This is a genomic window from Micromonospora avicenniae, from assembly GCF_900156065.1.
In the GTDB taxonomy this organism is placed as follows: Bacteria; Actinomycetota; Actinomycetes; order Mycobacteriales; family Micromonosporaceae; genus Micromonospora; species Micromonospora avicenniae.
Window position 1 is genome coordinate 1 of sequence record NZ_FTNF01000029.1, and the last position, 56695, is coordinate 56695.

Annotated in this window: 48 protein-coding genes and 1 pseudogene; 23 read left to right on the forward strand and 26 right to left on the reverse strand. The window is 70.7% G+C overall.

The genetic code is table 11. The features are described 5' to 3' along the window. The first annotated feature begins 170 nt into the window (after positions 1-170). The 3 genes from BXA10_RS31090 to BXA10_RS27365 are packed head-to-tail and all read left to right on the forward strand — an operon-like array spanning position 171 to position 2173. Positions 171-284 carry an NAD(P)H-dependent oxidoreductase gene (locus tag BXA10_RS31090; RefSeq protein WP_245828565.1) on the forward strand — a complete coding sequence of 38 codons (114 nt, stop codon included), beginning with the start codon at positions 171-173 and terminating at the stop codon, positions 282-284. 24 nt (positions 285-308) lie between these two features. Then, entirely contained in the window at positions 309-1322 is a 1014-nt protein-coding gene (locus tag BXA10_RS27360; protein ID WP_076473783.1) for an ATP-binding cassette domain-containing protein, read from the forward strand. Then, positions 1319-2173 carry an ABC transporter permease gene (locus BXA10_RS27365; RefSeq protein WP_076473734.1) on the forward strand — a complete coding sequence of 285 codons (855 nt, stop codon included), beginning with the start codon at positions 1319-1321 and terminating at the stop codon, positions 2171-2173. The genes BXA10_RS27360 and BXA10_RS27365 overlap by 4 nt, the downstream gene beginning before the upstream one ends. 7 nt (positions 2174-2180) lie before the next feature. Here BXA10_RS27365 and BXA10_RS27370 read toward each other — a convergent pair whose 3' ends face one another. Next, a complete protein-coding gene (locus tag BXA10_RS27370) occupies positions 2181-2900 on the reverse strand; it encodes a TioE family transcriptional regulator (protein WP_076473784.1) in 720 nt (239 codons plus the stop codon). A gap of 65 nt (positions 2901-2965) precedes the next feature. Between BXA10_RS27370 and BXA10_RS27375 the strand changes: the two genes are divergently transcribed. Both BXA10_RS27375 and BXA10_RS27380 read left to right on the forward strand, forming a co-directional pair. Further along, positions 2966-3481 carry a DUF6194 family protein gene (locus BXA10_RS27375; protein ID WP_076473735.1) on the forward strand — a complete coding sequence of 172 codons (516 nt, stop codon included), beginning with the start codon at positions 2966-2968 and terminating at the stop codon, positions 3479-3481. 178 nt (positions 3482-3659) lie between these two features. After that, a complete protein-coding gene (locus BXA10_RS27380; protein ID WP_076473736.1) occupies positions 3660-4919 on the forward strand; it encodes a phosphodiester glycosidase family protein in 1260 nt (419 codons plus the stop codon). A gap of 31 nt (positions 4920-4950) precedes the next feature. On the opposite strand, the gene BXA10_RS27385 is transcribed toward BXA10_RS27380, so the two are convergent. Continuing rightward, positions 4951-6285 carry an AAA domain-containing protein gene (locus BXA10_RS27385; protein ID WP_175649328.1) on the reverse strand — a complete coding sequence of 445 codons (1335 nt, stop codon included), beginning with the start codon at positions 6283-6285 and terminating at the stop codon, positions 4951-4953. 152 nt (positions 6286-6437) lie between these two features. On the opposite strand from BXA10_RS27385, the gene BXA10_RS31095 reads away from it, so the two are divergent. Together BXA10_RS31095 and BXA10_RS27390 are read left to right on the forward strand one after the other, a co-directional pair. Beyond that, on the forward strand, positions 6438-6656 hold the full coding sequence (locus tag BXA10_RS31095; protein WP_139338178.1) for a hypothetical protein: 219 nt from the start codon (positions 6438-6440) through the stop codon (positions 6654-6656). 77 nt (positions 6657-6733) lie between these two features. Beyond that, entirely contained in the window at positions 6734-7054 is a 321-nt protein-coding gene (locus tag BXA10_RS27390) for a GYD domain-containing protein (protein ID WP_076473737.1), read from the forward strand. A gap of 464 nt (positions 7055-7518) precedes the next feature. Here BXA10_RS27390 and BXA10_RS27395 read toward each other — a convergent pair whose 3' ends face one another. Further along, the gene (locus BXA10_RS27395) at positions 7519-8766 is read right to left on the reverse strand and encodes a phosphodiester glycosidase family protein (RefSeq protein WP_076473786.1); all 1248 of its coding nucleotides are present in this window, start codon (positions 8764-8766) and stop codon (positions 7519-7521) included. Positions 8767-8975: 209 nt separating this feature from the next. Between BXA10_RS27395 and BXA10_RS27400 the strand changes: the two genes are divergently transcribed. The 4 genes from BXA10_RS27400 (at position 8976) to BXA10_RS27415 (ending at position 14105) form a co-directional block, all read left to right on the forward strand. Further along, positions 8976-9515, forward strand: a complete 540-nt coding sequence (locus BXA10_RS27400; RefSeq protein ID WP_076473738.1) for a SigE family RNA polymerase sigma factor — start codon at positions 8976-8978, stop codon at positions 9513-9515. After that, positions 9502-10677, forward strand: a complete 1176-nt coding sequence (locus BXA10_RS27405) for a hypothetical protein (RefSeq protein WP_076473739.1) — start codon at positions 9502-9504, stop codon at positions 10675-10677. Before BXA10_RS27400 ends, BXA10_RS27405 begins: the two co-directional genes overlap by 14 nt. Positions 10678-10892: 215 nt before the next feature. Next, positions 10893-13112 carry a choice-of-anchor J domain-containing protein gene (locus BXA10_RS27410; RefSeq protein ID WP_076473740.1) on the forward strand — a complete coding sequence of 740 codons (2220 nt, stop codon included), beginning with the start codon at positions 10893-10895 and terminating at the stop codon, positions 13110-13112. A 162-nt stretch (positions 13113-13274) separates the two neighbouring features. Then, positions 13275-14105, forward strand: a complete 831-nt coding sequence (locus BXA10_RS27415) for an SDR family NAD(P)-dependent oxidoreductase (protein WP_076473741.1) — start codon at positions 13275-13277, stop codon at positions 14103-14105. Between the two features lie 129 nt (positions 14106-14234). On the opposite strand, the gene BXA10_RS27420 is transcribed toward BXA10_RS27415, so the two are convergent. Then, the gene (locus tag BXA10_RS27420; protein WP_076473742.1) at positions 14235-14630 is read right to left on the reverse strand and encodes a GIY-YIG nuclease family protein; all 396 of its coding nucleotides are present in this window, start codon (positions 14628-14630) and stop codon (positions 14235-14237) included. 186 nt (positions 14631-14816) lie between these two features. Between BXA10_RS27420 and BXA10_RS27425 the strand changes: the two genes are divergently transcribed. Then, the gene (locus BXA10_RS27425) at positions 14817-16820 is read left to right on the forward strand and encodes an FG-GAP-like repeat-containing protein (protein ID WP_076473743.1); all 2004 of its coding nucleotides are present in this window, start codon (positions 14817-14819) and stop codon (positions 16818-16820) included. A 9-nt stretch (positions 16821-16829) separates the two neighbouring features. On the opposite strand, the gene BXA10_RS27430 is transcribed toward BXA10_RS27425, so the two are convergent. Next, a complete protein-coding gene (locus tag BXA10_RS27430) occupies positions 16830-17135 on the reverse strand; it encodes a hypothetical protein (RefSeq protein WP_139338180.1) in 306 nt (101 codons plus the stop codon). A gap of 460 nt (positions 17136-17595) precedes the next feature. Here BXA10_RS27430 and BXA10_RS27435 point away from each other — a divergent pair, with 460 nt between their 5' ends. Next, positions 17596-17841: a GntR family transcriptional regulator gene (locus tag BXA10_RS27435; protein WP_076473744.1), complete on the forward strand. Its 246-nt coding sequence runs from the start codon at positions 17596-17598 to the stop codon at positions 17839-17841. A gap of 90 nt (positions 17842-17931) precedes the next feature. Here the strand turns inward: BXA10_RS27435 and BXA10_RS31100 are convergent, their stop codons facing one another. Then, complete coding sequence (locus BXA10_RS31100; protein ID WP_139338181.1) at positions 17932-20721, reverse strand: NB-ARC domain-containing protein; 2790 nt, start codon at positions 20719-20721, stop codon at positions 17932-17934. A 338-nt stretch (positions 20722-21059) separates the two neighbouring features. Between BXA10_RS31100 and BXA10_RS27445 the strand changes: the two genes are divergently transcribed. Further along, positions 21060-24134, forward strand: a complete 3075-nt coding sequence (locus tag BXA10_RS27445; RefSeq protein WP_076473746.1) for a DEAD/DEAH box helicase — start codon at positions 21060-21062, stop codon at positions 24132-24134. 1416 nt (positions 24135-25550) lie between these two features. On the opposite strand, the gene BXA10_RS27450 is transcribed toward BXA10_RS27445, so the two are convergent. Beyond that, positions 25551-26360, reverse strand: a complete 810-nt coding sequence (locus BXA10_RS27450) for an SAM-dependent methyltransferase (RefSeq protein WP_076473747.1) — start codon at positions 26358-26360, stop codon at positions 25551-25553. Positions 26361-26549: 189 nt separating this feature from the next. Between BXA10_RS27450 and BXA10_RS27455 the strand changes: the two genes are divergently transcribed. Beyond that, entirely contained in the window at positions 26550-26885 is a 336-nt protein-coding gene (locus BXA10_RS27455) for a macro domain-containing protein (RefSeq protein WP_076473748.1), read from the forward strand. 1 nt (position 26886) lies between these two features. On the opposite strand, the gene BXA10_RS27460 is transcribed toward BXA10_RS27455, so the two are convergent. From BXA10_RS27460 to BXA10_RS27480, 5 genes are all read right to left on the reverse strand, one after another. Continuing rightward, positions 26887-29139, reverse strand: coding sequence for an FtsX-like permease family protein (locus BXA10_RS27460; protein WP_076473749.1), 2253 nt, complete (start codon positions 29137-29139; stop codon positions 26887-26889). Next, positions 29136-29807 carry an ABC transporter ATP-binding protein gene (locus tag BXA10_RS27465; protein WP_076473750.1) on the reverse strand — a complete coding sequence of 224 codons (672 nt, stop codon included), beginning with the start codon at positions 29805-29807 and terminating at the stop codon, positions 29136-29138. The genes BXA10_RS27460 and BXA10_RS27465 overlap by 4 nt, the downstream gene beginning before the upstream one ends. Beyond that, the gene (locus tag BXA10_RS27470; RefSeq protein ID WP_076473787.1) at positions 29804-30328 is read right to left on the reverse strand and encodes a PadR family transcriptional regulator; all 525 of its coding nucleotides are present in this window, start codon (positions 30326-30328) and stop codon (positions 29804-29806) included. Before BXA10_RS27470 ends, BXA10_RS27465 begins: the two co-directional genes overlap by 4 nt. Positions 30329-30442: 114 nt before the next feature. After that, positions 30443-30811: a YciI family protein gene (locus BXA10_RS27475; protein ID WP_076473751.1), complete on the reverse strand. Its 369-nt coding sequence runs from the start codon at positions 30809-30811 to the stop codon at positions 30443-30445. 106 nt (positions 30812-30917) lie between these two features. Then, a complete protein-coding gene (locus tag BXA10_RS27480) occupies positions 30918-32150 on the reverse strand; it encodes an RNA polymerase sigma factor (RefSeq protein ID WP_076473788.1) in 1233 nt (410 codons plus the stop codon). A gap of 212 nt (positions 32151-32362) precedes the next feature. Here BXA10_RS27480 and BXA10_RS27485 point away from each other — a divergent pair. Both BXA10_RS27485 and BXA10_RS27490 read left to right on the forward strand, forming a co-directional pair. Continuing rightward, a pseudogene (locus BXA10_RS27485) lies at positions 32363-32473 on the forward strand (VOC family protein); the annotation flags it as partial. A gap of 2 nt (positions 32474-32475) precedes the next feature. After that, positions 32476-32913, forward strand: coding sequence for a VOC family protein (locus BXA10_RS27490; protein ID WP_076473752.1), 438 nt, complete (start codon positions 32476-32478; stop codon positions 32911-32913). Positions 32914-32993: 80 nt separating this feature from the next. On the opposite strand, the gene BXA10_RS27495 is transcribed toward BXA10_RS27490, so the two are convergent. After that, positions 32994-34274, reverse strand: a complete 1281-nt coding sequence (locus tag BXA10_RS27495; protein ID WP_076473753.1) for a hypothetical protein — start codon at positions 34272-34274, stop codon at positions 32994-32996. A gap of 99 nt (positions 34275-34373) precedes the next feature. Then, positions 34374-34859, reverse strand: a complete 486-nt coding sequence (locus BXA10_RS27500) for a WapI family immunity protein (protein WP_076473754.1) — start codon at positions 34857-34859, stop codon at positions 34374-34376. A 48-nt stretch (positions 34860-34907) separates the two neighbouring features. On the opposite strand from BXA10_RS27500, the gene BXA10_RS27505 reads away from it, so the two are divergent. Further along, positions 34908-35180 carry a hypothetical protein gene (locus tag BXA10_RS27505; RefSeq protein WP_076473755.1) on the forward strand — a complete coding sequence of 91 codons (273 nt, stop codon included), beginning with the start codon at positions 34908-34910 and terminating at the stop codon, positions 35178-35180. Positions 35181-35306: 126 nt separating this feature from the next. On the opposite strand, the gene BXA10_RS27510 is transcribed toward BXA10_RS27505, so the two are convergent. Both BXA10_RS27510 and BXA10_RS27515 read right to left on the reverse strand, forming a co-directional pair. Continuing rightward, positions 35307-36470, reverse strand: a complete 1164-nt coding sequence (locus BXA10_RS27510; RefSeq protein ID WP_076473756.1) for a hypothetical protein — start codon at positions 36468-36470, stop codon at positions 35307-35309. Between the two features lie 234 nt (positions 36471-36704). Further along, on the reverse strand, positions 36705-39080 hold the full coding sequence (locus BXA10_RS27515) for an acylase (RefSeq protein WP_076473757.1): 2376 nt from the start codon (positions 39078-39080) through the stop codon (positions 36705-36707). A 221-nt stretch (positions 39081-39301) separates the two neighbouring features. On the opposite strand from BXA10_RS27515, the gene BXA10_RS27520 reads away from it, so the two are divergent. Both BXA10_RS27520 and BXA10_RS27525 read left to right on the forward strand, forming a co-directional pair. After that, positions 39302-40855, forward strand: coding sequence for a gluconokinase (locus BXA10_RS27520; RefSeq protein ID WP_076473758.1), 1554 nt, complete (start codon positions 39302-39304; stop codon positions 40853-40855). 97 nt (positions 40856-40952) lie between these two features. Next, entirely contained in the window at positions 40953-42245 is a 1293-nt protein-coding gene (locus BXA10_RS27525; RefSeq protein WP_076473759.1) for a serine hydrolase, read from the forward strand. A 63-nt stretch (positions 42246-42308) separates the two neighbouring features. Here the strand turns inward: BXA10_RS27525 and BXA10_RS27530 are convergent, their stop codons facing one another. The 4 genes from BXA10_RS27530 to BXA10_RS27545 form a co-directional block, all read right to left on the reverse strand. Beyond that, entirely contained in the window at positions 42309-43067 is a 759-nt protein-coding gene (locus BXA10_RS27530; RefSeq protein WP_076473760.1) for a MerR family transcriptional regulator, read from the reverse strand. 38 nt (positions 43068-43105) lie between these two features. Beyond that, positions 43106-45466: a putative bifunctional diguanylate cyclase/phosphodiesterase gene (locus tag BXA10_RS27535; protein WP_245828573.1), complete on the reverse strand. Its 2361-nt coding sequence runs from the start codon at positions 45464-45466 to the stop codon at positions 43106-43108. A gap of 360 nt (positions 45467-45826) precedes the next feature. Then, positions 45827-47386 carry a hypothetical protein gene (locus BXA10_RS27540; protein ID WP_076473761.1) on the reverse strand — a complete coding sequence of 520 codons (1560 nt, stop codon included), beginning with the start codon at positions 47384-47386 and terminating at the stop codon, positions 45827-45829. Beyond that, positions 47383-48483, reverse strand: a complete 1101-nt coding sequence (locus BXA10_RS27545; RefSeq protein WP_076473762.1) for a hypothetical protein — start codon at positions 48481-48483, stop codon at positions 47383-47385. Before BXA10_RS27545 ends, BXA10_RS27540 begins: the two co-directional genes overlap by 4 nt. A 202-nt stretch (positions 48484-48685) precedes the next feature. Between BXA10_RS27545 and BXA10_RS27550 the strand changes: the two genes are divergently transcribed. Next, a complete protein-coding gene (locus BXA10_RS27550) occupies positions 48686-49747 on the forward strand; it encodes an MBL fold metallo-hydrolase (protein ID WP_076473763.1) in 1062 nt (353 codons plus the stop codon). A 68-nt stretch (positions 49748-49815) separates the two neighbouring features. Here the strand turns inward: BXA10_RS27550 and BXA10_RS27555 are convergent, their stop codons facing one another. The 6 genes from BXA10_RS27555 to BXA10_RS27580 all read right to left on the reverse strand — a co-directional run bounded on the left by BXA10_RS27555 (position 49816) and on the right by BXA10_RS27580 (position 55675). Then, positions 49816-50685, reverse strand: a complete 870-nt coding sequence (locus BXA10_RS27555; RefSeq protein ID WP_076473764.1) for an SRPBCC family protein — start codon at positions 50683-50685, stop codon at positions 49816-49818. Next, positions 50678-51235: a winged helix-turn-helix domain-containing protein gene (locus BXA10_RS27560; protein ID WP_076473765.1), complete on the reverse strand. Its 558-nt coding sequence runs from the start codon at positions 51233-51235 to the stop codon at positions 50678-50680. Before BXA10_RS27560 ends, BXA10_RS27555 begins: the two co-directional genes overlap by 8 nt. A gap of 90 nt (positions 51236-51325) precedes the next feature. Next, positions 51326-52276: a hypothetical protein gene (locus BXA10_RS27565; RefSeq protein WP_076473766.1), complete on the reverse strand. Its 951-nt coding sequence runs from the start codon at positions 52274-52276 to the stop codon at positions 51326-51328. An 8-nt stretch (positions 52277-52284) separates the two neighbouring features. After that, complete coding sequence (locus tag BXA10_RS27570; protein ID WP_245828576.1) at positions 52285-52797, reverse strand: SigE family RNA polymerase sigma factor; 513 nt, start codon at positions 52795-52797, stop codon at positions 52285-52287. A 137-nt stretch (positions 52798-52934) separates the two neighbouring features. Beyond that, on the reverse strand, positions 52935-54278 hold the full coding sequence (locus BXA10_RS27575) for a class I SAM-dependent methyltransferase (RefSeq protein ID WP_076473767.1): 1344 nt from the start codon (positions 54276-54278) through the stop codon (positions 52935-52937). Further along, the gene (locus tag BXA10_RS27580) at positions 54275-55675 is read right to left on the reverse strand and encodes an FAD-binding oxidoreductase (RefSeq protein ID WP_076473768.1); all 1401 of its coding nucleotides are present in this window, start codon (positions 55673-55675) and stop codon (positions 54275-54277) included. The genes BXA10_RS27575 and BXA10_RS27580 overlap by 4 nt, the downstream gene beginning before the upstream one ends. Positions 55676-55771: 96 nt before the next feature. On the opposite strand from BXA10_RS27580, the gene BXA10_RS27585 reads away from it, so the two are divergent. Both BXA10_RS27585 and BXA10_RS27590 read left to right on the forward strand, forming a co-directional pair. After that, positions 55772-56242 carry an aminoacyl-tRNA deacylase gene (locus tag BXA10_RS27585; protein WP_076473769.1) on the forward strand — a complete coding sequence of 157 codons (471 nt, stop codon included), beginning with the start codon at positions 55772-55774 and terminating at the stop codon, positions 56240-56242. A gap of 90 nt (positions 56243-56332) precedes the next feature. After that, complete coding sequence (locus BXA10_RS27590) at positions 56333-56617, forward strand: DUF427 domain-containing protein (RefSeq protein WP_076473770.1); 285 nt, start codon at positions 56333-56335, stop codon at positions 56615-56617. Positions 56618-56695 lie beyond the last annotated feature (78 nt).

Below are 56695 nucleotides of genomic sequence, written 5' to 3' on the forward strand. Positions count from 1 at the left end.
CACCCGCTACGCCAAACGCGCATCCCTCTACCGGGCCAGCCTCGTCCTCATCGCCGCAATCATCTGGCTTCCATGATCGACAGGACACGCCCTAGAACGATCTGGCGGCCGTCCCCAGCCACCAAAGTGGAGCACGACGGGGCCGACTGCCGGGACGAGCGCGTCCCGGGGTGGTACCGCCCGAGTACAACCACAGCTTTGCGGCCTCGTTGAAACAGGCGATCGACTTCGCGTACGACGATTGGCAGGCCAAGCCGGTTGCGGCGCGCCCCTGTGTCTCGTGAACGCAACCAAGGAAGGTTCGGATGATGAGTGAGCGCACGACCGGCCTGGCCATCGAGGCCGAGGGGCTGACCCGCTCGTTCGGGGAGACCCGGGCGTTGGCCGGGATGGATCTCCAGGTGCCGGCCGGCACCGTCTACGGCCTGCTCGGCCCGAACGGGGCCGGCAAGACCACGGCGGTGCGGGTGCTGGCGACGTTGCTGCGGCCGGACGGTGGCCGGGCGCGGGTCTTCGGGCACGACGTGGTCACCCAGGCCGACAGGGTTCGCGCCCGGGTCAGCCTGACCGGCCAGTACGCCTCAGTCGACGAGGACCTGACCGGCGTCGAGAATCTGGTGCTGCTCGGCCGGCTGCTCGGGCTGCGCAAACCCGCTGCCCGGGAGCGGGCGGACCAGTTGCTGGCCGCGTTCGGGCTGACCGACGCGGGTGCCCGGCAGGTGAAGAAGTACTCCGGCGGCATGCGGCGGCGCATCGACATCGCGGCGAGCATCCTGAACACCCCGGACCTGCTCTTCCTGGACGAGCCGACGACCGGCCTGGACCCGCGCAGCCGCAACCAGGTGTGGGAGATCGTCCGGGCGGTGGTGGCGCACGGCACGACCGTGCTGCTGACCACGCAGTACCTGGACGAGGCCGACCAACTGGCCGGGCGGATCGCGGTGGTGGACCACGGCCGGGTGATCGCGGAGGGCACGCCGGGCGAGCTGAAGTCGTCGATCGGTGCCGGGACCGTCCACCTGCGACTGCGGGACGCGGCGCAGCGACCCGAGGCCGAGAAGGTGCTGCAGGCGGCGCTCGGCGTACCGGTGCAGCTCGAAGCCGACTCGCTCGCGCTCACCGCCCGGGTGGGCAGCGAGGGCAACGACCTGGCCGCCGGTGAGCAGGCGGCCCGCGCGCTGGCGGACCTGGCCCGCGCCGGCATCGTCGTCGACGACTTCTCCCTCGGTCAGCCCAGCCTGGACGAGGTCTTCCTGGCCCTGACCGACCACCCCGCCGTCCCGGACGACGAGCGGGACGAGCAGCTGGAGGCAGCACGATGAGCAACGCCGCGACGACGTCCGGCCGCGCGCCGTCCGTCTACGTACCGTCCGCCGAGGCGCTGGCGACGGTCCTCGCACCGGGAGAGCGGCCGGCGAGACCGAGCGCGCTGGCCGCGTCGCTGACCTTCGGCTGGCGTGCGCTGCTGAAGATCAAGCACGTGCCGGAGCAGCTCTTCGACGTGACGGCCTTCCCGATCATCATGGTGCTGATGTTCACGTACCTGTTCGGCGGGGCGCTCGCCGACAGCCCGCGTGACTACCTGCAGTTCTTCCTGCCCGGCATCATGGTGACCAGCGTCGTCATGATCACCATGTACACCGGGGTCGGACTCAACACCGACATCGAGAAGGGCATCTTCGACCGCTTCCGTACGCTGCCGGTCTGGCGGCCGGCCGCACTGGTCGGCATGATCTTCGGCGACGTGCTCCGGTACGTCCTGGCGGCCGTGGTGATCCTCAGCGTCGGGCTGGTGCTCGGCTTCCGCCCCGATGGCGGCGTGCTGGGCGTGGCCGCCGGGATCGGCCTGCTGGTGGTCTTCTCGTTCGCGTTCTCCTGGGTCTGGACCTTCTTCGGCCTGGTCCTGCGCAGCGAGAAGTCGGTGATGGGGGTGAGCATGATGGTGCTCTTCCCGCTGACCTTCCTCAGCAACGTCTTCGTCGAGCCGAGCACCATGCCGGGCTGGCTCCAGGCGTTCGTGAAGGCCAACCCGATCACCCACCTGGTGGCCGCGGTACGCGCCGCGATGGCCGGTCAGTCGGATCCGACGAACACGATGTGGCTGCTGCTGTGGAGCGCCGGTTTCGTGGTGGTCTTCGGCACGCTCACCATGTACCGCTACAACCGCCGCTGACGCCCGATCAGTGGCCGGTGGCCGTCAGGTAGTCGGATAGGCGGGCGGCGGCGACCAGCATGGCTCGGCCCCGAGCGGTGAGTCGCTGCCGCCACCCGTTCAGGGACGCGGCCAGCGGTTCGGGGCCGTCGGCCGCGCGTACCTGCCGCATGACGGTCGCGATGTGTTCGAGCAGGTAGCCGCCCCGCCGCAGCAGGTGGGCCAGTTCTGCGTCGCGTACGTCGTCGGGGCTGTAGTGGCGTTGCCGGGAGACGCGGTCCCGGGCCGGGGTGAGGATGCCCGCCCGTTCCCACTTGCGCAGCGTCGCCGGGGTCACGCCGAGCCGGTGGGCGAGAGCGCCGACGGGCAGCGGCCGCTCCGGCCGGTCACCGGTCGGCGCGGCGGTGAGCACGCCCACGGTCACCTCGACGGCGTCGAGGGTCTCCCGGTCCCGGAGCAGCTGGGCGTGACCGAGGTCCACGGCACGCAGCGCGGCGTCGACGTCGCCACGGTTCGCCGCGCGCATGATCTCGGCGCCGACCGCGTGGCCGTACGCCGGGATGAGCGCCAGGTAGGCGCGGAGCGCGGCGGCGTGCAGCTCGGTGTACGCGCGGTAGCCGCTCGGGCTGCGCCGGGCGGCGGGGATGACCCCATCGCGTTCGTAGTTGCGTACGGCCTGCGTGGAGATGCCGTGCTCCCGGGCCAGGTCCACCGGCCGGTAGGAGTGTCCTGCGGTTTGAGGGTTCAACACGCTGCTCCTGACCGTTCATCGTGAGAAGTTTCAAAAGCTGGTTCAACGATACGGTTGAGGTCATGACTGCTGAAGCACCCGGAGTCGGGTCCAGGCCCACCGCCGACGAGATCACCGAGCGGATCCTCGCCCTGCCGGGTGTCGAACTGCTCGTGGCCACCGAGGAGTCGGGTGCCCCCGAGGTGGCGTGGGGCTGGCGGTTCTTCTACGTGGGCCCGGATCGCCGCTCGCCGTTCGCCACGCTGGGCGGGCGCGACATGGCGGGCTTCGACGAGGCCTCCCGCCTCGACCGGCCCGGCGTCTTCCGGCTCAACCTCGACCTGGGGCGGCACGAGTTCGAGCGCGTCTTCGGCTACCCGCCGGCGCAGGCCACCGAGCACCGGAGCGAAGTCGACTTCGCGGCGCTCGACGAGGTGCTGCCGCGCCCCGCCTACGGCACCGCCGCGTGGGCCTGCGTGCTGAACCCCGGCGCGCGCAGTCTCGCCGAGGTCGAACGGCTGATCCGGCACGCGCACGGCAGGGCGGTGGAGCGCCATCGCCGCGCGCTGGTCCGCGAGCGACGAGGGAGCCGACCGTAAGGGGATGCCCGTGCGCAGGGCAGATGCCCGAACGGGCACTTACGGTTCAGGTCGCCCACCTCAACCGTTCACCCTCGCATGATCGACTTCTCGGGACGTTTCCGCTGGTCCGGCACCTCCGTCGGGCTGGCCCGAGCCGCCGGGTAGCGGCTCGGTTCCCGAGAAGAAAGGAGCGGCGATGAGGGCATCGCAGCTCGTACGCCCGGGTCTGGCGGTGCTGCTCGCCGCGGGGCTGAGCACGTTCGCACCGGCCGGCGCCGCCCAGGCGGAGACCCTTCCGACCGCTGGGTCCACCGCGGACTCCCCGATCACCTTCACCTCGACCGAGCGGCTCGCCCCGGGCGTGACCTACGGTTCCTTCCAGGTGGACACGCCGCGCGGCGTCACCGTCGGCTACCTGCTCACCGCCGACCTGCGCAAGAACGAGGTCTCCCTGGACCTGCTGCACCCCGACGCCGTCGCGCAGCGCCAGGTCGTCTCGGCGATGACCAACGATCAGGGTGCCGTCGCCGGTGTGAACGGCGACTTCTTCAACATCAGCGAGACCCACACCAGTGTCGCGCCGACCGGTTCGGCGTCCGGCCCGGAGATCGCCGACGGCGAGGACCTGAAGTTCGCCGTACCGAACGCGCAGCGCTTCGGCCCGGGGCTCGCCCCCGGCACCTCGACCCGCGACGTGTTCGGGGTGGGCGTGAACGGCAAGGCTCGCGTCGACACCCTCAGCCTCGCCGGTGAGGTGCGCAGCGAGAAGGGCACGATCACGCTCGACGGCCTCAACCAGTACGCGCTGCCGGTCGGCGGCGTCGGCGTGTTCAACTCCGACTGGGGCACCGCCAACCGGGTCCGGTCGACCTGCGGCAGCGACACCAGCCGCCTCGACCCGTGCAGCAGCCACACCTACGAGGTGACCGTGCGCGACGGCGTGGTGACCTCGGTGAGCAGCACACCCGGCACGGGCGCGATCCCCAGCGACACCCAGGTGCTGGTCGGCCGCGAAGCCGGCGCGGACGCGCTCGACGACCTGGTCGTCGGCGACCGGGTGCAGGTGGACGAGAAGCTTGTCTCCGCCGGCAAGCCGAAGCTGACGTTCGCGGTCGGCGGCGCCCCGATCCTGCGTGCCGGGCAGCCCCTCGCCGGCCTGGACACCAAGACCGCCGCCGTGCGCAGCTCGGCCGGCGTCAGCGCCGACGGCCGGACCGTCTACCTGGTCGCGCTGGCCGGCCGCGCGCCGGCCAGCGCCGGCTTCACGATCGCCGAGCTGGCCGACCTGATGCGTACCCTCGGCGCGGACGCCGCCGTGAACCTCGACGGCGGCGGCTCCACCACCGTCGCCGTTAAGGAGCCGGGTCAGACGGCCGCCACGGCCCGCAACAACCCCTCCGACGGTACGGAGCGCGCGGTCGCCAACGGCATCGGCATCTTCATCGGCCGCCACTGACCTGACGATCAGGGGAAGCGCGGTCTGCGGCTCAGCTCCGGAGGCCGCGCTCCTTCAGGTAATTGATCATCGAATGGTTCGCCTCCCAGCCGTCCGGAAACTTGACCGGCACGTCGAGGTGCATGGGCTCGGTCGACGGGTGGGCGTCGAGCAGGTCGGCGATGCCGTCGCGGGCCACCACGATGCAGGCGTGCCGATGCCGGGACGCCAGCACGCAGAGCCGCCCCGACTCCAGGTGGAACGCGGTGGCGTCGCGACGGCCGGAGAGCGGATGCAGCACGATCGTCACGTCGTACTCCCGGCCCTGCAGCCGGTTGGCGGTGTCGACGGTGATGCCCTCGCCGGCCGCGCCGAGCTGCGCCCGGATGGCCGCCGCCTGGTCGCGGTGCGCCGCCCCGACGGCGATCCGGTCGGCGGTCACCGGCGCGCCCGCCGGGCGGTGCTCGGAGACGGCGACCGCGCCACGTTCCAGCAGCCGCACCGCGAGCGCCGCACAAGCCGCGGCGGCCTCCACGTCGGTACGCAGGGTCTGCCGCTCGGGCAGCTCGTACAGCCCCCAGCCGGACGCGGCGGCCACCTCGATCGTGCTGTCGACCGCGTCCCCCGGCCCGGCCTTCGTCAGCGACAGCGCCCGATCGTCGGGACCGGTGCCGGCGCGGAATCCGGTGAACGGGTAGAACGCCCGGGCGACCACCGGCGCGGCCGACGACGGCAGCCGCCACGAGACCGGCAGCCGGTGCACGGGAAGCTCGGGGTTGTGTCGCAGCAGCACGGCCACCGCGGACTGCATCGGATCCCAGCTCAGGCCGGTCCAGCGCGTGGTATCCACTGTGGAGAACGGGTCGAGCTGCCCGGGGTCGCCCACGAACAGGGCCCGTTCGAACCGGCCGGCCACGCGCAGCAGGGCGTCCGAACGCATTTGGTACGCCTCGTCCACGATCGCCCATGGCCAGCAGCCCTCGCTGACCGTGGCCCATTTGGCGGCCGTACCAATGATGACGGCCGGGCCACCCAGGTCCGCGACCTTCGCTGCCACCCGCACCGTCGCGTGCCCCCGCACCCGTTCCGAGGGCTGGTAGTCAGCGGCGGAGAGGCGGCCGATCCGCAGCTCGGGGGCCTTGCGGGCGAGACGGTCGATGAGATCGTCGACCTGCTCGTTGGTCTGCGCCACGATGATCAGGGTTTCGCCGGCCGCGGCCAGCTCGACCGCGGCCCGGACGACCAGCGTCGACTTCCCGGCGCCGGGCGGCGAGTCCACGACCACACCGCGGTGCTCGCCGGAGCGCAGATCGGCCAGGACCGCCCTGATGACCCATTCCGCCTCCACCGCGGGCGGCAGCTCCAGCCCAGCCAGCACGTGCTCCACCCCCACTCACCGCTGCCCGCACCCTACCGGCAGCCTCTGGTGCGGGCCGGTCGAGCCACGGCGTCGGCACCGGTGCCAACGCGTCGCGGCGCGGCAGCCCTACCGGGCGGAACGGATGGACTAGCCGCCGACGGACCGGGTACGCGCCGGCCATGGGTAGCCAGAAGCCGAACAAGCATGATCCTGGCGGCGAGTCGGCGCGCGGCCGGCGTCATCCGGGCAGCGGAGCTCGGGGCAGGCAGGGCTCGGAGGTGGAGCGCTCGCCCGAGCGCCGGCACCTGCGGGCCGCCACCGGCACCTCCGGCTCGGAACGGGACCACGGGCGGGCCAAGGTCGAGGGCAGCGGACGGGTGCAGCGCCAGGGCGGCTGACCGCAGCCGTGGTACGCCGCAAGGGCAGTCCGGGCGCGCCCGTGTGGCGCACCGACGTATGGAGAGGTGACGTCGAGATGGCTAAGTTCCTGCTCAAGTCGACCTACACCGTTGACGGGATCAAGGGCCTGCTCATGGACGGCGGCAGCAAACGGGCCGAGGCCGCCACGAAGGCGATCGAAGGGCTCGGCGGGCGAGTCGAGTCACTCTGCTTCGGTCTCGGAGCGCATGACACGTACGTGGTGTGCGAGCTGCCCGATCACAAGACGGCAGCCGCGCTGGCCATCGCCATCCGGGCAGCCGGGGGTGTCGACACCCGTGTCACTCCCGTGTTGACGCCGGAAGAGGTGGACGAGGCCACCCGAAAGCAGCTCAAGTACCAGCCGCCGGGCGCGTGAGCAGCCGACCGCCCGCTGGCCGCTCGGGTCACCGCAGCCCCGACCACGGTCGGGGCGCGGCTGGCACCACCACGCCGGTGGGCCTGAACAGGCCGACGGGCTAGGGATCCCTGGTCGCCACGCCGGCCAGCACCCAGGGGCTCGACCCGCCACGGCCCGGTCGAGGACCGGCGGGAGAACGGTGGTAGTCCCCGGCCGGTCGCGACGGGGACGTCCACCTCGTGCCCTACCGAGCTGATGTCGCCAACGCATCAGGGTCTTGTGCACCAGCCAGCCCCGACACCTGATGTCGCAAACGATTCAGCTCTGAAGCATCCGAGGTGCTAACCCTTACCTCGATCCAGCTCCACCGATTCCTAGGCGGGTCCAGCCGGCAGTTCACGCCTCGACCACCTCGACGCGGGACGGCGTGCGGGTGCCGCCGGCGCGATGGCCGGCACCACCCGCACGCTGCCGCTGAGGTGTCAGTGCCCGTTGTGGTACGGGCCGTCCACGTAGACGAGCGCGTCGCCGACAGCCCGCTCGGCGCCGCCCGGGTGGTTGACCAGGACCCCGTCGACGGCCATCGCGGTGGAGCCGCCGCCGTCGAGGTTGATCGCGTCGGTCAGGCCGAGCGCCTGGGCGACGGCGGCCGTCTCGTCCATCGTGGTGCCGACACTGGTGGTCTGCCGGCCGTCGATGGTGGCGAGCACGATCTTCCCGTCGCGCATCGTGCCGGCGATCGTACGGGGATTGCGGCCGAAGAAGCTGTCACCGGGAGCCCCGGCGGGCACGACGATCTGGCCGTTCCTCGTCAGCTGGTACCGCCCGGTCACCCCGAACAGCCCGGGCCGCAGCGGGAGCTGCTCGCCGTTCTGGTCGGTCAGGGTCGACTTCTGCTCGACGCATCCGGCGCCGGCCACGTCGAGCAGGGCGACGGTGTCCTGGCCGGTCGCCTGCAGCGAGGTCTGACCGGTGGCGAGCGCGGTGCCGCGGGTGGTGGCGGTACGGACCACGCAGCCGCGCCGGTCGAGCACGACCTCAACACCCGCGCCGGACGGGGTGGCGGCGGCGAACTCGGGGGTGATCTGGACGACGTCACCGGGCAGGGTGCACTGCGTCTGGTCGGCGAGAGCGGCGCAGCCGGCGGGAACCACCGGCGGGTGGTTGACGAACTCCAGCGGCAGGACGGCCCCGGTCTCCCGGCTCCGCACGCTGCCCGACCAGCTCAGCTTGCCGGTGACGGCCCGGTTGCTGTTCGCGTCGACGACGAAGTTGGCCTCGGCCGGGTCGGTGACCGGCTCGCTGAGCAGCTTCCCGCCGAACAGCCCCAGCCCCACCGGGTCACCCGGGTAGAGCTGGCTGGCGGTGAAGGTGAAGAAGGAGGCGTTGACGCCGGCCAGCGCGCCCGAGCTGCGTACCAAATCGGTGGTCTTCTCGACCTTGGCGAGGTCCGGGCCGTAGGTGGCCTTCAGGTGGCCGCGCGCGGTGTGCGGGTCGATGGTGAGGACGTTGACCACCCACGGACCCCGCGTGGTGGTGTTGATCTGGTCGGCCGGCGCCGGCTCGGTGCCCCGCACGATGCGGGTCAGGGTGACGCCCTCGGCCAGGGTGCTGCTGGTGGTGACCTCGGTCAGGTCCGCGTCGCCGAGCGGGAGCGTGCCGGTGGCGGCCTCGGCGGGAGCGCCCGGGGCGACACCGAGACTGATCGCGGCCAGGGCCGCGGCGGCGATCGCGCCGGCCCGGCGCAGGCCGGACAGGCCAGGAGTGGAAAGAGTCATGCCTCGACCCTTCCGACGACACGGAACGATCTACCCGACACCACCTGACACTTCGGCAAATTGTGAGTAAGGAGGGGGATCCGGGTAGGCCCCACAAAAGACGGAGAAGAAATCTCCTCACACGCGGCAACATCCGGCTGTGCCCGCGCCGTTCTAACCGCGTGAGAGCCGAGGACGAGGAACGCTTCCGGGAGTTCGTCGCCGCCCAACTGCCCGTGCTGCGGAAACTCGCGTACGTCACCTGCGGTGACTGGCACACGGCGGAGGACGCGGTGGCGACGGCGCTGGCCAAGCTGTACCCGCGCTGGCTGCGGCTGGAGCGACCCGACCTGTACGTGCGGACGATGGTGGTACGTGCCGCCATCGACGAGAAGCGCCGCCCGTGGCGACGGGAACGTGCGGCGGGCGACGCCCTTCCCGACCTGGCGCGACGCGACGAACTGACGCTGGTCGACGACCGGCTGCGGATCCGGGCCGCCCTACAGGCCATCTCGCCCGGGCAGCGTGCCGCCGTGCTCTGCCGGCACTACCTCGGCATGAGCTTGGAGGAGACGGCCGACGCACTCGGCTGCCATGTCGGCACCGCCAAGAGCCAGACCTCACGCGGCCTCGCCCGCCTCCGTCAGGTGCTGGGCGCCGACCGGATCGACCTGGACGAAACCATGCGACCAGAACGGGAGAAGACCAGTGCACGTGCATGAGCTGGTGGAGACGGCGGCGTCGGACGCGCCGCCGCCCCGGTACACCGTCGACGACATCGTGACCGCCGGCCGGACGGTGCAGAGGCGCCGTCGCGCCGGGTGGACCGTGGCCTCCGCCGCGCTCGCCGTCACCGGCGTGGTCGTGGCGAGCAGCATCGGCCTACCCGGCACCGCGGTGCGCCCGCCCGCCGGGCAACTGCCCGCTGCGGCCACGTCCCTGGCGGCGACCGCCTCGCCGCTCACCCCGGCTCCCACTTGGGAGTTCCCGGACGACCCGTTCACCTACGTCTTCCAGCGGTTCGACGCGGGCAAGCTCCACGTGCAGAACCCGGCCGTCGCGTCGAGGGCGTACCAGATCGCCGCGCTGCACATCGACGGCCTGGTCACCCACGACCGCGCCGTCGATTCCGCAACGGCCCCACAGCCGTCCGAGGGCGAGAGCAGCCTCTACGCGTACCTGACCGTGTACCGCCCGGGCGCCTTCGACCCGCGGAAGTTCGGCGGGAGCCGGGTCACCGTCGAGGGGCACCAGGCAATCGAGCGGGACGGGCCGTCCTACGGCCAGAACCTGCGCCGGGCGCTCGCCTGGGAGTACACCGACGATGCCTGGGCGGTCGCGGAGACCCTCGCGAAACCGTCGGACGTCGGCTTCGCCGACCTGCGTGGCCTGGTGGGCGGGCTACGGCCCGGCGCGCCGACCCCGGCCCGGGTGCCGTTCAACGTCGAGTACGTACCCGCCGGCTACCGCGCCGCCGAGATCGGGCAGCACGCCTTCGCCGGCCTCAACGGCATCGCCGGCGCCGGTGACGGCAACTACGGCGGCGCCATCTTCGCCGCCCCGGCCCTGCCCACGAGCGGGCTGACCGAGCCGTACGGCGGTCCGGAGGGTGAGGACCCGCCCGGCAGCTTCCAGATCCTCGTCCTGCCGAACGCCAAGTCCAACCAAGCGCTGAAGGACGGTGAGCAGCCGCCGGCCGAGCCGAAGTGCGGTAACGGCTTCTGCACCGCGTGGACCGCTGACGGTAGGACCACCATCCAGGTGGACAGCGACGGCCGGCTCCCCGACGCGGAGATGATCAAAATCCTGAAGGGGATCGAGCTGGCCGACGTCACCGACGACCGCACCTGGCCGCTGGCGAGCACCGCGCTGCGGGCCGGCTGATCGGCTAACGGCGCAGGTCACTGACCCACCGGCCGTACGTCGGGCCGGGCCCGGCGCTCCAGCCGGGCCCGGCCCGGCTCTGTGGACGGTGCTGTGGATCATGCCCGCCGATCATTGCCAAAGGCAACGATCTGGCGGTACGAACAGGAGCGATACCCCGGTGGCCTGCAACGGAGCGTCGGCCACCGAAACTCAGCCAACCCAAAGGGGGGCTAATGGCACGCAGCCGGATAGCCGGTGCCGCAGCCATCGCAATCGTCGTACCGCTCCTGGGTGTCCTTCCCGCGTCCGGCGCGGCGGCCGCTCCCGCCCAGCCGGCGACGAAGAACGACCGGCCCAGCGACGACACCCGCGAACTCGCCCGCAAGACGTTCAAGGTCGACGGCCACGAGGTCGCGACGCCGACCCGCTACCAGCCGCGCGCCCAGGCGCGCTCGGGGGCGAAGGCCGCGGCGCAGACGCCGGCAATCGGCACGGTCCGCCAGTGGCTCGGGCTCGACGACATCGACGGCACCTACTACCGCAAGGACTACACGCTGCGGGGTGTCGGCGAGAACATCGAGGTGTGGGTCGCCAACGACGTCTCGTTCCCGGCGAACGACTGCCGCAACCAGGTGGCCTCGACGACGCAGATCACCGACGAGCAGGTGCAGAGCTTCGTCCACGAGTTCGACACCAACATGTACCCGAAGGAGACGGCGGCGTTCAGCCGGCCGCCGGACCGGGACGGCACCAACGCCCAGGTCGGGCCGGACGCCGACGGCAACGGTGGTGACTACACCGGGGCCGGCAACAAGACGGTCACGCTGGTCGACAACGTCCGGGACGACAACTACTACGACTTCCCGGCCGCGCCGACCTACGTCGCCGGCTTCTTCTCGGCGCAGCTCAACGAGCTGTTCGACCGCAACGTGATGACCATCGACGCGTTCGACTGGCTGCACCGCACCGGGGCGAACCCGCCGAACGAGCCGACCGACGACCTGTGCACCAGCCGCCCGGCCCGCCCGTTCAGCTACGAGGGCACCTTCGCGCACGAGTGGCAGCACCTGGCGCAGTACTACACCGACCCGTTCGAGGGCGTCTGGCTCAACGAGGGCCTGTCCGACTTCGCCCAGACGATCACCGGGTACGTCAACACCAAGGCGACCGTGTTCGACCCGGGCGCCGACGGTCACCTCTTCTGCTACCAGGGCTTCGGCACCGTGCAGACGCCGTACAACGCCAACCCGCGTGACTGCGGCGGCCCGGAGAACTCGCTGAACCTGTGGGACGAGAGCCCCAACGCGAACGCGGTGCTGGCCGACTACGGCAACGCCTACGCGTTCATCCAGTTCCTCTACGACCGGTACGGCAACGACATCGTCCACCGGCTGCACAACGACGGTGACCGGCAGGGTCTGGCGAGCCTGGAGGAGGCGCTGAAGGCCGAGGGCGCCAAGGACATGTACCAGGTCATCCACGACTACCAGACGATGACGCTGGTCGACAAGATCGTCGGGGACTCCAGCCGCGGGACCATGCTCGGCGTGCCGAAGAGCCGGGTGACCACCGAGAGCCTGCGCTCCACGGTCAACCTGGACAACCCGGCCGCGTACGCGACCCCGGGCGCGGCCCCGAACGGCGCCGACTACGTGCCGCTGCAGAAGGCCGACGGCAAGCTGCTGCGCGGTAGCGACCTGAAGTCGCTGTCGTTCCAGGGCGCCAAGACCCTGCCGGCGCAGCCGCTGGCCTGGACCGTGGTCGACAACGACCCCGACCGCGCGGGCAACCCCGTGCTGTTCTCCGGCAACGGCAACAACACCGACGCGGCCGCCGTCACCCAGGTCACCGTGCCGACGGCCGACCCGACGCTGCGCTTCGTCGCCAAGTACGGCGCGGAGTTCGGCTTCGACTACGGCTACGTCACCGTCTCCACCGACGGCGGTGCCACCTACACCGCCATCGCGGGCGACAAGACGGTCGACGGGCCGCTCGGCCCGGGCGTCAACGGCACCACCAACGGGTTCGAGGCCCACACGTACGACCTGTCCGCGTACGCCGGCAAGTCCGTCCTGCTCGGCTTCCGCTACCTCAGCGACGGCGGCGTCAACGAGGGCGGCTGGCTGATCGACGACATCACCGTCGGCGGCACCACGGTCAGCGACGGTAGCAGCCTCGCCCCGTTCGACTCGCCCACCGAGATCAAGCCGGTCGCCGTCGACAACTGGAACCTGCGCCTCATCGGCATCGACGAGAAGCACTCGCGCGCCTCGCAGTTCGAGTTCGACGGCAAGTCCGACCTCACCCTCAACCGGGCGCAGCTGGCGAAGCTGAGCCAGTTCCCGAAGGTCGTCGCCGTGGTCGCCTACGACGAGCCGACCGAGCAGGTCACCCAGTACGCGCCGTACACCCTGAAGGTCAACAACGTCGTCCAGCCGGGCGGCACCAACTGACCTGAGCCGTTCCGAGGGCGCCTGTCACCGATCCGGTGGCAGGCGCCCTGTTCGATCGTTGCAACCTCGGTGCCTGTCACTTCGGTAGCAGGTGCCCCGGTTGATCTCCTACGATGAGCCGTCGTCTCATTGGTGAGGATGGATTCCGTGAACGATCGGCCCATGGCAGGTAGGACCGTCGTGATCACCGGGGCCAGCGCGGGCCTCGGCGCCGAGGCGGCCCGCCGCCTGGCCCGGCTGGGCGCGACCGTGGCGGTGGTCGGCCGGTCACCGGAGAAGACCGCCGCCGTCGCCCGCGAGATCGGCGGCGAGCCCCTGGTCACCGACTTCGCCCGGCTGACCGACGTACGCAAGCTCGCCGACACCCTCCTGGAGCGTTACCCCCGCATCGACGTCCTCGCCAACAACGCCGGCGTCGTGCTGGCCAGGCGCAGCCGCACCGAGGACGGCCACGACACCATGTTCCAGGTCAACTACCTGGCCCCGTTCCTGCTCACCAACCTGCTGCTGGACCGGCTCACCACCCCCGGACCGGCGCGGGTCATCGCCACCTCCAGCAAGGCCAACCGGTCCACCGGCATCGACCTCGACGACCTGGAAGGCGCACGCCAGCGATCCGAGATGCTCCGGTACGGGATCACGAAGCTGCAGAACATCCTGTTCACCCGCGAGCTGGCCCGCCGTACGCAGGGCACCGGGCTGACCGCGACGGCGTTCCACCCGGGCGTGGTGCCCGGCACCGCGATCAACCGGAGCACCCCGCTGATCGCCGCGCTGTCCCGGTACCGCCTGCTGGGCCGGGTAGCCACTCTCGAGGAGGGTGCCGCGCCGCTGGTCCACCTGGCCACGATGCCGGACCCGGAGACGGCCAACGGCAGCTACTACCACTGCCTCAAGCCCAACGGGCCGGTGCACCCACACGCCAACGACGACCAGCTGGCGGCCCGCCTGTGGGACCGCACGGCAGAACTGCTCGGCCTCCGGGTGGCGTGACGAGGTCGGACCGGCGGCGCGCCGGGGCGGCTGCCGCGTCCCGGCGGGCCGGCTGCGTATGACGGTCCCGGCTGCCGCTTCCCGGTGGGCCGGTTTAGGTGCGGCCCCATTCGACGGCCGCTCGACCCGTCAGGTGGTCCGGCGAGGCTTGGGCACCTGCCGGTTGAAGACCGGCATGAGGGCCAGGACCAGCGCGTCCTTCGTACCCTCCGGGTTCTCGGTCTCCTGCCAGCGGACCTCACGCCGGCCCAGCCAGCCGGCGATGTCCTCGGCGGTCGCCGCCCGGGTCGGGGTGTCGAGGAGCTGGCCGACCTGCTCGTGCAGCACCGACGAGTCCCGGCTGCCGGTCAGGTGCTGCCGCAGACGCCGACGCAGGTTGCCGGTCCAGCCGACGTAGACGACTGTGCCCCCGTCGAGGACCACGTGCACGCCCCGCGCCGCCGGGGCACTGGCGGCGGTGTCTGCGTTGTACGGCTGCGCGGGCGTGAAACCGGCCAGCAAGTCATCGATCAGGGCGACGGGCATTCCCGGAGGCTACTACTCCGCACCCCTGCACGGGCCATCGTGCTGGTCGCGCCGCCGGCAGCGTCCGGCACCGCCTCGCCTGGCGTCACATCGGAAGCTTGATCGCGCGGCAGATCAATGTGACGCGGTACGACGGCGAAGCGCCGTACTCACGGAATGATCAACACGGGGACCGGAGGACGCCCGATGGCGCACACACCCACCCGCTTACGACGGTTCGGCATCGCCCTGGTGGCGGCGCTCGCCGCCGTGACCCTACTGACCGCGACGCCCGCCCAGGCCGGGCCGGCGATCAACCCGCCGCCGGCGACCAGCGCGACGGCTGTCTCGTCCACCCAGATCCGGGTGAACTGGCAGGCGGCGCCGCAGGCATCGTCGTACCGGGTTTCCCGCTCGACCGGGTCGAGTGGCCCCTACACCCAGGTCGGCAGCAGCACCAGCCTGGAATTCCTCGACTCCGGGCTCGCCCCGGCCACCACCTACTACTACGTAGTGCAGGCCGAGTACCGGAACAAGCTCTCCGGCCAGTCGCCCCAGGCGAGCGCCACCACCCTGCCGGTGCTCTCCGCGCCGAGCGGCCTGCGGCTCACCGGCACCCCGTCGGTGATGGAGCTGACCTGGGTGGCGGTGCCCGGCGCGGCCCGCTACGAGGTGTACCGGCATCACCCGATCGACGGGGACAGCCTGATCACCACGACCACCGAGCCGTCGTTCCGCGAGACCGGACGCTCGGACGGCTACTACTACCAATACAAGGTGCGCGCCCTGGCCGCGAACGGCGCGGCCGGCCCGTTCGCGTCCGGTGCCGCGTACACCGGCCTGGCGACCACCACCACGATCGCCGTCGACCCGACCCGCTCCGAGCAGGGCCAGTCGGTGGCGCTGTCCGCGCGGGTCCGCACCGCCGACGGGTCCGAGCCGTGGGGCAAGGTGGTCTTCATGGCCGGCAGCGAGGTCGTCGGCCAGGCCACCCTCTGGCACGGGTACGCCGCCATGGTGACCACCCCGAAGGCCAGCTCGGTGAGCTACTACGCCCAATTCGAGGGCTACGGCACCAACCCGAACAACGGTGGCAGCTCCTCGGCGGACCTGCCGTTGCAGATCGACCCGGCGTACGGCGAGGTGTCCTTCGGCCCGTCCGAGGCGGCCCGGGTCGGCTCGACCGAGACGGCCATCGCCGCCGGCGACCTCACCGGCGACGGGCTCACCGACGTGGTGCTCACCACCGGCATCGAGGCCGACGCCGGGGACCTCAACCACTCGGCGTACCTCTACGTCCAGCTGCCGGAGCACCGGCTCGCCGCGCCCGTCCGCTACGCCACGTCGGCGCCGACCGGCGGCAGCATGGTCCCGGTCATCGCCGACATCGACAGCGACGGCCGCAACGAACTGCTGGTCGCCTCCGGCGAAGGGCTGGACCTGTACCGCCAGTCCACCGGCGGGCTCGCCGCACCGGTGGCGCTGCCGTTCGGCGCGGCCCTCGGCGACGTACACGTCATCGACCTCGACCAGGACGGCAAGCTGGACCTGGTGGCCACCACCAACGAGTCGGTGCTCGTGCGCTACGGCACCGGGACGGGCGAGTTCGCCGCGCCAGTTGCCGTGACCACGCCGCTCTCCGGTCCGGTCCTGGGAGTCGCCGACGTCACCGGCGGTCCCGGCCTGGACCTGGTACGCCTCGACGGCCGGAAGGTCATCGTCGTGGAGCAGACCTCCGCGCGCACCTTCGCCGCTCCGGCCGGCGTTCCCGTGCCGGAGGGGCAGGAGATCGACGCGCACTCGTTCGCGACCGGCGACGTCACCGGCGACGGCCGGGCCGACGTGGTCGTCACCGTCACCGGCAACATGCCCGACCCGCGGATCTCCGTGCTGACGCACGACGCCACTGGGGCGCTCGCCGCGTGGCAGGTCTACGTCGCGTCCGACATGCCCGAACCGGTCGTCCTCGAGGACATGGACGGCGACTCGCGGCTGGACGTGGTGGTCGCCCACGGCGGCTGGTACCAGGTGGGCGTCCTGCTCCAGCGCCCCGACGGCCGCCTGGGCCGCGAGCAGCAGGGCTACAACGCCTACTACGCCTCCCACTACGAGCACCGCGGTCTCGCGGTCGGCGACATCAACAGCGACGGCCACAAGGACGTGCTGCTGGCCGACTACAACAACGGCCTCGTGGTGGTCCCCGGCGCGTAGCGGACTCCGTCAGGCGACGGGTGGTGCCTCTTCGGCGCCACCCGTCGCCGCTATCGGGGACAGTTCCTCGCCGGCGGGACTGCACGGCCCGGCATGCCCGTCGCGCCGCCGGCAGCGGACAGCCACGTCGAGCCGGGCGTCACACCAGATTCGGGTACGCAGGAACTGGCTGTCCTCCTCGCTGAGAGTGGTCTCGCCGAAGTCGATGGCCGTGACGTGGCTGAGCGAGTCGCGGAGCGCCGTCGCAAGGATTACGGCGCCGTCGAGACTGGTCAGCGTGGTGGGCAGGTGAATGATCCAGCGCGGCGCGGTCATCGGTGACACGAGCTCTTGGCCTTACTTGGCTGCCGGGGTCGGCCGTCAGCGTGGCAGTACATGGGGCCCTCCTCTGCTGGTCGATGTCGAAGTTCAAGTGCGGCACCGAGGCGGGCGGGGGCGGCAGGCACGGCCGCGCGTCCTTACCAGCCGGAGCCCGGCACCCGCCCCGGGCCTGTCTCGTCAGCCCCCGCGTCCCAAGGCCAGGCTGTCTCCGGCGATCGGCCTCGCGGTGCTTGCATGAGCAGGTTGGGGCGTCGGAGCAGCACGCCGTTCAGACGGGCTCGGGGAAGGCCGACTGGCGACGTCGGGCTGCTCCGACGAAGGTCCACCACAGTGCCTAGCTGGGGTGTTTCCTCTTCAACGCACCTTAGCGGCATTGCTGGTAAAGTGAACGTTGCCCTTGAAGTTCTCCCAGCGCCCGTGATCAGATGTGTGGGCCTAGCTGGGAGTCCTTCGCATGCCCGCACGACAGTTCGAACCGCACTACCGACGGATCATCGCCGACATCCGGGGCCGCATCGCTTCGGGCGAGTGGCCACCCGGCCACAAGCTGCCGTCAACCAAGGCGCTAGCCGAGATGTACGAGGTCGGCAGCGCAACGACGGTGCGCCAAGCCATCACGATCCTCATCGAGACCGGCGAGCTGTACGGCCACCAAGGGCTGGGGGTCTTCGTGGCAGAACGACCTCAGGGCCAACCGTAGGCGGACTCGCTCACTGACCATGGAACCGCCTGGTCGAGGCAGGCAACAGTGACGTACGTTCCGAGCGACTGTCCCGCCCCGGCCCTATGCTCAATGCTTTCCTAGCGAGTCCCCCAGTCGGCGCCTTAGGCTTTCACAGTGCTGATTCCCGGGCTCCCGTTCCAGCCCCTCAACTACCCAATGGTTTGCCGCGTCAGCATCCTGATCGTACATGCACAGCCAGGCCAGTCTTGATAGGTCGGTTGCGTCTGCTTCGTCTGCCCTTACTTCCATCAGCCGCCGAAAACTTTGGATGATCAAGCGCCGCTCATCCGCGTTAAGGTCGATTTCCTTGCGAGACAGTAGACGGTTCAGCCGGGACGCCGACTCACTTAGATCGCGATATGGCGGTCGTGCGATTTCAGCAAGCTGCAGGCGAGCGTGCATTTCTGCAACAGGATCACCAGACGTCCGATAGCGCTGAATAAGCCGCTTCCACGCTTCCTGATCTCCCGGACGCGCTTCAAGGTAGCGGTTTATCGCCGTAATCACCTTTTGGTTCGGATAGCCTAGGTCCTGATAAAGGTCTGCAAGATTCAACCAAGCCGGAGGATATGAACTGGCGATATACTCAATTACCGCAAATTCCTGCGACAGATCGCCGATCTTACCCTCTCGGCTCGCTATCGCAAGAACCAGCCGATCGACCCTCGGCCCAAGACCTCGGGCGAGATCTATTGTCGAGGTCGCACCGAATCCTCGAATCAATTCAAGATCTGCCTCGATCGCAATTTTCAGAGGGCTTGTAACAAGCTTTTTTCTACCGAATAGCGCCGCCGCCAGTGGAACAGAAAGATAGTCGGCCTTCGTTGCTTCCTCGAACGTGGTCTCTACCAGAGAAAGCTGCTGGAGTTCCGTGAGCGCCCTCTCGATATCCAACCGCTCATTCCCTGGCCGAAGGAGCACTGCCTCAAGGCCAATTCGGGGCACGAGAGAACGCCAGCTACAAAGAGTTAGGAATACACGTTGCCCTGCAGGGGATAGCGCCGCGAACGATCGATCGAATAGCGCATCCAGCATGGCATCCTTGCCCGCAATAACCCGCTTCAACGAGGCCTTCTTGCCCATGCTGGCGACTTCACCTAACAGCACCTTCGCTATATACGGGTGTCCGTCCGATTCTTCGAACAGGTCTTCCTTGAAGGAGCTGTCAATCAAATTCGAAATGTTCAAACGTGCACTAACCTCAGACACCAGCACCGAAAACTCGGACCGGGTCATCCCTCCGACTTCAACTGGGTAGTCAGCTTTAAAGTCACGACTGCGAGTGGTGATAAGAACCTTATTCGGCAGTCTCACCGCATTACTCAGGTAGCTGTAAAGCTCCGCCTGTTCGCGAATCGTCTCGAAGTTGTCAAGAACGAACAGAAATGGCCCGTCCCCGTCCTCTCCCGAGAGGCAGTCCGTCAAATACTTCTGAGCTTCGGTCAGCTTCAGGGGCTTTTCCGGTACCATTAACTGTGCGAAGTCCTTGGCTACGTCTTCCGTCGATACGACGTCTGCTTTGACCACGCGGGGACCTTCAGGCAACAGGTCTATATCTCTCGCACTGAACCAGATGATTGCAAAGAAGTTATTCTCGTCGGCCAAGCCATGAAGGACCTCCAAGGCTAACGAAGTTTTCCCCACCCCTCCTCGTCCATGGAGCGTGACAACCGGATGCCTACTGTCCCTCAAAAGGTCGGCGAGTTCACGCTCTAGCTCACCTCTCCTCACATAGGAGGAACGACGCGGCGGCATGTTCGAAAAGGAGTTCCCAATCACGTCAAGTTGCGGTCTCGCGGTTGTCTCACTGACGGGTTGCGCTTGCACGGGAAGGACATACTTGCTTCCGTCCTCGGATCTCCGTTCGTCCGAAACGTACGACAACACTTCGAACGTAAGCTTCTGAAAATTGCCGTTGGGCAGGAAGAAATCAGTCAAATCGGGGTCGGTAAACAGTAGTCGTACCGGACGATACCCATTTTGGTAGATATAAGTACCGTCGCTCAGCCCGTGATTACTCTCTTTGGTTAGCTTTGAAAATGCGCTTCTGTCTCCACCGAACCCACTCACCCGGTATTTTCCTGATAAATTTCGGCGAACGTAGGCCCAAGACCGCGAAAAGGCCGGCGCGGAGCCAATGATCAGCATCAAAGATGCTTCCAACTTGGGGCATACCTTAGATAGCGTGCTGGCCCTGGGGGCTCCGTGGCCTCTGGTTCTGTTTCTCAGCCATACGAACTGGCGAACCCACTGCCGGAACGTAATCTTCTGGCGGCTCGACTCCGTAACGGTTGAGTCGACGCATCGGCATGCCTCATTGAGTAGATTCACGGCGTCGCGCTGCCAGCCATACTCGGATGGCCCAAGCTGAACACTGAGAGCGCGTTGTGAATCCCGAGCGGCCGGCACAAGCAGCTGACTGGCGGGCCCCGTTAGGGCTTCGTCCAACACGTCCGCCCATTCGCCGATACTATTGGCGCGCACTAAACGATATTCAAGGGAGTATCTGTGCTGCTGGCGATCGTCTTGCAGGGCAGCTAGAAGTTCTAGCGTCAAGAGTTTTATTAGGGACTCGCCGACATACAGTAGATCGAAAAAGTAGGAGGTGTCGGAGTCTTCCTTCGCTCTGTTCGCCCGTTCGAGCATCCTGGCAATAGGCAGAAACTCTGTAGTCAACTGCATACCTCCACTCGCTGCAGCAAGGGCACCAGCGGTCTTGCCCTCGAAGGGGATTACCTGGTCCGGGTGCCCGTTCGCTCCAGCAAGCGCCGTCATTGGCATGCCGGCGGCACCCGCACCGCGATCACCGCGACTCCCGCGGCCACAGATGGCCGGAACTCTCCACCCAACGAGCATCGCCCTCACCTCCCCACAAGGCGTGTCGGCGAGGTTACCCGGAGATGTCCCGCCGGCGCGGTCCCGCTCCAATCCCCCGTTCGGCTCAGGCGATCCGGCCTATATGCGCTGTCAATCACCCGCCAAGTGGATGTTGCCTCCCACCATCCAACTCTTGCCATCGGCGTTTTCCCAGGTAGCGGCCCTAGCGCCGCGTCACTTCGCGCGTCGGCCTGTACGGCATTCGAAGCGTGACCGAGGGGAGCATGCTCGCGCTTGCGCTGCCAAATGTGTCATCCGCTGGGAACTTGAGTGAAGGTCGGGCAGCAAGCCAGGCTCGAGACGGTTAGGTTGCTCGGATGACGGATGTTGGGCGGGGCGTCTACGAACACCTCATAACCCGCGAGTTGGCCGACCGTCTGCAGCATGTCGATCCCATCCTGGTCAAACGGGACAAGCTCGACCCCGCCGACGCGCACCATACTCTTGCCCGCCACATCGCCGGCCTAGCCGCCCGCGCCCTGCGAGCTGTCGCCAGCGGAGATGACAAGCTCCAACGTCAGGTCGATCTGGCCAATCGCATCGCCGACACCATTGCCACATTCAGCCCGCAAGCGGCAACCGGACAAGACCAGGTGAGCGACGCTAAACACTTGCTGCACGCCATCGCCGCACCGCCCACCGCGCCCGCGCAGCCTGTCTTCCCGCCACGCCCCACCACGTCGCTCTCCACCGGAGCGCTTTTAGTAAACGGCAAGCACCAGCCGCGGATTGGGCATGAGGTCACCTACGAAATGGCCTCGGCCGACTCTGTCGACCTGCTCTGCGCGTTCATTAAGTGGTACGGCCTGCGCCTCATCGAGCCGGCTATCCGCGACCTGATCGCCCGCGGCGGCCGCCTCCGGGTGATCACGACCACCTACATGGGCGCTACCGACCAGCGGGCCCTGGAGCGGCTTGCTGAACTGGGTGCTGACATCAAGATCTCCTACGAGACCAGGACCACCCGCCTGCACGCCAAGGCGTGGCTGTTCCGCCGCAACAACGGCATGACCACGGCGTACGTCGGCTCATCGAACCTGTCCAAGTCAGCGCTGGTCGACGGGGTGGAGTGGAACGTACGGATCTCGAACGTCGAGCAACCGCACGTCATCGACACGTTCGAGGCTACCTTCGAGGACTACTGGAACGACCCGGCGTTCGAGGCGTACGACCCGACGCAGGACGGCGAGCGGCTCGGTCACGCGCTACGGGGCGAACGCGGCGAGGAGGCGCCAACCGAGATCGCGAACCTGGACGTCCGGCCGTACCCGTACCAAGGGGAGGTCCTCGCCGACCTGGATGCGGAGCGGCAGGTCCACGGACGCTGGCGCAACCTTGTGGTGATGGCTACAGGCACCGGCAAGACGGTGGTCGCCGCGTTGGACTACCGCCGGTTGGCTCGCAACAAGACCGTCGACTCGCTGCTGTTCGTCGCCCACCAGGAGCAGATCCTGCGGCAGAGCCGATCGACGTTCCGGCAGGTGATGGGAGACGGCAGCTTCGGCGAAACGATGGTCGGCGGAGACAAACCGAAGCAGTGGCGGCACGTGTTCGCCTCGATCCAGTCACTGCGTCGGCAGGAGATTGACCCCGAGCGGTTCGACATGGTGATCGTGGACGAGTTCCACCACGCCGAGGCGCCGACGTACGCGCGGTTGTTGGAGCGGTTGAAGCCTCGCGTACTCCTGGGGCTGACCGCGACCCCCGACCGAGCTGACGGCGGCGACGTGCGGCGGTGGTTCGACGGGCACACGGCCGTGGAGCTGCACCTACGGGAGGCGCTGGACCGGCAGTTGTTGGCGCCGTTCCACTACTTCGGGCTGCACGACGACGTGGACCTGTCGCAGCTGCGCTGGAAGCGCGGACAGGGCTACGACCCGACGGAGCTAGACAGCCTCTACACCGGCAACCAGGCACGGGCTCGGATGGTGCTGCGGGCCGCCCGGGACCTCGTCGATCTGGCGCGGATGCGGGCGCTCGGGTTCTGCGTGAGCATCGGGCATGCCGAGTTCATGGCGGACTGGTTCACCCAGCAGGGCTTACCGTCCGCGGCGGTGACTTCGAAGGTCGACAGCACGGGCCGGCAGGCGCTGATTCGCGACTTCAAGGCCGGCAAGCTGCGGGTGCTCTTCACCGTGGACCTGTTCAACGAGGGTGTCGACCTGCCGATGGTCGACACGATCCTGATGCTGCGGCCCACCGAGAGCGCGACGATCTTCCTTCAGCAGCTCGGCCGTGGTCTGCGCCTGGACGACGACAAGCCCTGCCTGACGGTGCTCGACTTCATCGGCGGGCAGCACGCCAACTTCCGGTTCGACCTGCGCTGGCGGGCGCTAACTGGGGTCAGGCGCCGAGAGGTGTACGACACAGTCGAGCAGGACTTCCCGTCGTTGCCGAGCGGGTGCCACGTCGAGCTGGACAGGGTGGCGAAGGAGGTCGTGCTCCGCAATCTGGAGAAGGCGGTCCCATCATCGAAGAACAGCATGGTTGCCGAGCTGCGCCAGCTCGGCGACGTGACCCTCGCGGACTTCCTGCGGGACTCCGGCCTGGAGATTGAGGACTTGTACCGGTCGGCGACGCTCGGCGGGTGGACCGGGCTGCGGCGGCTCGCCCGGGTGGACACGTCCGTGCCGGGGCCGGACGACCGGGAACTGGGGCGGGCGATCGGCCGGATGCTGCACACCGACGACCCGGAGCGGCTGGCGCTGTGGGATCAGGTGGCGACGGGCGGACCGCTGACCGGCGGGCGGCTGCTGGACATGTTGCATTTCAGCCTGTGGGGGCCGAACGCGCCGCTGTCGGAGCGGGACGCGCGGTTGGCTCGACTCTGGGCGGAGCCGGCGCGCTGCGCCGAGCTGCGCCAGGTCGCCGAGGTGCTGCGGGATCGGATTCACCGGGTCACCGAGCCGGTCGGGCCGGGCGGGGTGCCGCTGCGGGTGCACGCCCGGTACAGCCGCAACGAGGCGTGCGCGGCCTTCGGGATGCCGAACCCGGGGTCGCTGCGGGAAGGCGTGAAGTGGCTGCCGGAGGAGCAGGCGGATCTGTTCTTCGTCACGCTGGTCAAGTCGGAGCAGCACTACTCCCCCACGACGATGTACGCCGACCGAGCCATCACCGAGACGCTCTTTCAATGGGAGTCGCAGAGCACCACGTCGTCGGCGTCGGCGACAGGGCAGCGGTACATCAACCACGCTTCGCAGGGGTCGACCGTGCACTTGTTCGTGCGGGAAACCAAGGTCGCAGAGGGTGCGCTGGGGGTTCCGGCGTACCTGTACGCCGGACCAATGACGTACCGGCGGCACAGCGGGGATCGGCCCATGCGCATCCAGTGGGAGCTGGTACGTCCGTTCCCCGCTGACCTCTATGCCGCGGCCCGAGCTATCGCCGCGTGACCAGCAGGACAATCGCTAGGAGCAACGACAGATGCCGAGGATCGAGGGGCGTACGCCGCACGATAGGCAAATGTCGGCGGGAGGCCGGGACGCCGCTCGCGGCGAAGGGCCGATGCCGCTTACCGCTGGGCGGCGGCCATTCCCTGACGACGAGACTCGACCCGTCGAGGCAGGTGTGGGGCTCATACCCAACGCCTTCCGCACGTCTGCCTCGTTGCAGATGGGCCAACCTCGACGCTGAAGGCGGCGCACCATTCCCGCCAAGCTCAAGTCGGGGTCGTGTGCGGCCAGATTGCGAGCGGTCCTGGTGAAGTCGCGCAGTCGCCGACCGACCATGACAGGGCGGTATTCACTGATTACGGGCTTTGCCCGGCCCGGCTGCTGGCTGCGGGCCTGGGTCGCCTTGCTGGGTGCACTGCGGCTCATCTGCGGCGTACTGGGGGTCGGATGACGCTTCAACGCCCGGTCGACGGCTGCCGTGTCGATGAAGGTCCAGCCGTTTTGCCGGAGCCGTTTCGCGATCCCCTTCGGGCCAATGTTCGGTATTTTCGCTCGAACGCTATGGGCGGCGTCCGCTATTGCGCGCTCCGAAGGGCGGGGGTGGGAACTGGTGGCCCGCTTCGCCTTCGCAGTCGCGCCCTTGGCGGACCGCCGCTGACCTACCGCGATTCTCGTCGTCGCGGCCGGCAGCGCGCTGGGGCGCTGAGCAGAGGACGACGAGACGGCTCGATCAAGCCATACGTCGGGAGTACGGTCAGGACGATCGTCGTTCTCCCAGTCGTACCCAGGCAGTTCCGAATCGCGGCCTTCAGCGTTGGCGTAGAAGTCGCCAATGCCCCGTCTTCCCACCATCGCCACCCCCGAGATCTGACGAGTCCACGTCGCACAACGACGCATCTGGGATGGTCAGATTGTTCGCCGACACTGCTGCGGTCAGAACCGACGAATAGTCAACAGTCCTGACCGAACGGCGGCTGGTAATCGCTGCATGAGCGGCGGCAGGCAGGGGCCTCAGATCGTGGTGTGCGAGGAAGCATCCACCACCGCCCGGCTGCTGGCGATCGCCAACTCCTCCTCGGTGAACAGCGTCCGGAACCGCGGCCGAATCACCACCGCCTCCGCAAGGTCCACCCGCCCCCCGCTCCCACAGCGCCGCGAACCCGTCCGACACCACCGGGTGGTGCAGCAACTGCCGGGCGGTCGCCAGTCCGCCCTTCTCGGTCACCATCCGCAGCAGCAGCGCCGCGTGATACTGCGCCTCGTCCCGAGCCGACTGGTCGCGGCTTCCACGGTGGGGTGGGCACCGACGGCGGTATGGGGCCGGCCAGCGCAGGCCCGGACCGCGGACCCGTACAGCGCGGGCAGCCGGAGCGCTTAACAGCACACGAGAACCCGTAAGCGGGTGAATCCCTGCTATCAGGGCTTGCGGCCGACGGCTCCGTACCCATCCACGCCAGCAGGAGCCGCGCCGACCTCGGGGCGCCACTGGGTGAACGGCACCAGGCCCGGCTCGACCAGCTCCAGCCCCTCGAAGAACCGGCCGATCCGCTCGGGGCTGCGCAGGTGGTACGGCATGGCGCCGCTCTCGTTGTATTGCCGGTGTGACTCGACGACCGCCTCGCTGGTGTCGGTGCCGTCGGACATCGCGAGGTAGCTGCCGGAGGGTACGGCGGCGAGCAGCGTACGGATGATGGCGGCGGCCTGGTCGTCGTCGCCGATGTGGCCCATGACGCCGAACAGCAGCACGGCGACGGGCTGCGTGAAGTCGAGGTGCTCGGCGGCCTGGCGCAGCACCGCGTCGGGGTCGCGCAGGTCGGCGTGCAGGTACTTCGTCAGGCCCTCGGGTGCGCCGACGAGCAGTGCGCGGGCGTGGGCGAGCACCATCGGATCGTTGTCGACGTAGACGATGCGGCTCTCCGGTCGGACCCGCTGCGCGACCTGGTGGGTGTTGTCCGCGGTGGGTAGGCCCGTGCCGAGGTCGAGGAACTGCCGGATGCCGGCCTCACCGGCGAGGAAGCGTACGGCGCGGGTCAGGAACGCCCGCGACTGCCGGGCGGTCTCGACCATCGCCGGGAAGATGGCGCGGACTTGCTCGCCGGCCATCCGGTCGGCTTCGAAGTTGTCTTTGCCGCCCAGCCAGTAGTTCCAGATGCGTGCGGAGTGCGGCACGCTGGTGTCGATCGACGAGATCTGATCGCTGACGGCGGGCGGGGCGGTGTCTGCCACGAGGTAGCCTCCCGGCGGGATCGGGACCGTTCACAACGGACAGACCATGTTCCCACAACGTGAGCGTTCGGCGTGGTCCCCGAGCCGCGCCCAGCTGCGGCCCGGACATCACAAAGCGAATCGTCGCGCGCCGGGCAAGCGAGAACCACCGAGCGGACGCATGTCGGACTCGGCTGATACCACGATCTGGTGATCACGATCCGGCATGGAAACCTGCTCGATGCAGACGCCGAAGCCCTCGTCAACGCCGTCAACACCGTCGGTGTGATGGGCAAGGGCATCGCGCTGGCGTTCAAGCGGGCGTATCCCGCGAACTACGCTGCCTACCGCGCCGCGTGCGCCGTCGGCGCCGTCCGCCTCGGGCAGATGTTCGTGTACGACTCGGGTGTTCCCGGCCGGCACCGATACGTCATCAACTTCCCGACGAAGCGCCACTGGCGCTCACGGTCGCAGCGCCTGCGCGACGCTGTGCTCCCGTTGCGGCGGGGAGGGCACGACGAGGTCGTCGTGCCCTCCCCTGACTAACTCAGTCGTTTCGGGCGGTCTCCGGCCCGGTGAGGCGACGTAGCAGCGGCAGCGTCGACGCGACGATGCCCAGCGACACCGCCAGCCCGCCGGCCACCATCAGGTAGAACGACGGCTTCGGCGCGAGCAGCGTGTAGTTCAGCTGGGCCCGCAGGAACAGGTGCGCGGCCAGGAACCCCATCCCGATGGCCAGCACCGCGACGGTCAGCAGTGGCACGACGGTCTCCAGCGCCACCACCCGCCGCAGGGTGCGCAGCCGTACGCCGGTGAGGCGCAGCATGCTGAACGGGCGCTTCCGGTCGCTCAGCCCACCGGCGACGCTCACCGCCAGGCTGCACCCGGCGACCGGCAGGCTGGCCAGCATGACCACGTTGGCGAGTTGCTGGAACTGCACCATGAGCCGGGCGGAGTTCGACTCCCGTTCGGCGATGCTGGCCGGGAATCCATTCGCCGGGAACGCGTTGATGAGCATGGTCCGGGCCTGCTCGAATGCGGCGCGGCTGGTGGTGTTGACGACCACCGAGCGGATCGGTTGCCGGTCGACCTGCGCGGGGTCCAGGTCGGCGGCGGGCCAGACGTAGCTGTCGTTGGTCAGGTCCCACGCGCGCTCGCCGATGAGGTCGTCGGCCACGGCCACGACCCGCGCACCGGCGGGACAGGCGCCGAACACCGCCAGGCGGTCCAGCTCGGCGCAGGTGATGACGCTCGGCCACCACGATCGATAGGGATCGAATCCCGCCGGTGTTCCACGCATCTGGATCGGGGGTGGTTCGTCGACGGGGTTGGCGTGGACCAGGGTCACGCTGCGTACCCCCGGGATCGTTCCGAGACCGGCCGGTATCTGGTCCGCGGTCGGCGCGGGTCCGTCCTCGCGCGGGAACCACATGGTCAGGGACGTGGCGGCCACCGAGTCGGTGCGCGGCTCGCCCCGGTTGGCCACGTAGGTGGTGATGATGCCGGTGGCGACGCTGGTCACGAAGAGCGCCACGATCAGCCCGCTCACGGACCGGAAGCCGGCCCGCGGGTTGTCGGCGAGACGCCGCCCGGCGATGAGCGTCGCCGGCCGGCTCGCCCGCCCGGCCAGCAGGCGCGCGCCGACCATGGTCAGCCACGGCCCGGCCAGCACCAGCCCGGTCAGGATCAGCAGGAACCCCGAGAGGTACGCGGTGAGCTGCCCATTGGTCGTGGGCGGCCGCCGGCCGACGAAGTACGCCAGCTCGACGAGCCCGGCGACCAGCGGGATCAGCCGCCAGGCGCGCGGCGGTTTCGGGGTGACCCGGCGCGCGACGCCCAGCGGGGAGATCTGCACCCGGCGCAGCGCCAACCAGGAGGCCACCACGGCGCCGAGTGGGATGCCGAGCGCCACCGCCAGGACGTCGGTGAGGGTGAGTGAGAGGTCGGCGGCGAAGAAGCGCTCGCCGGTGAACGGGATCGCCGCCAGCGCCGGGCGGACCGCGAGGAACAGGCCGAACCCCACGGCCGTGCCCACCGCGGCCGCGAGCACGGACTCCACGGCGGAGATGACCGAGATCTGCCGTGGCGTGGCGCCGACCAGGCGCATCGCGGCGAATCGCTGCTCCCGGCGGGTCGCGGCCAGCCGGGTGGCGGTGCCGATGAAGATGAGCACCGGGAACAGCAGCGCGGCCGCGACGATGGAGAGCACGAGCGCCATGCCGTCGCGGTTGATGCCGACGTAGCAGCCTCTGGGGCAGCCGTCCGGCGAGGTGGTCATGATCTGGGTGACCTTGCGCGCGCCGAGCGGCTCCAGTTCGCCCGGGGTGCGGCCGATGACGATCAGCAGGGAGTCGGGCGACGGCAGGGCTGCCCGGCCGATGGTGCCGACCTGATGGCCGGGGAACCGGTCGGCGAGCTGCGCCGCCGGGGTGGTCCGCAGCAGTTCGCCGAGGGCGGGCGAGACGTAGTACTCGCCGGGGCGGGGCAGACGCGGGATGCCCGGCGGGACGGGCGCGTCCGGGCCGGTCGCGGCGACCTCGACCCGGCCGATCGAGTCGCCGTCGTGGTAGTCCTCCCGGATGAGCCACCACATCGGCTCGGCGGCGGGGTCGGCGGAGGCCGGGGCGACGGCGGTGTTGAGCCAGGCGTACCGCTGGTTCTGGGCGTCGACGGCGTTCATGCCGGCGAGCGTGGCCAGGAGCATGCCGACGCCGAGCGCCACGGCTACACCGATGACGACGAGCCGGGCGGCGGCCTCCCGCCCGCCGGCCAGGGAGAGCCTGACCGCGAACCGGATCACGCCGACACCAACGCATTCACCTTGCCGTCACGCACGATGACCTGCCGGTCGGCGTACGCGGCGACGCGGGCGTCGTGGGTGACCAGGACGACGGTCGTGCCCTGCTCGCGGGCGGAGGAGACGAGGAGGTCCATGACCTGCTCGCCGGTCAGCGAGTCGAGCGCACCGGTCGGCTCGTCGGCGAAGAGCGCGCCGGGCCGTGCCACGAGACCGCGGGCCAGCGCGACGCGCTGCGCCTGCCCGCCGGAGAGCTCGCCGGAGCGGCGCCGCTCGAGCCCGGCCAGGTCGAGCCGCTCGAACCAGGGCCGCGCCTCCTTCAGCGCGGCGGCCCGCTTAACCCCGTTGAGCAGCAGCGGCAGCGCGACGTTCTCCTCGGCGGTCAGCTCCGGCACGAGCTGCCCGGACTGGAACACGAAACCGAACCGGTCCCGGCGCAGGACGCTGCGCCGGTGCTCGCTGAGGGTGTCGATCCGGTGGCCGTCGAAGTGGATCTCACCGGCGTCCGGCACCAGGATCCCGGCCAGGCAGTGCAGCAGCGTGGACTTGCCGGAGCCGCTCGGGCCCATGACGGCGACGATCTCGCCCGGCTCCACCGCGACGCTGGCGCCGCGCAGCGCCGGGGTCTCACCGAAGGACAGCTTCACGTCGCGTGCCTCGACGGCCGTCATCCCCGCACCTCCTTCGCGAGGGCGTCCAGCCGCGCGGCCGTGGTGTCGATCCAGTGCAGGTCGGCCTCCAGGTGGAACAGGCCGTGGTCGGCCAGCATGGTGTCGACCAGGTTGCCGGCGCGCTTGATCTCGGTGAGTTCCTTCATCCGGCGCAGGTGCGTGGCGCGCTGGATGTCGAGGTACTCCTCCGCGGGACGGCCGAGCATGAGCGCCAGCACGACCTTGGTGAACAGCACGGTCTGCAGGTTGGGCTCGGCCTCGACCGGTTCGGTCAGCCACGACTCGACCTCGGTCGCGCCGCGCTCGGTGATGACGTAGCGCTTGCGTTCGGGACCCACGCCCGGCTCGACCTCGCCGACCACGATCTTCCCGTCGCGGACGAGGCGGCTGAGGGTCGCGTAGACCTGGCCGAACGGCAGCGGTTTGCCGCGGCTGAAGAAGGTGTCGTAGTCACGTTTCAGGTCGTAGCCGTGGCTGGGCTCGCGTTCGAGCAGGCCGAGGAGAGTCATGGGAACGCTCATGCCGAACACCATACGCTGAGCGTATACCTCGCGTATATACCTCGCGCGTACATGCAGAAAGACTTGGGGGCGCGGACCGTTCCGTCCGCGCCCCCGACAAGTACCGGCTCAGCGTCAGGCGGCCGGGCCCTCGTTGACGCGGCGTACGTCGACCTCGACGTCGACCCCGTCGGCGATGAAGAGGTCGACGAACCGCTTCGCCCACTCCATCGCCTCGTCCTTGGAGCGCACCTCCAGCAGCGCGAACCCGGCGATGAGCTCCTTGGTCTCGGTGAACGGGCCGTCGATGACGGTGGTCTTGCCCTTCTCGACGGTGATGCGGCCCGACTCCTTGCTGCTCTTCAGCAACCCCTCGCCCGCGAGCAGCACGCCGGCCTGCGCCGCCTCGCCGACGAAGGCACCCATCCGCTGGACGAACTCCGGGCTCGGGTCGAAGGTGCCGGGCTGGTCCTCGTCGAGCTTGTGCATGAGCATGTAACGCATCTGAAGGACTTCCTCTCAAACGGCGAGTCTTGGTGGCTCTCACTGACGCGTCGATCGTGTCGGCCGCGATCCGACATGAAGGCCCACGGGTTTACTGTGACGGCGGTCACACCCCAGCCGGAGGGGTGGACGCGGGCGGATCAGCGCAGGCAGCAGCCCGTCCGAGCAGCAGTTCCCGCTCGCGCGCGTTGCCGGTGAGAGCCGCCGCCCGCTCGAACTCGCGCCGCGCCTCGTCGTGGCGACCGAGCTTCGCGAGCAGATCGCCGAGCACGCTGGGCAGCAGGTGGTACCGCGCGAGCGCCGGCTCGTCGGACAGCGCCCGGGCCGCCTCCAGGCCGGCGGCGGGTCCGCGGGCCTGGGCGACCGCGACGGCCCGGTTCAGTTCCACGACGGGCGAGGGTACGAGCCGGGCCAACTCCGCGTAGAGCGCGGCGATCCGCTCCCAGTCCGTCTCCTCGGGCGCGTGCGCCCGCGCGTGGCAGGCGGCGATCTCGGCCTGGAGGGTGTACGGGCCGGGGTGCTCGGTCGCCGCCCGGTCGAGGGCGGCGAGCCCGCGGCGGATGAGCAGCCGGTCCCAGCGGGTCCGGTCCTGGTCGTTGAGGAGGATGGGTTCGCCGTCGGGGCCGGTACGGGCGCGCAACCGCGACGCCTGGATCTCCAGCAGCGCGGCGAGGCCGTGCACCTCGGGTTCGCCGGGCATGAGGCCCTGCAGTTGCCGGGCCAGCCGCAGCGCCTCCTGGCACAGGGCGGGGCGCATCCAGTCGTCGCCGGCAGTGGCCGCGTAACCCTCGTTGAAGATCAGGTAGACGACCTCCAGGACCGAGCCGAGGCGTTCGGCGCGCTCGGCCGGGCCGGGGACCTCGAACGGCACCCCGGCATCGGCGAGGGCCTGCTTGGCCCGGGTGATCCGCTGCCCGACGGTGGACTCGGTGGTGAGGAAGGCGCGGGCGATCTCGCCGGTGCTGAGGCCGCCGACCAGGCGCAGGGTCAGGGCGGCCCGCGCGATCGGCGACAGCACCGGGTGACAGGCCACGAAGATCAGCCGGAGCAGGTCGTCCTCGATCCGGTCCTCGACGGCGGCGTCGAAGTCGACGGTGATCTGCTCGTCGAGGTCACGGCCGATCGCCTCCACCACGCGCTCACCGGTCTGCCGGCGGCGTACCAGGTCGACCGCCCGCCGTTTACCCACGGTCGTCAGCCACGCGCCGGGGTTGGCCGGCACCCCGTCGCGCGGCCACTGTTCCAGGGCGGCGACCAGCGCATCCTGCGCCACTTCCTCGGCCTGTCCGACGTCGCGGACGATCCCGGCGATGGCGGCGACGATCCGCCCGGCCTCCATGCGCCACACCGTGTCGATGGTGCGCCGTACCTCTGACTCCTCCACGGGCTACATGACAGCATGCCGCCGGCCGTTGCCACCCGGCGGAGGCCGGTGACCTGGACGTACGCCGTGGAGGCCCTGGTTTCCGGTTCTCCCGGCGCGATCCGGCGTGCCGACTGCACCTCGCCGGCTGTTGTCACAGGCAGGCCCTAACGTGGGGCCGACAACCGGCCGAAGGAGCGCAGATGCTCGATCAGCCGTGCCACCCCACCTACTTCGGCGCCTTCGTCCGGGACCCGGACGGAAACGATGTCGAAGCCGTCTGCCACGAGCCGGAGTGACCATGGAGCAGCGAATCAGTCTCGTCACCCTCGGCGTCGCCGACCTGCCGCGGGCCCGGGCCTTCTACGAACGGCTGGGCTGGCGTGGCCAGGAGGTCGAGCAGACGGTCTTCTTCCAGGCCGGCGGCTCGGCGCTGGTGCTCTGGGACCGCGCCAAGCTGGCCGCCGACGCGGGCGTCGACGACCCCGGTGGCGGCGGGTTCGGCGGGATGACCCTGGCCCAGAACGTCCGGTCGCGTGCCGAGGTCGACGAGGTGATGGCCGCCGCGGCCGCAGCCGGAGCGGGAGTGACACGGCCGGCCCGGGAGACGTTCTACGGCGGGTACGCGGGCTGCTTCGCCGACCCGGACGGGCACGTCTGGGAGATCGCCTGGAACCCGGGATTTCCGCTCGCGCCGGACGGCACCCTCACCGTCCCCGACTTCGGTGCCACGGGGTGAGGACGGCGTCGGCTGCCCCTGACTGCCCCTGACTTCGGCACCGGCGGTGCGCCGGAGCCAGGGACGGCGAGTTTGTCGCGTCAGTTGTCGCGCGGGCAGAGCAGCGGATCGAGCAGCGGCAGCCGGAGCGGGTCGAGGCAGATGGTGAGCAGCCGGTTGTCCTCGTCGGCCGGTGCGCCGCTCGGCTCGGGCGCGGACGTCGCCGGCGGGGGCGGGCTGCTGCTCGGCGGCTTGCTGGGGGCCGGAGCCGGGCTCGAGGGTGCTGCCGTGCTGGGCGGGGCGGTGGGCGTCGCGGCGGGGGCGGGCGGCGCCGTGTCCGGGCGCGAGCCTCCACCGGCGCCCCCGGCCGCCGGACGGTCGGTCGAGCCGGAGCCCGTCGATCGTGCCGGTCCGGTCGGGTCGCCGCCCTCCGGCCCGCCACCGGAGGTGCCTCCGGGCGCCGGGCTCGTGGGTGCGACCGCTCCACCACCTGGTGAGCCGGGCACCGGGGCGAGGGTCGGGATGAGCGCGCCGATCCCCAGCGGCGGGTCGACGTCGCTCCTGACACCCGCCTCGGCCCGGTACTGCGGGGCGTTCTCCCCCGACCCGTAAGCGCCGGCGGTCAACGTCGCGAACGCGGCGGCCGCGACGGCGGCGACGGCGCGACGACCGGGTCGCCGCGCGGTCAGCGGCGCCTGCCACGGCTCGACCGGCACCGGCGGCATCGGCCGGTTGCGATGGTGGGTGGCCAGCAGAGCGTCGAGTTCCGCGATGACGGCGGCGCGCTCGTTCCGGGCGGAGGCGAGGGCCAGGGCGAGGTAGAAGCGGGTGTTCGCGACGACGACCGCCGGCACCCGCAGGCCGGCGAGCCGACCGGGCCGCCTCGGGTGCAGGAGGGTGAGCGGCACGTCCGGGTGGTGGGCTGGTGCGTCGAGGTCCTCGTACCACCATTCGCGACGGACGTCGCGGCCGGCGAACGCCACGCGGTGGCTGGTGACGATGGCGACGCCGGTGTCCGCGACCCGTAGGCCCTTCGGCAGCGTACGGCCCGACGGGTCGTGCGGTCCGACGCTGAGCGCGGGCTGCGGCAGGCCGGGTACGTGTCGGGCCGCCACCTCGATCAGCTCCGCGGTGGGGATGATCCGGAAGACGAGTTCGTAGGGGTCGAGTTCCACGGGCAGTCCGGTGCGGGGTTCGGTGCAGCCGAGGAAGGCGGCCGCCTCTATCCGCTGCCGGGTCAACTCGTCGGCGCGGTGGCGCCACATCTCGAGTTCGGCGTGGTGGGCACGACGGCGTCGGTCGTTCTCGCGGTCCGCCCAGGCGACCCGCCAGGTCGGCAGCACGGTCGCCGGTACGAGGGTGCCGGGTGATGTGGTGGTCACGCGCGGTACAACCGCCCCCGCAGGCGACAGGAAACGCGCCAGGGATCGATGCTCCCCTTTATTCCGGTAAGAGAGATTTGGCCTTCACGCTGCAATGTGTCAGGAGATGACCCGTTGTGGGTACGCAGCAACCTCCCGCGCCCACTGCTCGGCCGCCACGGCGAGAGCGTCGGCCGAGACGGTCAGCGCGAGCGGGTACACCGCGGTCAGCGGGCGACGCATCCACGGTGGCAGCGACTCGTAGGAGAACTCGACGGTCAGCTCCATTCGCCGGCGCCGGATGACGCGGGTACGGAACGCGAGGTTCGGTTCGGCGAACCGCAGCAGCGCGGGCAGCGCGGTGGGTGAGGCGCCCAGGTCGGCCTGCAGCCGCAGCCAGTCGGCGAGGATTCCCGCCTCGGGCACTGTCAGGCACGGATCACAGTGGGACCAGGCCTGGCCGTCCGCGGTGCGGGCATCCACCTCGATGAGGAGCCAGTCGTCCCAGTCCTCCGCCTGCTCGACATCGACCGGCGGCTCGACGCCCGGCTGGTAGCCGACCGGCCGGATCCTCAGCCGCGCACCATCGTCGGAGCGTATCTCCATAACCCCATCATCCCGAACAGAAGCCACAGTATGCACTAAAACGGACACATGATCGGCTGGGGTCAGCTCGCAGCGCCGCTCCTGCTCCTTCTCCCGCTCTATGGGATCTGCCGCCTGGCCGACCTGCCGGTCGGCGCGGCGCTCATCTTCGCCAGCCTGCTGCCGCTGCGCGCACACGCCGACCCGCACAACATGCCCGAACGCGACTGGAAGGCGTCGAAGGTGGCGCCCTCTCGCGTGCGACCTCTCTGGCGGGCCGCTGCTCGAACGAACTGCGGCGACTACGACCGAGAGCCTGATACCGCTGAGGCATATTTATGACTCAGCGGTATCAAGCCTGAATTCCGCCTACTGTCCGGGCCGTCCCGCACGGCCTGCCACGTTCGCGTACTGTGCGGGCCGACCTGCACGGCCTGTCGTGGCCACCCACCGGCCCGAAGAGCCTGGTCAGGTCCAGACCGTTCGGCGCACGCCGCGATGTTCGGCGCACGCGTTCCGGTAGCCGCCGGTCAGGCTCACCACACCGTCGCGGCACTGCACCAGGTAGCCCCGGCCGGCCCAGAACTCCTGGGCGCAGTCGAAGTGGTCGCAGATCTCGGCGGCGGGCTTGCGGATTCGGTTGCCGCCGCAGAAGTCGTACCCCATCGGGTTCTGCGGGGCGCCGCAGAGCCGCTCCCGCCGAGGTGTCGGTGACGGGCTTGTGCGCTTGGGCCGGGGCGTCGCCGAGGCCGGCACCGAGGCCGCCGTCTCGACCTTGACCGGCGCGGGTACCGCCGCACGGACCGGCGGCGCGACGTTCGGAGTGGCGACGGGGGTGGCGGCGATCGCCACCTCCGCCCCCGGGTCGGACGGCCCCGTCTCGATGAGCGCGGCGGGCACCAGCACGGCCAGCGCGGCGGCGACCGCGACCGTACGCCGGCCACCGGGCACCAGGCCGGAGAGCCGAGCCTGCGCCGGCGTGGCGACGGCCGGCCGTATCGGCTTGAGCTCCGCGTGCTCGGCGATCAGGTCGTCGAGCTGCGTGATCACCGCGTCGCGCTGCTCGATCGCGTCGGCGAACGCCAGCGTCAGCTTGAAGCGGAAGTCGGCTGCCGCCTCGACGGGCAGCAGTACGCCGGAGGTACGCCGGCGGTCGAGCGTCTGGATCAGCGTGACCGGTGCCGCCGGGTCGTGCGCGAGGCCGGTCATCTTCCCGTACGCCCAGTCGCGCCGACCGCGCCCGCCGAGCAGCACCAGGCGGCGACTGGTGATGACGGCCATCCCCGCGTCGGTGACCCGCACCCCGTCCGGGCGGCGGGGCCGAAGCGGCGCCACCTCGGCGCGCACGGCCAGGTCCGGCGCGGGCAGCACGCCGGTGTGCCGCACCTCGGCCAGCTGCACGGCGGGCCACACCCAGAGGACCACCTCGTCGGGTGAGAGTTCGAGCGGCAGCCCACCACCGGCGGCTGCGCTGCCCTGGAAGTCGGCGGCGAGCCCGCGCAGCCGGCGCAGTTCGTCGTCCCGCCGCCGCCAGTCGGCCTCGGCCCTGCGGTACGTCCGGTGCCGGCGCTCGTTCTGCCGGTGCGCCCAGCGGTACCGCCAAGTGGAACCCGTCGAATCAGTCCTTGCCATGCCGACTCCTTCGCCGTGCAGGCCACCAACCGGGGTGTCACAGGTGTCAACTCCGGCGGCGTTCGACCCGCATCCGCCAGCGTGGACGAAATGCCCGATCGGCGGAGCAACATGGACGATAGGGCGGTTTTGTCGCAGCAGCTCGTCCGGTTCGGGCGTGTCGCGCGACACCGGCCCCGGACGCGCCGCGCCCGCCGGCCCGAGACGGGTCCGGCGGGCGCGTCGGTCGGCGGGTCAGTGGCCGCGGCCCTCCCCCACCCGGTACGTGCGCAGGTTCGGATCGGCCTTGATCTGCGCCTCGGTGAACTTGATGGTGTCCCAGCCCTTCTGCGAGTAGAGCTCGGTCTGGTCCGCGTACCAGGGCGAGTTCGGGTTGGTCGACTGCGAGTAGGTGAGGATCTGCCGCCCCGACGGGCCGTTCGGACCCAGCTCGACGGCCATCACGAACGAGGAGCCGTGCACCACCTTCGGATAGCCGACACCCGGCACCCGGTTGTTGACGATCATGTTGAAGATGCCGGCCTCGGCGCGTCCGCCGTGGATCGGGATACGCCGGTCACCGCGCGGTTCGGTCTGGACATCGCCCAGCCGCGCGTCGAGCGCGATGCCGTCGAGGCGGCGCACGGCGTCGGCGAGCGCCCTGAGCACCCGCGGGTCGGTGGTGGCCAGCCGCCTCGGCGTGCGTACCGGATCGCCTACCGAGAAGGCGTCGGCGAACCGCAGACCGCCCGCGAGGACGAACTCGGTGAACAGGTGCGCGCCCCGGCTGTCCAGGTCGGCGTGCAGATCCCACCGCCCGAGCGTGGTGCAGGCGCCGCGCAGGTCCACGGTCGTGCCGTCAGAGGCGGTGGCGGCGGGCTGGGCGGTACAGAGCGCCACCAGGTCGTCGCGGACCAGTTCACCGCCGTACACCCTGTTGCCGAAGACCGTCTGCCACAGCCGCTCGGCGGTGAACCCGCGGCCGGGCAGCCCGTCGGTGCCTTCCAGCCGCTGCTGCACCTGGTCCAGCCCGAGCCGGGTACGCAGGCTGCGCGGAGTGCCCTCGTCACCGATGATCCGCGGGTAGCCCTCGAGCGGCGCCTTCGGGTTCGCCAACCAGTAGCTGTCGTTGGAGTTGGTCACGTAGTCGCTGCGGATGCGGACCGGAAGGCGCGCCGGGCCGAGGATGCCGGGCACTGCGGCGTCCCGGTCGGAGCCGAGCGCGCACGCCGACCGCGAGCCGTCGAGCACGGCCTGGCCGCTGCTGGCGTACATCGGTTGGAACTCGGCCGGGATACAGGCGGCGGCCAGCGCGTCGGTGACCCGGGGGATCACCGAGTGGTCGGCGTAGAGCGCCTCACCACGCGCGTCGGCGGCGATCACGTTCACCCACGGCAGGAACTGGTAGCGGTCGAGCACCCGCTTCAGGTCCCGCACGTCCGAGGCCCGGCCCATCTGGAGCCAGCCGTCGAAGGCACGGTTGTTGGTGGCGTTGACGTCGGTGATGGCGTACGCGGTGCTCGTCGTCCAGTCGAAGGTGCCGGGCACCACCACGACCGGCCCGTAGTGGGTGTCGTGGAAGGTCCGGCTGACCGGGACGAGCCGGCCGTCGGGCCCGGGCACCTGGGCGGTGACCGTGCGGGTGGTCATCTTCCGCGGCTTGCCGTCGAGGTAGTAGGAGGTGGGGTCACCGGGGACGAGCGCGAGCCGGTGCCAGACGAAACGGCGGGCCGTCGAGACGGTGTGGCTCCAGGCGAGCGACCGGTTGTGTCCGATCTCGATGATCGGGTCGCCGATCAGCCCCGCGCCCTCCACGTCGTACCGGCCGGGCACCTTCAGGTGCATCCGGTAGAAGCGGTCCGGACCGTCCCACGGGAAGTGCGGGTTGGCGAGAACCATTCCGCCCTGGTTGGCGGTGGCCGCCTCACCCAGCCCGTACGCGTTGCTGCCGATACCGGCGGTCGTGCCGTCGGCGGCGGCGAGCACCGCCGCCGCGCCCGGGGCGTCCTGCACGCCCGCCGGCCCGGTGGCGCCCGGCGGAGCCGCCGCGACGATCCCGTCCAGCATCGCCGCCGAACCGGCCCGGACCATGCTGGCCCAGCTGGTACGCCAGACGTCCAACTCGGTGAGGGGGCGTACCCACGCCCGACCCCGGCACGCCGGATCCGTCAGCTTCCCCACCCCGACCTTGCGCAGGTAGGAGTTGTAGCCGGCGGCGAAGCCACGAACCAGGTCGCGGATCTCGTCGGTGGGCGCGTGCACCCCGTCGCGGCGGCCGTCGAGCATCCGCTCGACCGTCCGGTCCGCCATCGCCTTGCGGTAGAACAGGTCGCTGCGCACGTTGGCGTCGGTGGAGCCGCTCGCCCCGAACCACCGGGACCGCTCCCCGTTGACCGTCACCGCCGTCTCGGCGATGACACAGAGGTTGTCCTCGGCCTGCACGTAGCCGACGCCGAAACCGAGGCTGGCGAAGTTCGCCGCGGTGATGTGCGGCACGCCGTACGACGCGCGGCGGATCTCGGCCGAGTAGCCGCGATCCCGCTGGTGCGCACCGGCCGGCGCGGCGCCGAGCCCGGTGACGATCAGCCCCAGGGCGGCCACCGCCGCGCCGAGGCGTACTGAGGATTTCATCGTTCTCCTCCCCCGTGGCGGACCCCCGCACCTCACTGTCCGAGGGACATTCACGATGATCGCTCATTCTGGTCGCCGGCGGGGCCCTCGTACAGCCCCACGGCGTCGAACGCTCGGCCCACCACCGGCCGACGCCGGCGCGACCAGCGGTGATCGCCCTCCGTGACGGCCTGCGCCTCGGTAACGTCAGCCGCAGCCGGCGCAGGAGGGAGTTGACGTCGATGGCCGGGTCGGGCGGCGCCCCGCCGGTGGTGCTCGGCGTGGACATCGGCACCACCAGCACCAAGGCCGTCGCCTACGACACGACCGGGCGGCAGCTCGCCGGCAACTCGGCCGGCTACCCGTTGAGTGAACCGCAGCCCGGGTACGCCGAGCAGGATCCGCAGCGCATCCTGGACGCGGTCGTCACGTCGGTCCGCGCCACGGTGGCCGAGCTGGACCGCCCGCCGACCTGCCTGTCGTTCGGCACCGCGATGCACAGCCTGATCGGGCTGGACGGTGACGGCGCCCTGCTCACCCCGTCGATCACCTGGGCCGACTCGCGCGCCAGCCGGCAGGCCGAGCGGCTGCGCGCCGTACCGTCCGGGCTCGCCCTGCACCGGCGAACCGGCACACCGATCCATCCGATGGCCCCGCTGCCGAAGCTGCTCTGGTTCGCCGAGCAGCAGCCGGCGCTCTTCCAACGGGTCGCCCACTGGGTGGGGATCAAGGACTGGGTGCTGCTGCGGCTCTGCGGGATGCTGGTCACCGACCATTCGGTCGCCTCCGGCACCGGCCTGATGGACATCCACCGGCTGGACTGGGACACCGAGGCGCTCGCCATCGCCGGGATAACCGCGCAGAAGCTGCCCCAACTGGTCTCCACCACCGCCGTGCTGCCCCGGCTCACGGCCGAGGCGGCGGCCGCCACCGGCCTGCCCGAGCGCACCCCGGTCGTGGTCGGCGCCGGCGACGGGCCGCTGGCCAACCTGGGGCTCGGCGCGGTGCACCCCGGCATGGTGGCCTGCTCGATCGGCACCAGCGGCGCGATGCGGGTCATGGTGGAACACCCGGGCGTCGACCCGCTCGGCGGGGTGTTCTGCTACGCGCTCACCGAGAACCGCTGGACGGTCGGCGGCGCGATCAACAACGGTGGCATCGTGCTGAGCTGGGCCGGCGACGCGCTAGCCCCGGAACTGGGCGCGCACGCCGAGGACGAACTGGTGGCCCTGGCCGCCCGCGCGCCCGTCGGCTCCGGCGGGCTCATCATGCTGCCGTACCTGCTCAGCGAGCGCGCGCCGCACTGGAGCGCCCTGCCCCGCGGCGCGTACGTGGGCCTGACCCACGGGCACCGCCGGGAGCATCTCGTCCGGTCCGCCATGGAGGGCGTCTGCCAGCAGCTCGCGCTGGTGCTGGCCTCGGTGCGTTCCGCCGGCAACGAGGTGCGCGAGGTCCGGGCCAGCGGCGGGTTCGCCCGCAGCGGACTGTGGCGGCAGATCCTCGCCGACGCGCTCGGCGTCTCGGTGAGCTTCCCGGCGGGGCACGAGGGATCGAGCTTCGGCGCGGCGCTGCTCGGCATGCAGGCGCTCGGGCTGATCCCCTCCATCGACGTGGCGGCCGACCTGGTCCGGATCGACGAGATCGTCCGACCCGACCCGGCCGCCGCCGCCACGTACGCGACGCTGTTGCCACTCTTCGCCGAGCTGTACGACGCGCTGGTGCCGACGTTCACCTCGCTGCGCCGGCTGGCGCCCAGTCTGCCCCCGGAACCCATCCCCACCCCACCGCCGATGTGACAGGCAGTCCTTCGACCGGCCGGCCGGTTCGCCGCTCGGACGGGTGACCCGAGCCGCGTCGACGCCATCCGCCGCACGCGCTTCATATCGTACGAACGTGAAGAAAGCCGACAAGAAGGTCTCATCTTCCCGACGACGCGCCTGGCACGTACGCCTCACGGAGCTGGCCGCCACGGGCGTCGCCCTCGCTCTGCTGCCCACCGGTCCGGCCGTGGCCGACGGCGGCGGACCGGCCCCGACGCCGGAAACCCCGGACCGGCGGCCGCCAGCCAGCACCCTCGCCTGGCTGGCCTTCCCCGGCGGAGCCTTCTCTGTCGACAGCGAGACCCGCACCGTGCGCTACCGGGCCTGCGACGGCGACACCGGCCGGATCGCCGACCCGGACATGCGGGTACGCGGCCGGGTGGCCAGCGGCGAGGTCACGGTGGACGGAACCACCTACGCGTATGACGTGCCGCTGGTGGGCCGCAGCCGGGGCATCGTCGAGGTGACCCGTCCCGGGGCCGGGCCGGACGGGCTGGTCGGTGAGGTGGTCACCGAGCCGCAGCCGCCCAGCGATCCGGTGGCCGGTCGCCGGCTGCTTCCGCTCACCGGGCAGCTCCAGCAGGTCGTCGACGCCTCCACCGCCAACCCGGCAGGGGTCACGGTGCGGGACCTCTCCGGCCGGTACGGCGACCAGCAGATCGCGGTCAACGGCACGTTCCGCCCGAAGGCCGCCAGCGTGATCAAACTGTGGATTCTGGTGGAGCTGCTGCGCCGGGTCGACTGCGGCCAGGTCTCCCTCGACGACGGAGTGCTGGTCACCCCGGCCCAGGTCGTCGACGGCACTGGTGAACTGCAGCACGAGACGTTCCCGCAGGTGGTGACCTTGCACCGGCTCGCCGAATACATGATCAAGTACAGCGACAACACGGCCGCGAACGTGCTGATCGACTACTTCGGCGGCTTCGCGCCGGTCAACGATCTGATCGACTCGATGAACCAGCGGGAGACGATCCTGGCCCGCAAGATGCTCGACACCGAGGCCGCCATGCGCGGCGAGGAGAACTACACCAGCCCCGACGACGTGGTCGCGCTCCTCGGCGCCGTCTGGGACGCGCAGATCCTCACCCCGGCCTCCCGCGACCTGATGATCGCTTTCATGGCCGAGCAGACCCTCAACACCAAGATCCCAGCCGCGCTGCCACCCGGGGTCCCCGTCGCGCACAAGACCGGCGACCTGCCGGACACCTCGCACGACGTCGGCTACTACCTCCTGCCCAGCTCGCAGGTCGCGGTCGCGTTCCTCACCTCCGGCCCGATGGCCGGCGGCGACGAGACCGTACGGCGATTGGCCCGCACCGTCTACGACTACCTCGTTGAACCGCAGGCCGGCACCTTCGGGCCGTGATCGGGCGTTCCCGGCCCGGCGGACACCCCTTTTCGGGTACGCCGGGCCGGAACGGGTCCGTGCTCAGGCGCGGCTGATCGCGTTGGCGTGGATCGCTTCGGCCAGGTACGCGGTGAGGCCGGGCGCGATGCTCTCGTAGTGCGCGGTGAAGCGCTCGTCGGCCAGGTACATGTCGGCCAGGCCGGTGTGGATCTCGTACGAGCACTCGTAGAACCAGCGGCCGATGATCTGCCGGTGCTCCTCGGCCAGCTCCATCGCCTCGGGGCCGTCCGCCGGCGCGCCGGAGGACATCACCGCCACGATCCGCCGCGCCCAGTCCTCGTTCTCCTGCTTGAACCGCAGCCAGTCGTCCTTGCCGTACCGGGACACCCGCCGGTTCGACTCCGCGTACGCCTCGGTGCCGCCCCACCGCTGCTCCGCCTCCTCGGCGTGCGCCTCCGGCTCGAAGTCCCCGAAGACCTCGAACCGCTCCTCCGGGGTCAGCCGGATGTTCAACTTCCTCGCCTCCAATGCGAACTCGATCGCCGAGACCATCTCCTGCAACCGCTTGATCCGTACCGTCAGGAGCTCGTGTTGACGGCGCAGGTGCGCGGCCGGATCGGCCGCCGGATCGTCGAGGATCCCGGTGATCTGATCCAACGGGAACCCGAGCTCGCGGTAGTGACGGATGAGCTGCAACCGCTCCAGGTCCGTGTCGTCGTAGCGGCGGTAGCCCGTCGAGCTGCGCCCACTCGGCGAGAGCAGCCCGATCTCGTCGTAGTGGTGCAGCGTCCGCACCGTCACGCCGGCGAGCTTCGCCACCTGACCAACCGTGTACGCCATGGTTCCCTCCCTTCCGGAAACCAGGCTGCCGCCTGCCGTTACGTGAGGGTCAAGCCCGATTCTGCCCGGCCCAGCAGCGAATTCAGCTGCACCAGGCCACCGGGGCGGCCGTACCGGTAACCCTGGCCGTGCAGGCAGCCGATCGCGGCGACCGCCGCGTGCTGCCGCTCCGTCTCGACCCCCTCGGCCACCACCGACAGGTCGAACGCGTTGGCGAGTCGGGTCACCATCTCCACCGTGGCGTACGCCCGGTCGTCGTCGAGGTCGAGCCGGGCCACGAACGAGCGGTCGATCTTCAGCTCGGTGGCCGGGATGCGGTGCAGGTAGCTCAGCGACGAGTAGCCCGTGCCGAAGTCGTCGATGGCGATCCGGATGCCCAGTTCACGCAGCTGACGCAGCCGCTCCAGCACCGCCTCGCTGCCGTCGATCAGCGCCGACTCGGTCAGCTCCAGGGTGAGCGTCCGGGGCGCCAGCCCGGCGGCGGCGGTGGCTGCGGTGACCGTGGCGATCAGGTCCGGCCGGCGCAGGTGCGCGGCGGCGATGTTCACCGCGACGGTGGCCTCGGTCGGCCGGTCCCGCCAGGTCGCCGCCGCCCGGCACGCCTCGTGGATCACCCACCGGTCGATCTGCACGATCAGCCCGGTCTCCTCGGCCAGCGGCAGGAACCGCGCCGGGCTGAGCAGTCCGAGCCGGGGGTGCCGCCAGCGGACCAGCGCCTCCGCGCTGCGTACCGCCCCGGTGGCCAGGTCGACGATCGGCTGGAACTCCAGGTGCAACTGGCCCTCGTCGACCGCCCGGCGCAGGTCGGCGATCAGCTCCGCCCGGGACACCGCGGCCTCACGCAGCTCCGGCGTGCACACCCGGTACGCCGACTTCCCCGCCGCCTTGGCCGCGTACATGGCGATGTCGGCGTCGCGCAGCAGATCGGTGTGCGAGGTGTGCTGCGGGCCGTACTCGGCGATGCCGATGCTCGCCGAGGGATGCACCCCCGCGTGCTCCTCACCGTCGGAGGGTTGCAGCGCGTCGAGCAGCCGCTCGGCCAACCGCTCCGGCGGTGCCGACCGCTCGCCGTCGACCAGTACGGCGAACTCGTCCCCGCCGAGCCGGGCGATGATGCCGTCGCCGTCCACGGCGCTGCGCATCCGCGCCGCCAGGCGGGTCAGCAGAGTGTCCCCGGTGGCGTGACCGAACCGGTCGTTGACCTGCTTGAACCCGTCCAGGTCGAGCATCAGCACCGCCACCGGACCCTCGACGCGCAGCGCCCGCCGCAGCTGGCGAATGAACATCAGCCGGTTCGGCAGCCCGGTCAGCTGGTCGGTGTAGGCGAGCGTGCGCAGCCGGGCCACCAGCCACAGGTTCTGTTGAGCGGCCAGGCCCTGCCGTACGGCCAGGGCGGCGAGCAGCCCCAGCATGCCCACGAACACCAGGTGCGGGGTCTGGCCGGTCGGCTTCCGGGCCAGCATCACCGCCCCGATCGCACCACCCACCAGCAGGTACGGCAGGGCCACCTGCCACCACGGCGGCAGCGGAGCATCGGCGGTGTCGTCGGGATCGGTGCAGACCGGCGGAGGCGGATACCAGGTGGCGGCGACGATCAGCAGGTAGCTCACCGGCCAGCACACGTCGAGGAGGTGACCGGCGACGTAGTCGCCTCGCGCGGCGAGCGCGACGTACGCCGTGTCGGCCAACGCCCGCGTCACCAGGCTGCCGGCGATCATGGTCATCGGCCGCCAGACCGGACGTGCCGTGCCGGCCGCCGCCACCAGGACGGTCAGCTGCACCAGGTCGAGCATCGGGAAGAACAGCCCGAGGGTGCGGACCGGATCGGCCAGTGCCGCCGCGTCGACGTCGCGGAACACCACCACCCAGACGATCGGCACCAGAGCGAGCCCGACGATCACCCCGTCCAGCAGGACACGGGCCCGGCCGACCGGGCTGCGCGGGGCGGTGAGCACACAGAGCAGCGCGACGGTGCCGGTGAGGATCCCGGTGAGGTAGACCGCCGCGACGAGCGCGATGTGCGGCAACTCGCCGCCGGTGAGTCGCTGCGCCGCCCAGAGCGCCCGGCCGACCGCGGCGAGCCCCGTGCTGGCGGCCAGCAGCGTCCAGAACCGACGCAGCGAAGCGGGCTGCCGGCGCGCCGCGCCCACGCAGGCCATCACGGCCCAGCCGGACACCAGCAGTGCACCAAGATCGCTGGCCAGGGCCGCTCCCGGCAACGCCGCCGCCAACCAGACCGTCAGGAGCAGTACGCCGCCCACCGCGACCAGCAGCCCGACCCGACGTGGGCGGGCCGAGCCGGACGACACTCGGCCGGTCCGGCGGCGATCGGGCGACCCGCGGTCGGCGGACGCCGGGCGGGCGCAGGCGGGCGCCTGCTCCAGGTCCTGCGGCGGCACGCTCGCTCCGGCTCCCTCCCGTGCGGGCACCCCTACGGCGCGGACCGCCCCGGCCAAACGCGGAAAGCCTAGCCAGCGTTCGGGTTGCCCCGCCAGGGGCCGACCGGCTGGTTCCCGATATACGGAGCGTCACCCTCGCGCGACGGCGGCGGTCGTTGCGACCTTCCGCGCTGTCGCCGGCCCGTCCCGGTCGACCGCGTTGACGCGCTTCCGGACGCGCCCGCACCGCTGCGAGAACCGGCGGCCAGCGATCACGCACCGTGGTGTAGTTCCCTGCCGGTAGAGGCTGGGCCGTCCGGACTGGCGGTAAACGTGGCGGGAGCGTCCGCACGTCCGCCGGGCATCAGGTGTGCCAGCGGGTCAGGCCCACTCCTCCCCGGGATCACCGTCCGAACCGGGCAGCTCACCGCCGGGCAGCTCACCGCCGGGCAGCTCACCGGCGCCAGGAGCACCGGCCACGGAACCCGGCGGGCCGCCGTGGGTCCACGGCGTCTCCTCCGGGGCGGGAAACGCCCCCGACGGCAGGTACGCATCGGACAGAGTGGTGTAGCAGAGGCGCTCCCCCACCTCCGGCACGCTGCCCGGCGGCGCGGTCAGTCCGCGCCCCATTCCGCCGGAGAGCTCCAACACCACCTCGGTCTTGCCGTCCGCGCCCGGGGTCACGAAAACCACCCGGGCCTTCTGCGACGGCCGGGTCGGGCAGTACAACGTTGCCCCGACCGGCACGAGCACGGGCTCGGTGGTGACCAGCTGGATCCGGGGACGAAGCACAGGCCGCTTCCCGCTGTCGTCGACCCGTTTCGGGTCGGCCAGCGTCACGTCACCGACGAACGCCTCACCGGCCAGCCGGTGCTCGGCCATCACCAGCGGATCGTCGTAGGCGCGCTGCACCGCGTACGAGGTGAGGGCCCGCTCCAGCCGGTGCAGCCGTACCGCCGCGGCCACCGCGCCGTCCAGGCGCGGCTGCGGGCCACCGCCGGAATCCACGTGCTCCGCGTGCGCGGTGAACGCGTCCCGGTCACCGGCCCAGCGCCCCTCGACCCGGGCTCCGGGCGTCAGCCCGCGCAGCAACCCGACGCCGCGCCACATCAGCTCCCAGGTGGGCGCGAGCTGGTCACGCAGCAGCGCTTCGAGCTCCGCGTACGCCTCGGCGCGCGCCTGCGGGTCCTCCTCCGCCTCGGCGTACGCCTCGATGGCCGGGGCGAGCCGACGGTTGTCGAAGTCCGGATCGGTGGCCGGGCCGGCCGGCGGATGCGTCGACGGGTCCTCGGCCCGGGCGGCCGCCTCGGCACCGGTGAGCCCGGCCGACGGCTCGATCCAGCCGAGCAGCGCCGGCAGGTGCAGGTCCTCGACCGCGCTCTGCCCGGTGGCCCAGTGCAGGGTCAGCGCGTCGGTCATCGCCAGCAGCGCCGACGAGCCGGGATGTTCGGCCCGCTCGGCGAAGAACGTCAGCCAGCGCCCGAGCAGCGGCACCGACGGATGCACCGGGTACTCCCCGTCCGGGCGGCGGAACCGGGTCGACCGGCCGAGCAGCCGCAGGAAGCTGATCCCGGCCGGGTTGGGCACCAGCAGTTGCGGTGCGTCCACGTACCGGTGGCGGACGTCCCGGCCCCGGTCGACCGCCACCGCCTCGCTCACCCCCCGGTACGCGTCCAGGTAGGGCAGCACGACCGAGGCCAGCTCGGCGGCGAACGCGAAGCGTTGGCTCCGGTTACGGGGCTGGGGCACGATCAGCAGCTTCGCCTCGTCCGGCGCGGCGCCGACCAGGGCGGCCAGCGGAGCGTTCGCCTCGCCGGCCAGCGCGAGCGGAACCAGCACCAGTGGGCGTTCGTGCAGATGGACGTGGCGCACGGTGGCCACCGGCTGGGCCACCCCGGCGGCGACGGCCTGCGCCTTCGCGAGCGCGCGCAGCGTACTCATGCCGAAGCGCCGAGGGCGTCGGCGCGCAACCGGGCGGCGGCGCGCAGCAGGGCGGCGGCCTCCGCCTGCTCCGGCTCGGGCGTGCGTTCGCCGGAGGCGAGCGCCATCACCTCCGCCACGGTGCCGACCCCGCCGAGCGCCTCCCGCACCGGCCGCCCCATCGCCCCGCTCTGGCCACGCGCCTCGTGCCGGCAGAAGTAGGACAACTCGCAGCTGGCCAGGCACTCCGGCGCGTACCGGGCCTCGACGCGGGCCAGCGCGGCGGTCAGCGTCGCCGGGTCGGCGGTCAGGTCGGCGGTGAAGTCCGCGGGCACCGCGGCCAGCAGGTCGTCGAGGCGATCCATCCGGGTCAGCTGACGGCGCAGCACCAGCAGCTGCTTGCGTACGTCGAGCAGGCTCGCCACCGGCTGGTTCGCGAAGTCACGCGGGCAGATCAGCACCACGTCGTGCGACACCAGTTCCGGGTCGTGCCCGGCCGCGGCGAGCAGTTCGCGCAGCGCCAGCACGTACACCGCGGACTGGGTCGCGGCGGCCGACACCTTCGCCGGATCGGCCTGCCCGTCGATCACCGGAAAGGACTTGATCTCCACGACGTGGAACCGGCCGGCCAGCCGGGCGGCGACCAGATCCGGTTCGAGGTGCACACGTCGCCCGGCGACCTCGAGGCTGAGCAGCGGATGGTCGAAGAGCGCGGCCGGTTGGCGCGGGCCGGTGGGCACGGCGGCCGTCAGCAGCTCGCGCGACCGGGTGTGCCGCGCGGGCAGGTCGTCGGCGGCGCCGAGGTCGGTCCAGTCGGCCCGGTCACCGGGCTCGACGCCGAGCCGCTCGGCGACCAGCCGGAGCAGTTCGACACCGCCGTCGGCCTTGAGCTGCGCCTCGAAGGTGTTGCCGCGGGTGATGGCGAACCTGGACTGGCCGAAGCGGGCGGGGAAGCCGATCCGCTCGGCCAGCCCGGTCTTGTCGACCCCGGCGCCGTCCAGCATCGCCCGCCGGGTGCAGCCCGGGTTACCGGTCAGCGCGGCGATCGTCCGGGCGTTGTGTCGCCGCGGCGGGACGCCGCCCCGGATCGCGGCCAGTCGCTGCTCGCTGCTCGTCATGATCCGCCAGGATAGGCCGCGATCGCACCGGAAGGGCGCGCGGACGATCGCGCCGCCCCGGACCGTGCCGTCGCGGCCGTGAAGGCCGCCACTGTTCCGTACGTCACGAATTCAACCAGATGGATGAAAACGGCTTCGATGATCGTTGACGGGTCCGAAAGGCTCGACCTCGTCCCACTGGGACACACGAAGGAGACCTGTCATGAGCAACGCGGCGTTCCCCCAGCGATCCCTACGGATTCCGCGCCGTACGCTACTGCGCGCAGCCGGTGCCATGACCGCGGCCGGCTCCGCGGCCACCCTGCTCGGTGGGCTTCCGGCGGCCGCCGCCACCACGACCGGCACCGCTCCGGTACCGCCGGCGGCGAAGGGACCGGCCATTCCCGCCAAGGGCTATCTCGTGGAAGAGCTCGGCGACGACCTGTACTGGCTGACCGACGGCATGTACCAGATGATGTTCCTGGTCTCGGACGAGGGCGTCATCGCCGTGGACGCACCCCCGACGCTCGGCAACAACATCCTGCGGGCCATCCGCGAGGTCACCCCTCGGCCGGTGACCGACGTCGTCTACAGCCACCACCACGCGGACCACATCGGCGCGGCGGTTCTCTACCCCTCGACCGCCCGCAGGTACGCCCACGTCGACGCAGCCGAGATCCTCAGCCGGGTGAAGGATCCGAACCGGCCGGCCCCCACCCACACCTTCGCCACCAGCCGTGAGGTCAGGCGCGGCAACCAGCGACTCGAGCTGAGCTACCAGGGGCCGAACCACTCACCCGGCAACCTGTTCGTCTACGCGCCCCGGCAGAAGACGCTGATGCTGGTGGACGTGATCTTCCCCGGTTGGGTGCCGTTCGCCTACCTGGCCGTCTCGTCCGACATCCCCGGCTGGGTCACCGCACACGAGCGGGCGCTGGAGTACCCCTTCCAGAAGCTGATCGGTGGCCACCTCACCCGGTTGGGCACCCGCGACGACGTGGTGGTTCAGCAGGAGTACATCGCGGACGTACGGGCGACCACGGAGGCCGCGTACGCCGATGTGGACTTCGGCGCGATCCTCGACTCGGTCGATCAGGAGAACGGCTGGGCGATTTTCAACGCCTACCTGGACGCGGTGGTCACCCGGGCCAGCGAGGACCTCGTACCGCGTTGGGTCGACCGCCTCGGCGGCGCCGACGTCTTCACCAAGTCCAGCGTCTTCACGATGGCCGAGGCGATCCGCCTCGACTACGGCTCGCTCGGCCCCTTCGGCATCCGCCCGTAACGCGACCAGCCGCACGGAGACCGTCGGCGTGGCCACCTCGATGGAGGTGGCCACGCCGGCACCATCTGTCAGCCCGCGGTGACGGTCTCGGGCTCGGCGCTCGGCTCCTCGGTGAGCCACATCGACTGCCAGTCCGCCAGCTCGTTGTAGCGGCGCAGCTCGTACAGGCCGCTCAGCGATCCGGCCCAGGCGGCGTACGGCGGGTTGGACTCGTCGAAGCCGCTCTGCACGAAGGTGAGCTTGGTCTTACCGTCGGACTCGGCCAGCTCCCAGGTGGTGACGCCAGGGGCTCCCCAGTCGACGGAGACCTTGCGTCCCGGGTCCAGGTCGACGACCTTGGCGGCGTAGCCCGCCTCGAAGCCGCCCATCGCGTAGCGGCCGCCGACCCACGGCTCGATGCCGATCGGGTGACCGAACCAGGCGCTGGCCTGCTCGGAGTCGGTCAGCGACGTGAACACCTTGGCCATCGGCGCGTCGATGACGATCTCGCCGCGCATCTCGGTGGAGGTGAAGTCGACCTTCGGCAGCAGCGGCCGGCCCTCCAAGTGCAGGGCGAGGTTGGCGACGGAGAGGCACCAGTACGTCTGCAGCACCCCGCGGATCGCGCCGCTGATCACGTCGGCGAAGTCCCAGTGGCTCTGGCTCAGGCTGAGGATGGTCGAGTCGGCGTTCTCGGCCCGCAGCCGGAACTCGGTGGTGGTCTCCACCCCGTCGAGCGTCCACGCGAAGCGCAGCGTCTCGTCGTCGACGTGCAGCGGGCGCTGGTGGGGCGCGTCGCCCTCGGGCGTGTAGCGGCCCCAGAACTCGTACCGCTGGGGCAGCTCGACCTCGGCGTGCTCGGCCAGCCAGACGCGCAGCTCGGCGGCGTCGGTCAGGGCCCGGCGGACGGCCTCGACCGGGGCGGCGAGACGGACGTGCAGCTCAATCGGTTCACTCACGGTCTTTCCCCTTCGGGTAGCAGGCCACGGCGAGCTTGAATGCGTCTCCCTCGGCGCCGCCGTAGCGGGTGAAAAGGTCCTGCAGAGTGGTCTGCAGGTCGCGCAGGAACTGCTGGCGTTGCTCCGCCGGCACGCGGATCTCGCCCGAGACTCCGATCGAGGGCAGCTCGGGCGCGGCCCGATCGAGGGCGGCGATGTCGGACTGGACCTCCTCCATGAGATCGAGGAGGTAGCCCAGGCTGAGCTCGTCGCGAGCCCGGCGCAGCCCGATGCGACCCACCAGCCGGGGTGAGAGCCAGTAGGACCGGGCGGCGGCCTGGTAGATGCCTTCGGTGATGCCGCGGACCTTGCGCTCGGCGACCAGGTCGACGAGGCCGGCCGCGACCAACTGCTTGACGTGGTAGTAGACGCGCTGCGGCGTCTGCTCCAGCCGGGCGGCCACCTCGGTGCAGGTGCGCGGCTCGGCCAGCTGCCGCAACACCTCCACGCGCTGCGGCTTGAGCAGGGTCTCGGCCTGCTCGATCTGTTCCAGGTACAGGACATCTCTCATGGCAAAATCAGTTTGTACGTACAAAACTTGTTTGTCAATCGGTTCGACGAAAGGCCGCGCGTGTCGCGCGGCCTTTCGCGGGACGTTCGCCTACCTGGACGGCAGCAGGTCGGCCCCGGCCGGCACCTCGACGTTCACCGGCGCGCCGTAACCGGACAGCTCGATGACCACGCCGAGGTGGTACGTGAAGTCGCTGCCGCGGATACGCGTCTCTGCCGTACGGGCATAGGCGACCTTCGCGATCCGGTTGTCCGCGCCGATCGTCACGTCGCCCACGAAGTCGTCGGCGACGATCCCGTCGGATGCGTCCTTCACCGTGACCTCGAAGTGATAGACACCGGCGGCCTTCTCCGTCACCGTGGCGCCGGCCCCGCGCAGCAGCCGGAACAGCTGCTGGGGATCAGCCGAGGCACCCAGGCCGCCACCCATCGCCATGTCGTAGTCGAGGTTGTCCTGCTTCCCCGGGTACTTCCTCCAGAAAATCTTCCCGTTGTCGAGGTCCGTACCGTCACGTGCCCCTGTGTAGCGGACACCGTCGACCAGCCGCTCGTGCTCGTAACCCGCCGCGATGACAGGTCGCAGCTTTCCGTTGTACGGCGATTCCAGGTAACCGGTGGCCGTCGTCGGATCGAACGCCCCCGTGGTGACCCAGCTTGCACTCGCCGGCTCGGGCAGCTCGCCCTCCGGTGGCGCCTCGTCCTTCGAGGTGGTCGTGACCTTTATCCGGTAGCTGATGTTCTCGCTGGCTGCGGCCGCTGCGGCGAGCCGCAGCTGCGGCGAGTCGGCGGTGGCCGCCGGAGGCCGCTCGGCCAGCGGCCCCGGCGGCTTCTCCGCGCTTTCGGGGGCACCGGCGCCGATGGCCGCGACCGCGGCCAATGCCCCCACCACAGCGACGACGCCGGCGGCGTACGCCGTCCGGTGCAGAACGACGCGCCGCCGGTGCCGCCGGGAAGCGTCTCCCAGCACGTCGCGACTGAACACCAGACCGCTGACCTGGTCACGCATGCCGGTGGTCAACTGATCTTCAAGATTGATGGTCATCTGCTGCCTCATCCCTTCACAGCTGCGTCTTCGAGCGCCCACCCGGCCGTCAGCTCACGCAGCCGGGCAAGCCCCCGCGAGGCGGAGGACTTCACCGTCCCGACCGAGCAGCCCAGCACCTCGGCGGCCTCCGCTTCGCTGAGCTGCTCCCAGTAGCGGAGCACCAGCACGGCCCGCTGCCGGGGCGGCAGCTTGACCAGCGCCTGGACGAGCGCGTGCCGGAGGTGCAGGGCGTCCGTGCCGTCCGGCTGGCTCGGCGGTTCGACCTCGGCCAGCACCTCCGGCCGTCGCCTGCGCAGCCGCCACCGGTCGACCGCGAGGTGGTACAGCGTGCGACGCAGGTACCCCTCCCGATCACCGTGCACGCGGTGCCAGTTCCGCATCAGTCGCTCCAGCGCCGCCTGCACGAGGTCCTCACCGGCGACCCGGCTGCCCGTCAGCAGCACCGCCGTCGCGAGCAGCGCTCGCCCGCGTTCGGCGACGAGGACGTCCAGCCCTTCGAAGCGATTCTTTCGCCGCACCGGCTCTCCTTCCGTCCCCAGCAAGGACGACGGCGGGCGCCCGAAGGTTGACTGGGGCACCGGGCCCACGGTGTCAGCGAACCGAACGACGAACGGCCGCGCGTGTCGCGCGGCCGTTCGTCGGGATCAGGCGCCGGTCAGGGCAGCCAGTCCGGACGCAGCGGGTAGCCGTTGCTCCCGTCCGGGTTGTTGCGGGTGGCCAGCACCTGGTGCAGCTGGATGTTGTTGCGCTCGAACGCGAGCCGCGACCCGGCCATGTAGAGCCCCCACACGCGCGCGGTGCCGGCACCCACCTCGGAGACGCAGAAGTCCCAGTGCTCGACGAGGTTGCGGCACCAGCCCGCCAACGTCAGCGCGTAGTGCTGCCGCAGGTTCTCCTCGTGGTGCACCTCCAGCCCGGCGTCGTGCACCTCGCTGATCACCCGGCCCGGCCCGGCCAGTTCACCGTCCGGGAAGACGTACCGGTCGATGAACGCGCCGGAACGGTGCGGAGCCCGGTTGTCAGCCCGGGTGATGCAGTGGTTCAGCAGCCGCCCGCCCGGGCGCAGCCGGTCGCGCAGCGCCCCGAAGTAGGCCGGGTAGTTTCGCACCCCGATGTGTTCGGTCAGCCCGATGGACGAGATCGCGTCGAACGCCTCGCCCGGCGCGTCCCGGTAGTCCATGTGCCGTACCTCGGCCAGCTCGCTCAGGCCCTCCCGCTCGATCGCCGCCTGCGCCCACTCGGCCTGCGCCTTCGACAGCGTCACACCGAGCGCCTTGACGCCGTACTCGCGAGCCGCGTGCCGGACCATGCCGCCCCAGCCGCAGCCCACGTCGAGCAGCCGCATCCCCGGCTTGAGCGCCAGCTTCGCGGCGACCAGGTCGTACTTCGACGCCTGGGCCTGCTCCAGCGTGTCGTCCGGAGAACGGAAGACCGCACAGGTGTACGTCATGGACGGGCCGAGCACCCGCTCGTAGAACGCGTTCGAGACGTCGTAGTGGTGCGAGATCGCCGAGCTGTCGCGGGAGCGGGAGTGCCGCAGCCCGCTCATCACCCGCTTCCAACGCGGCTGGGCCTCCTGCGGCGGGGCCGGCGGCGGGCGCAGCCGCTCCCAGCCCAGCCCCCGCACCAGCGTCAGCGCCTCGCTCAACGACGGCATGCGCAGCCGCACGTCGTCCCTGAGCACCCGGAACGCCTCGTACGGGTCGCCCGGATGCACCCCCTCCAGCCCCAGGTCGCCGCTGACGTACGCGCGGGCCATACCCAGGTCACCCGGAGCGGTGAGCAGGTAGGACAGCCCCCGCTCGGAGCGGACGGCCAACGTGATCCCGGCGTCGGCCGGACCGACGGCGCTGCCGTCGTAGCCGGTTATCCGTATCGGCAGGTCACCCATGGTCACCGCGCGGACCACGTCCGCCACGGTCGTACGCGACCGCCGGCCCCCCGCCGGCGGGGTGTCGGGGACGCTTGTGGCCCCCTGGTCACGATCGGTCAGGCTCATGCTCTCGCCACCGCCTTCTCGTACAGTCCGGTGAGCCGGTGCTCCGGGTCGTAGCGGTCCCGGACGGCGCGCCACGTCGCGCCGCCGTAGAGCCGCTCGAAGGAGTCCCGGTCGTAGTACGCGTCGGAGTAGAGCGACTTGTGCCCGCCCATCTCCGACACCACGCGTTCGATCAACCGGTTGACGTCACCGTCGGTGGCGCCCTCGGCGATCGGCACGCTCCCCCAGAAACCGATGTTGACGTAGTCCTGGCCCGGCCGCAGCGGATACAGCGGCCAGGACCGGGTCGAGCCGGGACCCGCCGGCTCACGGAGTCGCAGTGGGCAGAGCCAGACCGGGGTCATCCCGACCGCGCCCGCGAACCAGCGCAGGAAGTCGGCCGTCCGCTCCAATGGGATCTCCACGTCCTGCACCACCCGTTCCCGGGCGGGCCGGCCGCGTAGCCGCTCGATCCGGGCGGCGACACCGTGGCGGTGCTCGAGCCGGACCAGCCGGTGGTAGACGTCGCTGCGCCGGTAGCGCGCGGGCCAGAGCCGGCGCACCACGGGGTGCTGCACGCCGAACGCCGAGGAACACCAGAACCAGTCGGTGTCCCAGCGCCAGAGATAGTCGTAAGTGGTGAGCGTGTCCCGGATGCGCCGGCGCAGCGACCGGTAGTAGATGTCCTGCCCGGTGTAGTCGCTGGGCCGTGCACCTTCGTCGGTGAACGTGCCGAACACCAGGTACGCCTCGCCGGGGCTGAACATCACCCCGTCCATAGCGTCCACTGGCACGCCGTCCCAGGACCGGGTGGCGGTCACCTCGGCGACCGCGTCGGTGAGCGCCTCCAGCCGGGTGAACCGTACGTTGCGCAACGCCACGTACCGCCGCACCGGCTGGAGTTCGATGCGCAGCCGGGTGGCGTAGCCGAGGCTGCCCATCGAGTTCGGGAAGGCCGCGAAGAGGTCGGCGTGCTCGCCGTCGGGGCGAGCGGTGACGATCTCGCCGGAGCCGGTGAGCACGTCCAGCTCGGTGACCGACTCGTGTGGCAGGCCGTTGCGGAACGATGTCGACTCGATGCCCAGCCCGGTGACCGCGCCGCCCAGCGTGATGGTGCGCAGCTGCGGCACCACCAGCGGCATCAGCCCATGCGGGAGGGTCGCGTCGACCATGTCCTCGTAGGTGCACATGCCCTGCACGTCGGCCGTGCGGGCGGCCGGGTCGACCGAGATGACCCCGGTCAGCCCGCTCACGTCGAGCCCCGGCGTTCGCACCTCGGTACGCGGCCGGAACAGGTTCGAGGTGCGTTTGGCGAGCCGGATCGGCTCGCCGGACGGCACCGCCGCGTACGAGCGCCGCAGCGTCGTCACCGCACTGTCATGGTCGACCGATTGAAGATCCACACGGACCGCGCCCATGTGATCACTCTACGCCCGATGACGGCAACGGCACCGGATGTCCACGTTGGCCTTTTCACACTCCCCACCAGCCCGCCACGGGTTACGGTGCACGACATGCCGTCACCCGCGCTCGCCGCCCTCGACGCCGCCGGCCTGCCGTACCGGGTGATCCAGCACGGGGCGGTGACCAGCCTCGCGGAGGCCGCCGCCGTACGCGGGGTCGAGGTCCCCGACGTGGTGAAGACGATCGTGGTGCGGCGTGGCCCGGAGGACCATCTCTTCGTGCTCACCCCCGGCGGCCGCGTCATCTCCTGGCCGAAGCTGCGCGCCCTGCTCGGCGTCAACCGCATCTCCATGCCGGACGCGGCGACGGCGAAGGCCGTCACCGGCTACGAGCGCGGCACCATCACCCCGTTCGGCGCGACCACGGCCTGGCCGGTGATCGCCGACGAACGGGTACGCGGCCGGACCATCACCCTCGGCGCGGGCGAGCACGGGGTGGCCGTGGCGGTGGACGCCGACGCGGCGATCGAACTGCTGGGTGCCACCGTCGCCGACGTCACCGACCCGGAGCCCACCCGCTGACCCGACCTCACCCGGCACCCCGCGGTGCGTCCCGGGGCCGAGCGCAAGATCGGTGGTCGCGAGCGGGTCGGGCGACATAGCGTGGGACGCATGCCGAAAGCCGTCTGGAACGACCTGGTCATCGCCGAGAGCGACGACACCGTCGTGGTCGAGGGAAACCACTACTTCCCCCGCTCCGCGCTGCGCGACGACCTGATCCGCGAGTCCGACACCCACACGGTCTGCCCCTGGAAGGGCACCGCGTCGTACTACTCCCTCGAGCACGACGGGCGCAAGAGCGCCGACGCCGTCTGGTACTACCCGGACCCGAAGCCGGATGCCGAGATGGTCCGCGACCGGGTGGCCTTCTGGAAGGACGTCCGGGTCGTCGAGTGACGTGCGGGCGGCGGCGGGGCGACGCGCCTTGCGGCAGGTGCCCACGTGCGCTCGCTGATGGGCCCCGCAGCCACGTCC

Excerpts from the sequence above, each read along its gene's own strand:
- BXA10_RS27415 (WP_076473741.1), top strand. The coding sequence starts at position 13,275 with ATGGCAGGTAGGACCGTCGTGATCACCGGGGCCAGCGCGGGCCTCGGC.
- BXA10_RS27475 (WP_076473751.1), bottom strand. The coding sequence starts at position 30,811 with ATGCGTTACATGCTCATGCACAAGCTCGACGAGGACCAGCCCGGCACC.
- BXA10_RS27365 (WP_076473734.1), top strand. The coding sequence starts at position 1,319 with ATGAGCAACGCCGCGACGACGTCCGGCCGCGCGCCGTCCGTCTACGTA.
- BXA10_RS27590 (WP_076473770.1), top strand. The coding sequence starts at position 56,333 with ATGCCGAAAGCCGTCTGGAACGACCTGGTCATCGCCGAGAGCGACGAC.
- BXA10_RS27430 (WP_139338180.1), bottom strand. The coding sequence starts at position 17,135 with ATGACCGCGCCGCGCTGGATCATTCACCTGCCCACCACGCTGACCAGT.
- BXA10_RS31100 (WP_139338181.1), bottom strand. The coding sequence starts at position 20,721 with ATGCTCGTTGGGTGGAGAGTTCCGGCCATCTGTGGCCGCGGGAGTCGC.
- BXA10_RS27375 (WP_076473735.1), top strand. The coding sequence starts at position 2,966 with ATGACTGCTGAAGCACCCGGAGTCGGGTCCAGGCCCACCGCCGACGAG.
- BXA10_RS27470 (WP_076473787.1), bottom strand. The coding sequence starts at position 30,328 with ATGAGCGTTCCCATGACTCTCCTCGGCCTGCTCGAACGCGAGCCCAGC.
- BXA10_RS27480 (WP_076473788.1), bottom strand. The coding sequence starts at position 32,150 with ATGGAGGCCGGGCGGATCGTCGCCGCCATCGCCGGGATCGTCCGCGAC.
- BXA10_RS27510 (WP_076473756.1), bottom strand. The coding sequence starts at position 36,470 with ATGGCAAGGACTGATTCGACGGGTTCCACTTGGCGGTACCGCTGGGCG.
- BXA10_RS27420 (WP_076473742.1), bottom strand. The coding sequence starts at position 14,630 with ATGCCCGTCGCCCTGATCGATGACTTGCTGGCCGGTTTCACGCCCGCG.
- BXA10_RS27530 (WP_076473760.1), bottom strand. The coding sequence starts at position 43,067 with ATGGCGTACACGGTTGGTCAGGTGGCGAAGCTCGCCGGCGTGACGGTG.
- BXA10_RS27500 (WP_076473754.1), bottom strand. The coding sequence starts at position 34,859 with ATGGAGATACGCTCCGACGATGGTGCGCGGCTGAGGATCCGGCCGGTC.
- BXA10_RS27465 (WP_076473750.1), bottom strand. The coding sequence starts at position 29,807 with ATGACGGCCGTCGAGGCACGCGACGTGAAGCTGTCCTTCGGTGAGACC.
- BXA10_RS27575 (WP_076473767.1), bottom strand. The coding sequence starts at position 54,278 with ATGAGCCTGACCGATCGTGACCAGGGGGCCACAAGCGTCCCCGACACC.
- BXA10_RS27410 (WP_076473740.1), top strand. The coding sequence starts at position 10,893 with ATGGCACGCAGCCGGATAGCCGGTGCCGCAGCCATCGCAATCGTCGTA.
- BXA10_RS27580 (WP_076473768.1), bottom strand. The coding sequence starts at position 55,675 with ATGGGCGCGGTCCGTGTGGATCTTCAATCGGTCGACCATGACAGTGCG.
- BXA10_RS31095 (WP_139338178.1), top strand. The coding sequence starts at position 6,438 with ATGGGTAGCCAGAAGCCGAACAAGCATGATCCTGGCGGCGAGTCGGCG.
- BXA10_RS27545 (WP_076473762.1), bottom strand. The coding sequence starts at position 48,483 with ATGACGAGCAGCGAGCAGCGACTGGCCGCGATCCGGGGCGGCGTCCCG.
- BXA10_RS27435 (WP_076473744.1), top strand. The coding sequence starts at position 17,596 with ATGCCCGCACGACAGTTCGAACCGCACTACCGACGGATCATCGCCGAC.
- BXA10_RS27390 (WP_076473737.1), top strand. The coding sequence starts at position 6,734 with ATGGCTAAGTTCCTGCTCAAGTCGACCTACACCGTTGACGGGATCAAG.
- BXA10_RS27505 (WP_076473755.1), top strand. The coding sequence starts at position 34,908 with ATGATCGGCTGGGGTCAGCTCGCAGCGCCGCTCCTGCTCCTTCTCCCG.
- BXA10_RS27560 (WP_076473765.1), bottom strand. The coding sequence starts at position 51,235 with ATGAGAGATGTCCTGTACCTGGAACAGATCGAGCAGGCCGAGACCCTG.
- BXA10_RS27585 (WP_076473769.1), top strand. The coding sequence starts at position 55,772 with ATGCCGTCACCCGCGCTCGCCGCCCTCGACGCCGCCGGCCTGCCGTAC.
- BXA10_RS27425 (WP_076473743.1), top strand. The coding sequence starts at position 14,817 with ATGGCGCACACACCCACCCGCTTACGACGGTTCGGCATCGCCCTGGTG.
- BXA10_RS27565 (WP_076473766.1), bottom strand. The coding sequence starts at position 52,276 with ATGACCATCAATCTTGAAGATCAGTTGACCACCGGCATGCGTGACCAG.
- BXA10_RS27490 (WP_076473752.1), top strand. The coding sequence starts at position 32,476 with ATGGAGCAGCGAATCAGTCTCGTCACCCTCGGCGTCGCCGACCTGCCG.
- BXA10_RS27380 (WP_076473736.1), top strand. The coding sequence starts at position 3,660 with ATGAGGGCATCGCAGCTCGTACGCCCGGGTCTGGCGGTGCTGCTCGCC.
- BXA10_RS27445 (WP_076473746.1), top strand. The coding sequence starts at position 21,060 with ATGACGGATGTTGGGCGGGGCGTCTACGAACACCTCATAACCCGCGAG.
- BXA10_RS27550 (WP_076473763.1), top strand. The coding sequence starts at position 48,686 with ATGAGCAACGCGGCGTTCCCCCAGCGATCCCTACGGATTCCGCGCCGT.
- BXA10_RS27540 (WP_076473761.1), bottom strand. The coding sequence starts at position 47,386 with ATGAGTACGCTGCGCGCGCTCGCGAAGGCGCAGGCCGTCGCCGCCGGG.
- BXA10_RS27360 (WP_076473783.1), top strand. The coding sequence starts at position 309 with ATGAGTGAGCGCACGACCGGCCTGGCCATCGAGGCCGAGGGGCTGACC.
- BXA10_RS27520 (WP_076473758.1), top strand. The coding sequence starts at position 39,302 with ATGGCCGGGTCGGGCGGCGCCCCGCCGGTGGTGCTCGGCGTGGACATC.
- BXA10_RS27515 (WP_076473757.1), bottom strand. The coding sequence starts at position 39,080 with ATGAAATCCTCAGTACGCCTCGGCGCGGCGGTGGCCGCCCTGGGGCTG.